36 protein-coding genes, 1 other RNA gene and 1 pseudogene are annotated in these 46,718 nt (G+C 61.3%); 10 read left to right on the forward strand and 28 right to left on the reverse strand.

Going from position 1 to position 46,718, the window contains the following annotated elements:
* Nucleotides 1-277 precede the first annotated feature (277 nt).
* The 4 genes and pseudogenes from OPU96_RS26340 to OPU96_RS26355 all read right to left on the reverse strand — a co-directional run bounded on the left by OPU96_RS26340 (nucleotide 278) and on the right by OPU96_RS26355 (nucleotide 3,146).
* Nucleotides 278-1,351: a methyl-accepting chemotaxis protein gene (locus tag OPU96_RS26340; protein ID WP_370694908.1), complete on the reverse strand. Its 1,074-nt coding sequence runs from the start codon at nucleotides 1,349-1,351 to the stop codon at nucleotides 278-280.
* 219 nt (nucleotides 1,352-1,570) lie between these two features.
* A pseudogene (locus tag OPU96_RS26345) lies at nucleotides 1,571-1,852 on the reverse strand (PAS domain-containing protein); the annotation flags it as partial.
* A 96-nt stretch (nucleotides 1,853-1,948) separates the two neighbouring features.
* On the reverse strand, nucleotides 1,949-2,749 hold the full coding sequence (locus OPU96_RS26350; protein ID WP_498559975.1) for a transporter substrate-binding domain-containing protein: 801 nt from the start codon (nucleotides 2,747-2,749) through the stop codon (nucleotides 1,949-1,951).
* A gap of 163 nt (nucleotides 2,750-2,912) precedes the next feature.
* A complete protein-coding gene (locus OPU96_RS26355) occupies nucleotides 2,913-3,146 on the reverse strand; it encodes a hypothetical protein (protein ID WP_192297600.1) in 234 nt (77 codons plus the stop codon).
* 213 nt (nucleotides 3,147-3,359) lie between these two features.
* On the opposite strand from OPU96_RS26355, the gene OPU96_RS26360 reads away from it, so the two are divergent.
* The 6 genes from OPU96_RS26360 (at nucleotide 3,360) to OPU96_RS26385 (ending at nucleotide 12,973) form a co-directional block, all read left to right on the forward strand.
* Entirely contained in the window at nucleotides 3,360-4,526 is a 1,167-nt protein-coding gene (locus OPU96_RS26360; RefSeq protein WP_498559976.1) for an efflux RND transporter periplasmic adaptor subunit, read from the forward strand.
* Nucleotides 4,523-7,618, forward strand: coding sequence for a multidrug efflux RND transporter permease subunit (locus OPU96_RS26365; RefSeq protein WP_498559977.1), 3,096 nt, complete (start codon nucleotides 4,523-4,525; stop codon nucleotides 7,616-7,618). Before OPU96_RS26360 ends, OPU96_RS26365 begins: the two co-directional genes overlap by 4 nt.
* Nucleotides 7,619-7,649: 31 nt before the next feature.
* A complete protein-coding gene (locus tag OPU96_RS26370; RefSeq protein WP_192297604.1) occupies nucleotides 7,650-8,327 on the forward strand; it encodes a heavy metal response regulator transcription factor in 678 nt (225 codons plus the stop codon).
* Nucleotides 8,317-9,681 carry a heavy metal sensor histidine kinase gene (locus OPU96_RS26375; RefSeq protein ID WP_498559978.1) on the forward strand — a complete coding sequence of 455 codons (1,365 nt, stop codon included), beginning with the start codon at nucleotides 8,317-8,319 and terminating at the stop codon, nucleotides 9,679-9,681. The genes OPU96_RS26370 and OPU96_RS26375 overlap by 11 nt, the downstream gene beginning before the upstream one ends.
* Nucleotides 9,682-10,070: 389 nt before the next feature.
* On the forward strand, nucleotides 10,071-11,393 hold the full coding sequence (locus OPU96_RS26380) for an OprD family porin (RefSeq protein WP_305392087.1): 1,323 nt from the start codon (nucleotides 10,071-10,073) through the stop codon (nucleotides 11,391-11,393).
* Nucleotides 11,394-11,479: 86 nt separating this feature from the next.
* Nucleotides 11,480-12,973, forward strand: a complete 1,494-nt coding sequence (locus OPU96_RS26385; RefSeq protein WP_498559979.1) for a sensor domain-containing diguanylate cyclase — start codon at nucleotides 11,480-11,482, stop codon at nucleotides 12,971-12,973.
* Nucleotides 12,974-13,158: 185 nt separating this feature from the next.
* Here OPU96_RS26385 and lpxC read toward each other — a convergent pair whose 3' ends face one another.
* The 18 genes from lpxC to rsmI form a co-directional block, all read right to left on the reverse strand.
* Complete coding sequence (gene lpxC, locus OPU96_RS26390) at nucleotides 13,159-14,070, reverse strand: UDP-3-O-acyl-N-acetylglucosamine deacetylase (protein WP_016974965.1); 912 nt, start codon at nucleotides 14,068-14,070, stop codon at nucleotides 13,159-13,161.
* A gap of 112 nt (nucleotides 14,071-14,182) precedes the next feature.
* Nucleotides 14,183-15,379: a cell division protein FtsZ gene (gene ftsZ / locus OPU96_RS26395; RefSeq protein WP_017738690.1), complete on the reverse strand. Its 1,197-nt coding sequence runs from the start codon at nucleotides 15,377-15,379 to the stop codon at nucleotides 14,183-14,185.
* Nucleotides 15,380-15,444: 65 nt separating this feature from the next.
* The gene (gene ftsA / locus OPU96_RS26400) at nucleotides 15,445-16,707 is read right to left on the reverse strand and encodes a cell division protein FtsA (protein WP_110623104.1); all 1,263 of its coding nucleotides are present in this window, start codon (nucleotides 16,705-16,707) and stop codon (nucleotides 15,445-15,447) included.
* Nucleotides 16,708-16,722: 15 nt separating this feature from the next.
* Nucleotides 16,723-17,592 carry a cell division protein FtsQ/DivIB gene (locus OPU96_RS26405; protein ID WP_192297612.1) on the reverse strand — a complete coding sequence of 290 codons (870 nt, stop codon included), beginning with the start codon at nucleotides 17,590-17,592 and terminating at the stop codon, nucleotides 16,723-16,725.
* A 3-nt stretch (nucleotides 17,593-17,595) separates the two neighbouring features.
* Nucleotides 17,596-18,552: a D-alanine--D-alanine ligase gene (locus tag OPU96_RS26410; protein WP_192297614.1), complete on the reverse strand. Its 957-nt coding sequence runs from the start codon at nucleotides 18,550-18,552 to the stop codon at nucleotides 17,596-17,598.
* Nucleotides 18,549-19,994, reverse strand: a complete 1,446-nt coding sequence (gene murC, locus OPU96_RS26415) for a UDP-N-acetylmuramate--L-alanine ligase (RefSeq protein WP_226457721.1) — start codon at nucleotides 19,992-19,994, stop codon at nucleotides 18,549-18,551. The genes OPU96_RS26410 and murC overlap by 4 nt, the downstream gene beginning before the upstream one ends.
* Nucleotides 19,987-21,057, reverse strand: coding sequence for an undecaprenyldiphospho-muramoylpentapeptide beta-N-acetylglucosaminyltransferase (murG, locus tag OPU96_RS26420; RefSeq protein WP_226457720.1), 1,071 nt, complete (start codon nucleotides 21,055-21,057; stop codon nucleotides 19,987-19,989). The genes murC and murG overlap by 8 nt, the downstream gene beginning before the upstream one ends.
* The gene (gene ftsW, locus OPU96_RS26425) at nucleotides 21,047-22,270 is read right to left on the reverse strand and encodes a putative lipid II flippase FtsW (RefSeq protein ID WP_370694885.1); all 1,224 of its coding nucleotides are present in this window, start codon (nucleotides 22,268-22,270) and stop codon (nucleotides 21,047-21,049) included. Before ftsW ends, murG begins: the two co-directional genes overlap by 11 nt.
* Nucleotides 22,267-23,613, reverse strand: coding sequence for a UDP-N-acetylmuramoyl-L-alanine--D-glutamate ligase (gene murD, locus OPU96_RS26430; RefSeq protein WP_226457719.1), 1,347 nt, complete (start codon nucleotides 23,611-23,613; stop codon nucleotides 22,267-22,269). Before murD ends, ftsW begins: the two co-directional genes overlap by 4 nt.
* A 6-nt stretch (nucleotides 23,614-23,619) precedes the next feature.
* Nucleotides 23,620-24,702, reverse strand: a complete 1,083-nt coding sequence (mraY, locus tag OPU96_RS26435; RefSeq protein ID WP_017738698.1) for a phospho-N-acetylmuramoyl-pentapeptide-transferase — start codon at nucleotides 24,700-24,702, stop codon at nucleotides 23,620-23,622.
* Complete coding sequence (locus OPU96_RS26440; protein ID WP_498559980.1) at nucleotides 24,702-26,072, reverse strand: UDP-N-acetylmuramoyl-tripeptide--D-alanyl-D-alanine ligase; 1,371 nt, start codon at nucleotides 26,070-26,072, stop codon at nucleotides 24,702-24,704. The genes mraY and OPU96_RS26440 overlap by 1 nt, the downstream gene beginning before the upstream one ends.
* Nucleotides 26,065-27,528 carry a UDP-N-acetylmuramoyl-L-alanyl-D-glutamate--2,6-diaminopimelate ligase gene (locus tag OPU96_RS26445; protein WP_192297624.1) on the reverse strand — a complete coding sequence of 488 codons (1,464 nt, stop codon included), beginning with the start codon at nucleotides 27,526-27,528 and terminating at the stop codon, nucleotides 26,065-26,067. The genes OPU96_RS26440 and OPU96_RS26445 overlap by 8 nt, the downstream gene beginning before the upstream one ends.
* Nucleotides 27,528-29,270 (reverse strand): peptidoglycan D,D-transpeptidase FtsI family protein, encoded by a 1,743-nt coding sequence (locus OPU96_RS26450; RefSeq protein WP_192297833.1) that lies wholly within the window; start codon nucleotides 29,268-29,270, stop codon nucleotides 27,528-27,530. Before OPU96_RS26450 ends, OPU96_RS26445 begins: the two co-directional genes overlap by 1 nt.
* Complete coding sequence (ftsL, locus tag OPU96_RS26455) at nucleotides 29,270-29,563, reverse strand: cell division protein FtsL (protein WP_105520838.1); 294 nt, start codon at nucleotides 29,561-29,563, stop codon at nucleotides 29,270-29,272. The genes OPU96_RS26450 and ftsL overlap by 1 nt, the downstream gene beginning before the upstream one ends.
* The gene (gene rsmH, locus OPU96_RS26460; protein ID WP_370694884.1) at nucleotides 29,560-30,507 is read right to left on the reverse strand and encodes a 16S rRNA (cytosine(1402)-N(4))-methyltransferase RsmH; all 948 of its coding nucleotides are present in this window, start codon (nucleotides 30,505-30,507) and stop codon (nucleotides 29,560-29,562) included. Before rsmH ends, ftsL begins: the two co-directional genes overlap by 4 nt.
* On the reverse strand, nucleotides 30,504-30,959 hold the full coding sequence (gene mraZ, locus OPU96_RS26465; RefSeq protein WP_003171868.1) for a division/cell wall cluster transcriptional repressor MraZ: 456 nt from the start codon (nucleotides 30,957-30,959) through the stop codon (nucleotides 30,504-30,506). Before mraZ ends, rsmH begins: the two co-directional genes overlap by 4 nt.
* Nucleotides 30,960-31,313: 354 nt before the next feature.
* Nucleotides 31,314-31,667: RNase P RNA component class A (rnpB, locus tag OPU96_RS26470), an RNA gene on the reverse strand.
* 96 nt (nucleotides 31,668-31,763) lie between these two features.
* Nucleotides 31,764-32,669: a 16S rRNA (cytidine(1402)-2'-O)-methyltransferase gene (gene rsmI / locus OPU96_RS26475; RefSeq protein ID WP_192297626.1), complete on the reverse strand. Its 906-nt coding sequence runs from the start codon at nucleotides 32,667-32,669 to the stop codon at nucleotides 31,764-31,766.
* 176 nt (nucleotides 32,670-32,845) lie between these two features.
* Here rsmI and OPU96_RS26480 point away from each other — a divergent pair, with 176 nt between their 5' ends.
* The 4 genes from OPU96_RS26480 to OPU96_RS26495 all read left to right on the forward strand — a co-directional run bounded on the left by OPU96_RS26480 (nucleotide 32,846) and on the right by OPU96_RS26495 (nucleotide 36,292).
* On the forward strand, nucleotides 32,846-34,657 hold the full coding sequence (locus OPU96_RS26480; RefSeq protein ID WP_226457717.1) for a penicillin-binding protein activator: 1,812 nt from the start codon (nucleotides 32,846-32,848) through the stop codon (nucleotides 34,655-34,657).
* Complete coding sequence (locus OPU96_RS26485; protein WP_226457716.1) at nucleotides 34,657-35,028, forward strand: YraN family protein; 372 nt, start codon at nucleotides 34,657-34,659, stop codon at nucleotides 35,026-35,028. The genes OPU96_RS26480 and OPU96_RS26485 overlap by 1 nt, the downstream gene beginning before the upstream one ends.
* A 92-nt stretch (nucleotides 35,029-35,120) precedes the next feature.
* Nucleotides 35,121-35,714: a phosphoheptose isomerase gene (locus OPU96_RS26490; RefSeq protein WP_007904374.1), complete on the forward strand. Its 594-nt coding sequence runs from the start codon at nucleotides 35,121-35,123 to the stop codon at nucleotides 35,712-35,714.
* Nucleotides 35,711-36,292, forward strand: coding sequence for a BON domain-containing protein (locus tag OPU96_RS26495; RefSeq protein ID WP_226457715.1), 582 nt, complete (start codon nucleotides 35,711-35,713; stop codon nucleotides 36,290-36,292). The genes OPU96_RS26490 and OPU96_RS26495 overlap by 4 nt, the downstream gene beginning before the upstream one ends.
* 70 nt (nucleotides 36,293-36,362) lie before the next feature.
* Here the strand turns inward: OPU96_RS26495 and OPU96_RS26500 are convergent, their stop codons facing one another.
* The 6 genes from OPU96_RS26500 to OPU96_RS26525 form a co-directional block, all read right to left on the reverse strand.
* Nucleotides 36,363-37,136, reverse strand: coding sequence for a YiaD family glycine zipper/OmpA-like lipoprotein (locus OPU96_RS26500; RefSeq protein WP_192297633.1), 774 nt, complete (start codon nucleotides 37,134-37,136; stop codon nucleotides 36,363-36,365).
* Between the two features lie 222 nt (nucleotides 37,137-37,358).
* Nucleotides 37,359-38,003: an MBL fold metallo-hydrolase gene (locus OPU96_RS26505; protein WP_192297635.1), complete on the reverse strand. Its 645-nt coding sequence runs from the start codon at nucleotides 38,001-38,003 to the stop codon at nucleotides 37,359-37,361.
* 88 nt (nucleotides 38,004-38,091) lie between these two features.
* Nucleotides 38,092-40,821, reverse strand: coding sequence for a winged helix-turn-helix domain-containing protein (locus OPU96_RS26510; protein WP_305392081.1), 2,730 nt, complete (start codon nucleotides 40,819-40,821; stop codon nucleotides 38,092-38,094).
* Between the two features lie 224 nt (nucleotides 40,822-41,045).
* Nucleotides 41,046-42,410 carry a DUF1329 domain-containing protein gene (locus OPU96_RS26515; RefSeq protein ID WP_226457711.1) on the reverse strand — a complete coding sequence of 455 codons (1,365 nt, stop codon included), beginning with the start codon at nucleotides 42,408-42,410 and terminating at the stop codon, nucleotides 41,046-41,048.
* 28 nt (nucleotides 42,411-42,438) lie between these two features.
* Nucleotides 42,439-44,379: a DUF1302 domain-containing protein gene (locus OPU96_RS26520; RefSeq protein ID WP_498559981.1), complete on the reverse strand. Its 1,941-nt coding sequence runs from the start codon at nucleotides 44,377-44,379 to the stop codon at nucleotides 42,439-42,441.
* Nucleotides 44,380-44,711: 332 nt separating this feature from the next.
* A complete protein-coding gene (locus tag OPU96_RS26525) occupies nucleotides 44,712-46,394 on the reverse strand; it encodes a fatty acid--CoA ligase (RefSeq protein ID WP_498559982.1) in 1,683 nt (560 codons plus the stop codon).
* Between the last annotated feature and the right edge of the window lie 324 nt (nucleotides 46,395-46,718).

The raw sequence follows: 46,718 nt of genomic DNA on the forward strand, positions 1-46,718 counted from the left end.
CACTGTTGATAGAGGTGTTGGCTGAACCACCGCTTTCGCGGGCAAGCCCGCTCCCACAGGTGATCGGTGTTGGCGGGCTGTCAGTGCTCGGCTGCAGATCGCCCAGACACTGCCCATCCCCTGTGGGAGATGTCGAGCTTTAGCGAGGCTGCGAAGGCGGTGGCACTGTTGGCGGATATGCTGCCTCTCAACCATAGAATCTCCCACAGGGGGTTGGCAGTGGAGCAACTGTGCAGGCTGGCTTGCGAAGGCGGCAGCACATTCACTCCAAATCCCACTAATGTCGCTTGCCCCAGAACTCCCGCGCCAACTGCCGCAAGTCTTCCGCCAACGCCGCCACATCCCCGGAACTGCGCTGGCTGCGCTGCCCCGCGCAGACGGTGGCCTCCCCTGCATTGCGAATGCCGACAATATTGCGATTGATGTCTTCGCTCACCGCACTTTGCTCCTCCACCGCCGCCGCGATCTGCTGGCTCATGCCGGTGATCTGGCTCACGCGCTGGCTGATGCCATCCAACGCGGCCGCCGCCCGTTGTGCCTGCACGACGCTGGCGTCGACATGTTCGCTGCTCTGCGCCATGGCCTGCACCGCGTCCCGCGCGCCGCCTTGCAGGGTGCTGATCATGCGCTGGATTTCGTTGGTCGATTGCTGGGTGCGTTGCGCCAGGCCGCGTACTTCATCGGCAACCACGGCAAAACCACGGCCCTGCTCGCCGGCCCGCGCCGCTTCGATGGCGGCATTCAGTGCCAGCAGGTTGGTTTGTTCGGCAATGGTGCGGATCACCTCCAGCACGCTGCTGATTTCACCGCTGTGACTTTCCAGTTGGTGGATCACCTCAGTGGCACGGGTCAGTTCCTGGGACAGGCGCAACACCGCATCGCGGCTTTCATCCACCCGCAGATGGCCTTCACGGGTTTCGTTGCCGGCCTGGTCGGCCGCCTTGGACGCCACGACAGCATGGTTGGCCACCGCAGCCACACTGGCGGTCATCTGGTGGATCGCCGCCGCCACCTGATCGGTCTGGGTCTGCTGGCCGAGGCTGCTGGCATGACTGCTGTCCAACTGCTCGACCAACTGCGCGGCATGCCCGGACAAGCGCCACGATGCATCGCCGATGCGCCCGACCACTGCGCCCACCTGGGCTTCGAGCATGTGCAGGGCAAATTCGATCGTCCCGCACTCATCCGTGCGTCCGGTGTAGATCGCCTGGCTCAAGGGGTTGTCGGCGATTGCACGCGCGCGTTGATTCAACTGCGCCAGGGGCCGCAGGATCGCGTTGACCCCCGCCGCGCCCACAGCGCCACCGAGCACCAGCGCCAGCAGTTGCCAAACCAGCGCGTAGTCCGCCAGGCCCAGTCCCAACGCCCAGGTCAGGCCGCCGGTGCCGACCACCCACAACGATAACTTCAGGCCCATGCCGAACGTGGGCAGCAGCGGCCGCTTGCCCCCGCGCAATTGGGCGTAGGCACGTTCCGCTGCTGCGATGCGGTGCGCATCCGGCTTGGTGCGCACCGACTGATACTCCACCGTCACACCATCACGCGTGACCGGCGAGGCATAGGCGCTGACCCAATAGTGATCGCCGTTCTTGCAGCGGTTTTTCACCATGCCCATCCACGAGCGTCCCGCCTTCAAGGTTTGCCACATGTGCGCAAACGCCGCGGCCGGCATGTCCGGGTGACGCAACAGATGGTGCGGTGCGCCGAGCAGCTCCTCGCGGCTGTAGCCACTGACGTCGATAAAGTCCTTGTTGGCGTAGGTAATCACACTGGTCAAGTCGGTGGTCGAGAGGATATTGGCGTCAGGGGCAAAGTCCACATTTCGACCGGTGACCGGCAGGTTGATCTTCATGGATAAGCGCGCTCGTAATGGTTGGAGAGTCGGCAGGGCCGTCGACTCTAAGCGCACCAAGGGGGCAAATACTGATCCAGCTCATGTTCCGCGCAATTAGTTTGCTATCACGGCGTGCCGGGGGATGTCCAGGTGATAGGGCTGGGTGATCCGCTGGTATTCGCCGTTGTGCATCAACTGCTCAAGGGCGCGGTTCAGATCATTGCGCAGCGCCGTATCAGGCTTGCGCAGTGCAATCGCCACACCGTCACCCAATGATTGCGCCGAGATGGCAGGGCCAAGGAAGTCGAAATCCTGGCCGTCTGCCGTGTCGAGCAGCAGCTCGCGGATCTCTATGGGGCCTTGCAAGGTTGCATCTATATCGCCAGCCACCAGGCTGCGCACGAGTTCTTCATTGAGCCAGAAACTCTTGATGATGACGCCCGCCGGCGCCCATTTCGACAGGGCGAAGGCTTCGCGATTGCTCCTCAGCAAGACCCCGACGCGCTTGCCTTTGAGCGAGCGCCGGTTCGGCAGCAAGCCCGAGGTTTTGCGCGCTACCAGGCGGGTGGTGAAGGGATAGAGATCATCGGTGAAATTTACCCGCTTGCGCCGCTGAGCGGTCGGCGCCATGCCCATGATCGCGTCGAATTGCCGGGCTTCAAGGGCTGCGAAGCTCTCGACGAGTACCTGATCGACCCAGATGCAACGTGCGTTGAGCTGCTCACACAACGCATTGCCCAACTCGATGTTCAAACCCACCAGGCGGCCGTGCTGATCACGGCTTTGGAACGGCGGAAACTGCGCGGCGACGGCGAAGCGGATTTCGCGCCGTGGCAGGTCATCGGCTATTGCGATAGTGAAGCCCCCGGACAACATCAATAGGGCGAGGGAAACACGCAGGTGTGTCAGGGCCACAGGGGACGTCCTTTTCTAGAAAAACCAGCTTCATCCTCATCCAACCCCGTGAAGAGGCCGTGCAGGTGTCGCGAAAGCTTTCAAAAAAAGGACCTGTGCCTACAAGCAGAAATATCGACTGAGGCTGTAGGCATTTACCACTACAGCTTGTGACCCTCTACTCTCAGCGTTTACCCATGGAACGACGGGTGCCCGGTGGCGCCATGCCAGGCGATTTGGTGTGACCGTTCTTGGCACCGTTTTTATACCAAGGTTGGGCGGCATTCTTCGCCCCGGCCAGCTCACCCGGTTTGAAGGGAAACTTGAACGCCGGGATCTCGGCTTTTTCAACGCCTTCGGCGTTGGCCGAATCGACGAGGTCGGCCGCTTCAACAGGGGATTGTGTCGGGGAATTCATGAAAGCTCCGGGGCATGCAGATAATGATGCGGGGCCGGCTTGCAGGCCACACTGGCGCGCAGTATACCTGCGGGCCCGTGATCTTTTACCACTGTCGTACGAATGGTCAGCATGTAACTGACAGCGCCGTCAGAAAGCGGTCACCTTGCTGACCGGGTTCACAGGCTATAAATACCCATCCTTTTTCCACCTCTCGTCCCGGCACCTGACAGCATGCACATTCAACGCAAAACCGCCTTGATCGTTGGCGTCCTCGTGGTAGTGGCCATTGCGGCATGGGTCTTCACACGGCCAGCCAAGACCAAATTGGTGGCTTCGACCGCCGTGCCGGTACGCGTCATCCACGTGGTGGAACAGGACCTGCCGCGCTACGTCAGTGGCATCGGTTCGGTGCTGTCGTTGCACAGCGTGGTGATCCGCCCGCAAATCGACGGCATCCTCACCCGGCTGCTGGTCAAGGAAGGACAACTGGTCAAGGCCGGGGACCTGCTGGCGAGCCTCGACGACCGCTCGATCCGCGCCAGTCTCGACCAGGCCAGGGCCCAGCTGGGACAGAGCCAGGCGCAACTGCAAGTGGCCCTGGTCAACCTCAAGCGCTACAAGGAACTGAGCGTCGACGACGGCATCTCCCGGCAGACCTACGACCAGCAACAGGCGCTGGTCAACCAACTGAAAGCCACGGTGCAAGGCAACCAGGCGGCCATTGACGCGGCCCAGGTACAGCTTTCCTACACCCAGATTCGCTCGCCGGTCACAGGTCGCGTGGGGATACGCACGGTGGACGAAGGCAACTTCCTGCGCATGAGCGACACCCAAGGCTTGTTCTCGGTGACGCAGATCGATCCGATTGCCGTCGAGTTCTCCCTGCCGCAGCAAATGCTGCCGACCCTGCAGGGGCTGATTGCCGCCGACCACCCTGCCAAGGTCGAGGCTTACCAGGGCGCCGATACCGAAGGCCGGGACAGTGACCTGCTGGGCCAGGGCCGCCTGAGCTTGATCGACAACCAGATCAACAGCACCACCGGCACCCTGCGCGCCAAGGCCGAGTTCGCCAACACCGCGCAGAAGCTGTGGCCCGGCCAGTTGGTGACGATCAAGATCCAGACTGCCCTCGACCGCAATGCCCTCGCCGTCCCCCCGACCGTGGTGCAGCGTGGCCTGGACTCGCATTTCGTGTACCGCATCAAAGGCGACAAGGTCGAGACCGTGCCTGTGCAGGTGGTGTATCAGGACAGCGAGCGCAATATCCTCAAGGGCATCCAGGCCGGCGACGTGTTGGTCAGCGATGGCCAATCGCGGCTCAAGGCCGGCGCCCAGGTCGAGATCCTCAAGGAGCCGCCCCAAGTGATCCAGACCGCTGACGTCCAGGTGCAGCCATGACGTCGCGAGGTTCGGTTTCGGCCTGGTGCATCGACCGCCCGGTCGCCACCCTGTTGCTGACCTTTGCCCTGGTGCTGCTTGGGCTGATTGCCTTCCCCAAATTGCCCATCGCCCCACTGCCGGAAGCGGAGTTTCCGACGATCCAGGTCAGCGCCCAATTACCCGGCGCGAGCCCCGACACCATGGCCTCGTCGGTCGCCACGCCGCTGGAGGTGCAATTCAGCGCCATCCCCGGCATGACCCAGATGACCTCCAGCAGCGCCTTGGGCTCAAGCCTGCTGACCCTGCAATTCACCCTCGACAAAAGCATCGACACTGCGGCGCAGGAAGTGCAGGCGGCGATCAACACCGCCGCCGGCAAACTGCCCAGCGATATGCCGAGCCTGCCGACCTGGCGCAAGGTCAACCCGGCGGACAGCCCGGTGCTGATCCTCAGTGTCAGCTCCCATGACATGCCCGGCACCGAACTGAGCGACTTGGTGGAGACCCTGCTTGCCCGGCAAATCAGCCAGATCGACGGTGTCGGCCAGATCAACATCACCGGCCAGCAACGCCCGGCGATCCGTGTGCAGGCCTCGCCCGACCGGCTCGCCGCCATCGGCCTGACCTTGGCCGACGTACGCCTGGCCATCCAGCAATCGAGCCTGAACCTGGCCAAGGGAGCGCTGTACGGCAAGCACAGCGTGTCAACCCTGGCGACCAACGACCAGTTGTTTCACCCGGATGAATACGGTGACCTGATCATTTCCTACAAGAACGGCGCCCCCGTGCAACTGCGCGATGTTGCCAAAGTGGTCAACGGTTCGGAAAACGCCTACGTCCAGGCCTGGGCAGGGGACACCCCCGGCGTCAACCTGGTGATCACCCGCCAACCCGGCGCCAACATTGTCGAGACCGTCGAGCGCATCCAGGCCGAACTGCCGCGCCTGGAAGCGATGCTGCCTGCCGCGGTGCAGGTCAGCGTGCTGATGGACCGCACCACCACCATCCGCGCTTCGTTGCATGAAGTGGAAATGACCCTGCTGATCGCCGTGTTGCTGGTAGTCGGGGTGATGGCGATTTTCCTGCGCCAGTGGTCGGCCACCCTGATTGTGTCGAGCGTGCTGGGCGTGTCGTTGATCGCCAGTTTTGCCCTGATGTCCGTGATGGGTTTCAGCCTGAACAACCTGACCCTGGTGGCGATCGTGGTGGCCGTGGGGTTTGTGGTGGACGATGCGATCGTGGTGGTGGAGAACATCCATCGCCACCTCGAAACCGGGCTGGACAAACGCGAGGCGGCGATCAAGGGCGCCAGTGAAATCGGCTTTACCGTGGTGTCCATCAGTGTGTCGCTGGTGGCGGCGTTCATTCCGCTGCTGTTCATGGGCGGCGTGGTCGGCCGGCTGTTCAAGGAGTTTGCCTTGACTGCTACGTCCACCATCCTGATCTCCGTGGTGGTGTCGCTGACACTGGCCCCGACCCTCGCGGCCCTGTTCATGAAAGCGCCGAGCCACCGCGGCCATGACAACCCCGGCTTTGGCGAGCGGCTGCTGGCCGGATACGAAAAATACCTGCGTCGCGCCCTGGCCCATCAACGCACCATGGCCGGTATCTTCCTGCTGACCCTGGGCCTGGCCGTGGTCGGCTACGTATTTATCCCCAAGGGTTTCTTCCCGGTGCAGGACACCGGTTTCATCCTCGGCACAAGCGAGGCAGCGGCGGATGTGTCCTACCCGGACATGGTCGCCAAGCACAAGGCACTGGCCGAAATCATGCAGGCCGACCCGGCCGTGCGCGCGTTTTCCCACTCTGTCGGCGTGACCGGCAGCAACCAGACCATCGCCAATGGACGCTTCTGGATTTCCCTGGTGGATCGCGGCGACCGCGACGTGTCCGCCAGCCAGTTTATCGACCGTATCCGGCCCAAGCTGGCCAAGGTGCCGGGGATCGTCCTGTACCTGCGCGCCGGGCAAGACATCAACCTCAGTTCCGGCCCCAGCCGCAGCCAGTATCAATACGTGCTCAAGAGCAACGACGGTGCGCTGCTGAACACCTGGACCCAGCGGCTCACCGAAAAACTGCGCGCGATCCCACAATTTCGCGACATCTCCAATGACCTGCAACTGGGCGGCAGCATCACCCACATCACCATCGATCGCCGCGCCGCCGCACGCTTCGGCCTCACGGCCACCGACGTCGACCAGGCGCTGTACGACGCGTTCGGCCAGCGCCAGGTCAATGAGTTCCAGACCGAAATCAACCAGTACCAAGTGGTGCTGGAACTCGACACCCAACAGCGCGGCAAGGCCGAAAGCCTGAATTACTTCTACCTGCGCTCGCCGCTGACCAATGAAATGGTGCCGCTGTCGGCGCTGGCCACGGTTGACGCGCCCACGGTCGGGCCGCTGTCCATCAGCCATGACGGCATGTTCCCGGCTGCCAACCTGTCGTTCAACCTGGCGCCCGGCGTGGCGCTGGGTGATGCGGTGATCCTGCTCGACCAGGCGAAAAACGAGATCGGCATGCCGGCCTCGATCATCGGCAACTTCCAGGGTGCGGCCCAGGCGTTCCAGAGTTCCCTGGCCAGCCAACCCTGGCTGATCCTCGCTGCACTGGTGGCGGTCTACATCATTCTCGGCGTGCTGTATGAGAGCTTTGTGCATCCGCTGACCATCATCTCGACCCTGCCCTCGGCGGGCCTCGGGGCACTGGTGATGCTGTGGCTGCTGGGGCAGGACTTTTCGATCATGGCGCTGATCGGCCTGGTGCTGTTGATCGGCATCGTCAAGAAGAATGGCATCCTGCTGATCGACTTCGCCCTGGAGGCGCAGCGCACACGCGGCTTGTCAGCCCATGATGCGATCTTCGAAGCCTGTATCACCCGGTTCCGTCCGATCATCATGACCTCCCTGGCCGCCCTGCTCGGCGCCCTGCCGCTGATGCTCGGCTACGGCGCCGGTGCCGAACTGCGCCAGCCGCTGGGCATCTCGGTGGTCGGCGGCCTGCTGGTCAGCCAGGCGCTGACGCTGTTCACCACGCCGGTCATATACTTGTACCTCGAAAAGTTTTTCCACAGGCCCAAACCAGCGCTTGCGCCGGTGACCACACATTAAGGCCTAGGCCCCGTCCTGGAACGAAAGGCTCATGCGCGTCCTGATTATTGAAGATGAAGAAAAAACCGCGGACTACCTGCACCGCGGCCTGACGGAACAAGGCTACACCGTCGACGTGGCTCGCGAAGGCGTCGAGGGTTTGCACCTGGCGCTGGAGAACGACTACGCGATCATCGTGCTGGATGTGATGCTGCCAGGCCTGGACGGTTTCGGCGTGCTGCGGGCCTTGCGCGCGCGCAAACAGACGCCGGTGATCATGCTCACTGCCCGCGAGCGCGTGGAAGACCGCATTCGCGGCCTGCGTGAAGGCGCGGATGATTACCTGGGCAAGCCGTTTTCGTTCCTTGAACTGGTGGCGCGCCTGCAAGCCCTGACCCGCCGCAGCGGCGGGCATGAGCCGGTGCAGGTGACCGTCGCCGACCTGTGGATCGACCTGATCAGCCGCAAGGCCAGTCGCAACGGCCAGCGCCTGGACCTGACCGCCAAGGAGTTCTCGCTGCTCAGTGTGCTGGCGCGTCGCCAGGGCGAGATCCTGTCCAAGACCGCGATTGCAGAAATGGTCTGGGACATCAACTTCGACAGTGACGCCAACGTGGTGGAGGTCGCGATCAAACGCCTGCGCGCCAAGCTCGACGGACCGTTTGAAGAAAAACTGCTGCACACCATTCGTGGCATGGGTTATGTGCTGGAGAGCCGCAGTGTCGGCTAACTCCATCGCCCTGCGCCTGAGCGGCATGTTCACCCTGGTGGCGCTGCTGATCTTCGTGTTGATCGGCGGCGCGCTGTACCAGCAGGTGGACCGCAGCCTGGGCTTGTTGCCGGAAGCCGAGCTGGATGCGCGCTACAGCGTGCTTGAATCGTCGGTGGGTCGCTTTGGCACGCCCGAACATTGGGCAAAAATCACCGCCAAGCTCAAGCTGCTCAGTGAAGAGGACAAACGTATCCACTTCTGGGTAGTGAGCGGCGACCCATCCTACGAATACGGCAACCCCGACCCACAGATCCGTGCCTTTGCCAACGGGCACACCGGCAAGCGCGATTTGCATCTGCCGGGCCACCAGCATCCGTTCAAGGCCCTGGTGAGCCAGTTCCCGGCCAAAGATCAGCGCCCGCCGCTGCGCTTCATGATCGCCATCGACACCGAGAACTTTCACGCGACCCAGCACCATCTGCTGGTGGCGCTGATCAGCCTGGCGTTTGTCGGCGTAGTCCTCGCCGCGCTGCTGGGCTTCTGGGTCTCGCGCATCGGGCTCAAGCCGCTGGGCAAGCTGTCGGATGAGGCGCAGAAACTTGCGCCACCGAAATTGTCCGGGCGCTTGCGGTTGTCGCCGCTGCCGCCGGAGCTGAGCCAGTTCGTCAACTCGTTCAACTCCACCCTCGACCGCGTGGAACACGCCTACTCGCGCCTGGAATCGTTCAACGCCGACGTCGCCCACGAGTTGCGCTCACCGCTGACCAACCTGATCGGCCAGACCCAGGTCGCCCTGACGCGTGGACGTTCGGCGGAACACTACTTCGAAGTGCTGCAATCGAACCTCGAAGAATTGGAACGCCTGCGTTCGATCATCAACGACATGCTCTTCCTCGCCAGCGCCGACCAGGGCAGCAAGGCCACCAAGCTGATCGAAAGCGCCCTGGCCGATGAAGTGGCAACCACTCTCGACTATCTGGATTTCATCCTCGAAGACGCCCAGGTCAGCGTGCGGGTCAGCGGCGATGCCACGGTCCACATCGAAAAAGCCCACCTGCGCCGCGCACTGATCAACCTGCTGAGCAACGCAGTGCAACACACCGCGCCAGGGCAGGTCATCGATGTGAAGATCGAGGTCCAGGCGGATCAAGTGGCAATCGGCGTGACCAACCCCGGCGAGGTGATTGCCAGCGAGCACTTGCCGCGCTTGTTCGAGCGCTTCTACCGGGTGGACGCCTCGCGCAGCAACAGTGGCGCCAATCATGGCCTGGGGCTGGCCATCGTCAAGGCGATTGCGCTGATGCACGGCGGCGACGTCTTTGTACGAAGCGACGCCAACGGCAACACCTTCGGCATCACCCTGCCCTTGTAGTGAGCGGGCTTGTCCCGCGCCGGGGGACTAAGCCGCCCTCAATCCAAGCACCGCGGTCGCCCTGAAAAACCGAGGCGTACCATTTTGACCGGCTGCGCCACCCACGCTGAGGAGGCAAGCCCGCCCACCACACTGTTGCGATTTGGGCAACAGTCATTATCTTGTTACACTCTGTATCGTACCGCTCGCCTGCGTTAATTTGACGCATCGATGAGTGTGACGGCAAAAGCAGTTTGCGCTTACCCGAATTTCCCTCGACTTATTTCCAGGGCTCTACACTGGGAATCTGTTTAAAAGCCGCTGACTTCAGCGGCTTTTTTTTGCCGTAAAAAAGGCCAGGAACACCCCACGACATGGCCGTTCTCGATTGATCCAAAGGAGCTCCCCCGGTGAAGAACTCGCTGACGTTCACCCCGTTATTCCTCGCGATTACAGCAACGATCGCCCCGCTGACCCACGCGGCAGGCAGCCCCCCCGCCGACGGCTTCGTCGAAGGCTCCCACCTCACCGTCAACACCCGCAATTACTACATGAACCGCGACCGACGCGACATTCACAGCGATGACAGCAAGGAGTGGGGCCAGGGCTTTCTCGGCACTTTCGAATCCGGCTACACCCAGGGCACCGTTGGCTTCGGCCTGGACGCCCACGCCATGCTCGGCCTCAAACTCGATGGTGGTGGCGGCACAGACGGTTCCAGCATCCTTCCGTACGGCAGCGGCAACGGCAAGGCGCCGGGGTCCTTCTCCACGGCGGGCGGCACCTTGAAAATGCGCGCGCTGGACACTGAATTGAAGGCCGGCGACCTGTTCCTCAACAACCCGGTGATCGCCGGCGGCATGACGCGCATGCTGCCGCAGACCTTCCGTGGCGTGACCCTGGCCAACCACAGCCTCGACGGTTGGCTGTTCGAAGGTGGCCAGGCCAGTTTCACCAAGCTCTATAACCAGAGCGGCCACCAGCGCATCGGCACCAGCTACGGCGCCCTGCCGAGCCACACCGATGCACAGCACATGAACTGGGCCGGTGTGTCGTTCAGCGGCATGCCCGGGCTGACCAGCAACCTCTACGCCTCCGAACTGAAGGATGTGTGGAACCAGTACTACTACGACCTGGACTACACCTACGCGCTGAACGACCTGGTCAGCCTCAATCCCGGCCTGCACTACTACCACACCCAGGACACCGGGCAATCGCTGCTAGGCAACATCGACAACAACACCTACAGCCTGCATTTCACCGTGGGCGTGGGCCATCACAGCGTCACCGCCGCGTACCAGCGGGTCAACGGCAACACGCCGTTCGACTACATCGCCCAGGGCGACAGCGTGTACCTGGACAACTCCCAGCAATATTCGGACTTCAATGGCCCGAACGAACGCTCGTGGAAACTCAAGTACGCCTACGACTTCAGCGGCCTCGGCATGCCTGGCCTGACGTCGGCAGTGTCCTACATCAGCGGCAAGACCGACCTGACCAGCGTCGACCCGCAAAGCCGTGGCTACAGCCGCTGGTACAGCGCCGAGGGCAAGGACGCCAAGCACTGGGAACGGGACATCGACCTGAAATACGTGGTGCAGGGCGGCAAGGCCAAAGACTTGGCCGTGCGCCTGCAATGGGCGACCAACCGCGGCAGCAACGGCTATTCGGCGGTGGACAATGACGTGGATGAATACCGCGTGATCGTCGACTATCCGATCAACGTGTTCTGATCCGGGGATCTTTCTTTTTTACCAGCCATTTAATTTTCGTCGCGTAGAACTAAACTGCCAGCATTCCAACCGCTGAAGTCTGCACGATGAGCCAAGACCGTGGCCGTACCCTGCCTGCACGCCCAGAGCTTTTTCTGATTCTGGGCAGTGGCCTGACTGTTGTCCTGATCATGGTGATTGTCGCGGCGCTGTTGATCCGTGAACACGCCAGCACCCTGCAGGCAGCCCAGCGCGCGACCACCAACATCACGCAACTGATCAATGCCGATGTACTGCGTAACGTCGAGCTATACGACCTGACACTGCAGGGACTGATTGCCGCCACCACGCGCACGGACCTGGCGAAAGTGCCCCCGGACGTCAGACATATGGTGCAGTTTGATCAATCCATCGCGGCCCCCTTCAAAGGCGAAGTGCTGTTGCTGGACACCAACGGTGATGTGACTGCCGACTCCTCGACACTGTGGCCGACGCCGCGCAATTTTGCTGACCGGGACTATTTCCAGGCGCATAAAGACAATGCGCAGGCCGGACTGTTTATCAGCCGCCCGTTCAAAATCCATTGCGCCTGTGATCAAGTATGGCGAATCGCATTCAGTCGCCGAGTCTCAGGCCCCAGCGGCGAGTTCGCCGGTGTCGCAGTGGCCACCATGCGCCTGGCGTATTTCGATCAGTTGTTCAATCGCCTGACCATCGGCAATGGCAGCACCGTCAACCTGCTGAACACCCAGGGCATCCTCCTGGCCCAGCAACCGTTGCTGGAACGCGACATGATCGACAAGGACCTGAGTGATCGCCCCAACTTCAAACGCATGCTGCGCGAAGGCGAAGGTAGCTTCCGGGCGATTTCCGCCATCAGCGGCACCGAACGTTTGTATACCTTCACCACCGTCGGTGAGTTGCCGCTGATCGTGGTAGTGGCGCTGTCCAGCGAGGATGTGTTCGCCCCCTGGGAACGCGCCGCGCTGCTGACTTCCGGTGCCACCGGCGTGCTCTGCATCGGCTTGCTGTGGCTGACCTGGATGCTGCGCCGGGAATTGCGCCGCCGCTATCGCACCGAGCGGGTGCTGTCAGAACTGGCAGCCACCGACGCCCTGACCGGCCTGGCCAATCGCCGCATCCTCGACGAACGCCTGCGCCTGGAATGGGACCGCGCAAAGCGCTCCACCGAGCCGTTGACCTTGCTGATGATCGATGTCGACCACTTCAAGGCCTTCAACGATCGCCACGGCCACCACGGCGGCGATGAGGCGTTGCGTAACGTCGCCCAAGTGATCGGCACCAATATCCGCCGCCCTGCCGACCTGGCGGCACGCTATGGTGGCGAAGAGTTTGCAGTGGTATTGCCGCATACCGATGCCAACGGCGCCCAGGTCATCGCCGAGCATATCCGCAGCAGCGTCGAGAACTTGCCACGGGTGGCAGGGGACGAGCGGCCAATCACGGTGAGTATTGGCTTGAGCACGTGGGACAAGCACAGTCGGCTGTCGCTGGAGGCGCTGTTGTTGAGTGCGGATCAGGCGTTGTATGAGGCCAAGCACACGGGGCGCAACCGCACGGTGGTCGCCGCGACCCTCTGACATGTCAATGTGGGTTCTGGCTTGCCTGGCAAAGCGCAGTGTCAGGCGGCAGATGTGTAGCTGACATATCGCGTTCGCGGGCAAGCCCGCTCCTACATTCTTGATCTTCATAAGCCTGAACGGCAGGCATAAAAAAAAGGCCACCCGAAGGTAGCCTTTCAAAACTAAAGAAAGAGAGTTGTTACTTACACCGCCGCAACGGGACGCATGTAAGAGATCGGTGCGGTGCTGGCATCTTCGAAGGTCACGACTTCCCAAGCGTCTGTCTGCTCAATCAACTTGCGCAGCAGCTGGTTGTTAAGGGCGTGGCCCGACTTGAAGCCTTTGAACTCGCCTATCAGGCTATTGCCCAGCAGGTAGAGGTCACCGATTGCATCGAGGATCTTGTGCTTCACGAATTCGTCTTCGTAGCGAAGGCCGTCTTCGTTCAGTACACCATCCGCGTCGACCACGATGGCGTTTTCAACGCTGCCGCCGAGTGCGAGGTTGTGCTTGCGCAGGTACTCGATGTCACTCATGAAACCAAAGGTACGGGCGCGGCTGACTTCTTTTACGAACGAAGTGCTGGAAAAATCCACGCTTGCACTTTGGGTGCGGTCACGGAATACCGGGTGATCGAAATCGATCTCAAAGCTCACTTTAAAGCCTTCGAACGGGACGAAGGTGGCGCGCTTGTCGCCGTCTTCTACTGTCACTTCCCGCAGAATGCGAATGAACTTCTTCGCTGCGTCCTGTTCTTCCAGGCCGGCAGATTGGATCAGGAATACGAAAGGTCCAGCGCTGCCATCCATGATCGGGACTTCGGACGCGGAGAGCTCGACGTAGGCGTTATCGATGCCCAGGCCAGCCATGGCCGAGAGCAAGTGCTCCACCGTGTCCACTTTGACGTCACCGTTGACCAATGTGGTCGACATGGTGGTTTCGCCAACGTTTTCCGCGCGAGCAGGAATATGCACGACAGGGTCCAGGTCGGCACGCACAAACACGATGCCGGTGTCGACAGGTGCAGGCTTGAGGGTCAGGTATACCTTCTCCCCGGAGTGCAGACCTACACCTGTGGCACGAATAATATTCTTCAGGGTGCGTTGTTTAATCATGGCTTGGACCGCTTCAGCGCAAATTGCGAACTGGTATCAACAAAGGCTGGCGATAATAGCAGACCAGACCTTTGCTGAACACCAATCACCTTCATAGCCCTGATACATTCCATTAATCGGCCTGACGACGCAGGAATGCCGGGATGTCCAGGTAGTCCAGATCATCTTGCGGATTCGGGCTACGGGACGCCGCAGCACCGGCCTGAGCCTGGTTGCGCATCACGGTCGGACGGTCCAGGTCGCGGTAGTTCACCGACGGCAGTTCCTGGCGCGAAGGCGCTGGAGCGGCAGCCGCCTGGCTTACCTGGCTGGTGTGCAGGGTGTTGTCGATGACCTTTACAGGCTTCTCGATCTTGGCACCCAGGCCGGTAGCAACCACGGTCACGTGCAGTTCGTCGCGCATGTCCGGATCGATAACGGTACCGACCTTGACCATGGCGTGCTCGGAAGCGAAGGCTTCAATGATGCTACCCACGTCGGAGTACTCACCCAGGGACAGGTCAGGACCGGCAGTGATGTTCACCAGGATGCCGCGTGCGCCCTGCAGGTTCACGTCTTCCAGCAACGGGTTGCGGATGGCTGCTTCGGTGGCTTCACGTGCACGGTTCGGACCGCTGGCGCAGCCAGTGCCCATCATCGCCATGCCCATTTCGCTCATCACGGTGCGTACGTCGGCAAAGTCGACGTTGATCATGCCTGGGCGCTTGATGATGTCGGAGATACCGCGAACGGCACCGGCCAGTACATCGTCAGCCTTGGCGAAAGCGGACAGCAGGCTCGCGTCCTTGCCCAGGATGGTCAGCAGTTTCTCGTTGGGGATGGTGATCAACGAGTCAACGCTTTCAGACAGCAGACGGATGCCTTCGTCGGCGATCTGCATGCGCTTGCGACCTTCGAACGGGAACGGACGGGTCACGACTGCAACCGTCAGAATCCCCATTTCCTTGGCCACTTCGGCAATGATCGGTGCAGCACCGGTACCGGTACCGCCGCCCATGCCGGTGGTGATGAACACCATGTTGGTGCCTTGCAGCACTTCGGCAATACGCTCGCGGTCTTCCAGGGCGGCTTGACGGCCGACTTCCGGATTGGCGCCAGCGCCGAGGCCCTTGGTCACAGCCGTGCCCAATTGCAGGATGGTCCGCGCGCCGATGCTTTTCAGCGCCTGGGCATCAGTGTTGGCGCAGATGAATTCAACGCCTTCAATGTTGCTCTTGACCATGTGATTGACAGCGTTGCCGCCGCCACCGCCGACACCGATCACTTTGATGACCGGGCTTGCGGGGATGTTGTCTACGAGTTCGAACATGTTCCCTCTCCTTTCAGTTCTCTAGTTTTTTCGCCTACTGCTTACTGCGGTGTTGCGGTAAATCTTTAAAAATTGCCTTTTACCCAAGCCTGCAAGCGCTCGAACAACGGGGCCTTGGCTTCATCGTCACTGCGATAGCTGTCACGGATGCTCGGGCCCGACAGGGAAATGCCGTCGGTCTGCTTTTGCAGGCCGTACAACAGCAAGCCCACGCCAGTGGAATAAATCGGGTTGCGCACCACGTCGCCCAGGCCCTTCACGCCATGGGGCACGCCCAGGCGCACCGGCATGTGGAAGATTTCCTCGGCCAGTTCGACCGCGCCTTCCATCTTCGAGGTGCCACCGGTGAGCACGATGCCGGCCGGGATCAGATCTTCGTAGCCGCTGCGGCGCAGTTCAGCCTGGATCAGGGTGAACAGCTCGTCGTAGCGTGGCTCGACCACTTCGGCCAGGGCCTGGCGCGACAGTTCGCGCGGTGGACGGTCGCCCACGCTTGGCACCTTGATGGTCTCGCCGGCACCAGCCAGTTTGGCCAGGGCGCAGGCGTAGCGGATCTTGATTTCTTCGGCGTACTGGGTCGGTGTACGCAGCGCCATGGCGATGTCGTTGGTCACCTGATCACCGGCAATCGGGATCACCGCGGTGTGACGGATCGCACCCTCGGTGAAGATCGCGATGTCGGTGGTGCCGCCGCCGATGTCCACCAGGCACACGCCCAGTTCTTTTTCGTCGTCGGTCAGCACGGAGTAGGCCGAAGCCAGTTGCTCCAGAATGATGTCGTCGATTTCCAGGCCACAACGGCGCACGCATTTTTCAATGTTCTGTGCGGCGTTGACGGCGCAGGTCACTACGTGGACCTTGGCTTCCAGGCGCACGCCCGACATGCCCAGGGGCTCACGCACGCCTTCCTGGTTGTCGATCACGTAGTCCTGCGGCAGCGTGTGCAGCACGCGCTGGTCAGCCGGGATCGCAACGGCCTGGGCAGCGTCGAGCACGCGTTCAAGGTCGGCAGAGCTGACTTCACGGTCGCGGATCGCCACGATGCCGTGGGAGTTCAGGCTGCGGATGTGATTTCCAGCCACGCCGACAAACGCCGAGTGGATCCGGCAACCGGCCATCAGCTGCGCTTCTTCGATGGCGCGCTGGATCGATTGCACGGTGGACTCGATGTTCACCACCACGCCCTTCTTCAGGCCCCGGGACGGATGCGTGCCAATACCGACGATCTCGATCACGCCGTCTTCCCCGACCTCGCCCACCAGCGCCACCACCTTGGAGGTGCCGATATCGAGACCGACGATCATTTTGCCGCTTTGCACGTTTGCCATGGGTCCTGCCTCTTCTTAATTCTTCGCGACAGCGGGTTGCGCTGCCGTGGGCGCAGCCGGTTCACGCCAGCCGACGGCAAGGCCGTTGGCGTAACGCAGGTCGACGCTCGCAATGTTCGTAATCTGTTCTTTCAAGGTCTTGTCATAGATGGCAATAAAGCGGCGCATCTTTTCCACCAAGCGGTCGCGTCCCAGCAACAACTGGATGCCCGGGCCGGAACTGCCGGCGCCGGTCGTCAAAAACCAGCTGCCCCGTTCACGCAGTTCCAGGCGTGCAATGGAGAAGCCCAGTGGCCGCAGCATCTGGCTCAAGGCCTGGTACTGCTGCATCACTTGTTGTTGCGCCCGCTGCGGCCCGAACAGCTGCGGCAGGTGCTCATAGTTCGCCAGCTCACGCGGAGTGAACGCCTGGCCCTGGTTGTTCAACAGCGCTTCGTCACCCCAACGGGCCACGGGCAGTTGTTCTTCCAGGCGGATCGTTACCTGGTCCGGCCACACGCGGCGGACTTCGGCGTGGGCGATCCACGGCATCTGCTCCAGCTCCCCACGCATCCCCGCCAGGTCGATGGTGAAGAAGCTCGCCGCCAGGTACGGGCCGATGCGCTGCTGCACCGCTTGCTGGCTGATGTAGCTCAAGTCGCCCTGCACGCTGATCTTGGTGATCGGGCGGTCGGCATACGGCAACAGACGCTGCGCGCCTTCGTAGGTTCCGAAGCCCAGCACCACCAGCAACACCGGCCAGTACAGCGCCTTGAGGAAACCAAAATTGGCTTTCGGCAGGCGCGCCGACATCGGCTCTTTGGCCACCATCCGGCTGGCACCCCGTGGCACCGGCTTGCGGCTCGGTGCTTGTGGGGGCTGATGACGAAGCGATGCGCCTTTCATGTCTTAGCCTCGGGGCTCAACGCTGGCGGCCAGGATCGCCAGCACCAACTGCTGGAAATCCAGGCCCGCTGCGCGAGCGGCCATTGGCACCAGGCTGTGGTCGGTCATGCCGGGTGCGGTGTTGACTTCAAGGAACCAGAAATTCCCTTGGTCATCCTGCATCACGTCTGCCCGCGCCCAACCGGCGATACCCAACGCCTCACAGGCTTTCGCCGTGAGGTCCATCAATTCCTGTTCCTTGGCTGCGTCGAGGCCACACGGGATCCGGTACTGGGTATCGGAGGCCACATACTTGGCGTCGTAGTCGTAAAAAGTGTGGGGCGTGCCCAATGCGATAGGCGGCAATACCTGACCACGCAGGGTGGCGATGGTGTACTCGGGACCCTGGATCCACTGTTCCACCAACACTTGCGAATCGTAGGTACTTGCCGCTTTCCATGCGTCGATCAATTCGGCGGCCGAGTTCACTTTGGCCATGCCGATACTGGAGCCTTCATGGGCAGGTTTGACGATCAAAGGCAGGCCCAGTTCCTTGGCTGCAGAAATACAATCGTCTTCGCTGCACAGAACGCTGTGACGCGGGGTGGGAATCCCCAGGCTGTGCCACACCTGCTTGGTGCGCAACTTGTCCATGGCCAGCGCGGACGCAAGGATGCCACTGCCGGTGTAAGGGATGCCGGCACACTCCAGCAGGCCCTGCATGCTGCCGTCTTCACCGCCACGACCGTGGAGGATGATGAAGGCGCGGTCGATCTTCTCGGCCTGCAAGCGGGCGAAGAAGTCGTCGCCCACGTCGATGCCGAACGCGTTCACGCCAGCGCTTTGCAGGGCTTCGAGCACGGCGTTGCCGGACTTGAGCGACACTTCGCGCTCAGCGCTTTTGCCGCCGAACAATACCGCGACGCGACCGAAGTCGGCCGGGGCGATTGTGGAAAACAGGGCGTCGTAATTCGTGGTCATTTCGACTTCCCCTGTGCAACGGCAAACAGCGGGCTCGCCAGCAGTTTCGGGGCAAGGCCACCAATGTCACCGGCGCCTTGGCAGAGCAAAATGTCGCCAGCACGCAGCAACGGCTTGACGATTGGCGCCAGGTCCACACCACGCTCGATGTAGATCGGGTCCAACTGGCCACGCTGGCGGATGCTGTTGCACAGCTTGCGGCTGTCCGCGCCCGGGATCGGTTCTTCACCGGCCGGGTACACCTCCATCAGCAACAGTACGTTGGCATCGGCCAATACATTGACGAAATCGTCGTAGAGGTCGCGGGTACGGCTGTAACGGTGCGGCTGGTACACCATCACCAGGCGGCGCTCGGGCCAGCCACCGCGTACGGCCTTGATCACGGCTGCGACTTCGGTCGGGTGGTGGCCGTAGTCGTCCACCAGCATTACGTCGCCACCCTCTACCGGCAGTTGGCCGTAGACCTGGAAGCGACGGCCCACGCCGGCAAAACCCGACAGGCCGGCGACGATGGCGTCATCGCTGACGCCCTCGTCACTGGCGATGCAGATGGTCGCCAAGGAGTTCAATACGTTGTGGTTGCCGGGCATGTTCACCGACACGTCCAACGGCTCGCGATCCGGACGCAACACGGTGAAGAAGGTTTGCATGCCTTCCTGGCGCACATTGATCGCACGCACGTCGGCGTCTTCGCTGAAGCCGTAGGTCACGGTCGGACGCTTGACCTGCGGCAGGATCTCACGCACCACCGGATCATCCAGGCACACCACCGCCAAACCGTAGAACGGCAGGTTGTGCAGGAACTCGACGAAGGTTTTCTTCAACTTGTTGAAGTCACCGTCGTAGGTCGCCATGTGGTCGGCGTCGATGTTGGTGACCACGGCCACCAGCGGTTGCAGGTGCAAGAAGCTTGCATCGCTTTCATCAGCTTCGGCGATCAGGTAACGGCTGGTGCCCAGTTGTGCATTGGTACCGGCTGCATTCAGGCGGCCACCGATCACGAAGGTCGGGTCCAGGCCACCGGCGGCGAACACCGAGGCGATCAGGCTGGTGGTGGTGGTTTTGCCATGGGTACCGGCGACGGCAATGCCGTGGCGGTAGCGCATCAGCTCGGCCAGCATCTCGGCACGTGGCACCACAGGAATACGGCGCTCAAGGGCAGTGGCCACTTCCGGGTTGGAGGTGTTCACGGCGCTGGATACCACCAGCACATCGGCGTCGGCGGCGTTCTCGGCACGGTGGCCGATAAAGATCTGCGCGCCGAAGCTTTTCAGGCGCTCGGTGACCGGCGACTCTTTCAAGTCCGAGCCGGACACCTGGTAGCCCAGGTTCAGCAACACTTCGGCAATGCCGCACATGCCCACGCCGCCGATACCGACGAAGTGGATGCGACGGATGCGGCGCATCTCGGGTTGTGGCATGGCTTTCTGATGCTCAACCATGGGCCACCTCCAGGCAGATATCGACCACGGTGCGGGTTGCGTCAGGTTTGGCCAGGCGGCTTGCGGTGCTGGCCATGCTGTTGAGTCGTTCCGGTTGCATCAAAACCTCGGTCAGGCGTGCGGCCAAATCGGCGGCGCCAGTCGTTCTTTGCGGCAGCAGGAAGGCAGCGCCCTCCCCGGCCAAATATTCGGCGTTGCGGGTCTGGTGATCGTCGATCGCATGGGGCAAAGGCACCAGCAAGGACGGCAGACCGGCGGCGGCCAGTTCACTGACGGTCAGCGCACCGGAGCGGCAGACCACCAGGTCGGCCCAGCCATAGGCTTGGGCCATGTCTTTGATGAAAGGCTGTACGTTCGCCTCTACACCGGCTTCGCGATAACGCGCAGCAGTGACTTCACCATGGTTCTTGCCAGCCTGATGAAAGACCTCTGGACGCAATTCCACAGGGAGTTGCGCCAGTGCTTCCGGCAGCAGTTTGTTCAAAGGCTCGGAGCCCAGGCTTCCGCCCATGATCAGCAGGCGCGCCTTGCGCCCCACCAACGCGTCACGGGCGATGTCCATAAACAGCTCGGTGCGTACCGGGTTACCGGTAGTGCGCAGCTTGTCCGATGCACCGAAGGTTTTCGGGAAGGCCTCGCACACCCGCGCAGCCAACGGCACCAACAGGCGGTTGGCCGTACCGGCGACGGCGTTCTGCTCGTGCACGATCACCGGCACACCGGCGAGTTTGGCGGCAACGCCTCCTGGGCCGGTCACGTAACCCCCGAAGCCGAGTACGCACACCGGCTGCACTTCGCGGATCACCTTGCGCGCCTGCCACACCGCCTTGAGCAACACGAACGGCGCCTTGAGCAGGGACAACTTGCTCTTGCCACGCAGGCCGGTGACGTTAATCAGGTGCAGCGGCAAGCCGGCATTCGGCACCAATTCGTTTTCGATACCGCGCGGTGTACCCAGCCAGTGCACGGTGTAGCCACGGTTCTGGAATTCCCGCGCACAGGCCAGGGCCGGGAACACATGGCCCCCGGTGCCGCCCGCCATGATCAGCACGTTAGCGCCCATGGGTCGGCTCCTCGGCAAAGTCGCTTTCGCTGAATTCCATCTCTTCGCTGCCCAGGTGGGTTCGACTCTCCCACTCGATGCGCAGCAACAGGCCCAGGCAAGCGCAGCAAATCACCAACGAACTGCCGCCGTAGCTGAGGAACGGCAAGGTCAGGCCCTTGGTCGGCAGCAGGCCGACGTTCACGCCAATGTTGATCAGGAACTGGCCGATCCACAGGAACGACAAGCCGTACGCCACATACGCGGCGAAATACTGTTTGGCCTTCTCGGCCCACAAACCGATGTACATGCCGCGCACACACACGAACACGAACAGTGCGACGGTGCACAGCGAGCCCACTACGCCGAGTTCTTCGGCGAGTACCGAGAACACGAAGTCGGTGTGGGCTTCCGGCAGGTAGAATTGCTTCTGCACGCTGTTGCCCAGGCCCACGCCCAGCCACTCGCCGCGACCAAAGGCGATCAGCGCCTGGGTCAACTGGTAGCCGGAACCGAACTGGTCGGACCACGGGTCGGTAAAGGTAATCAGACGGGCCATCCGGTAGGGTTGCGCCTGCACCAGGACGGTCACAGCCGCGACGGCCAGCACCACCATCAAGGTGAAGCGGAACAGGCCAACACCGCCAAGGAACAGCATTGCCGCCGCTGCCCCCATCATCACGACGGTGGCACCGAAGTCGGGCTCCATCAGCAACAGGCCGGCCATGGGCAGCAGCACGATGAACGGCTTGAAGAAGCCCATCCAGCTTTCGCGCACTTCTTTCTGGCGACGCACCAGGTAGCCGGCCAGGTAGATCACCACGAACACCTTGGCGATTTCCGAGGGCTGCACGTTGAACGCACCGAAGCCGATCCAGCGCATCGAACCGTTCACCTCGCGGCCGATGCCGGGCAGGATCACCATGATCAGCAAGCCAAACGCGCCGATCAGCATCAGCCAACCCAGGCGCTGCCAGGTGGCGATGGGAATCATCATGGTGACGATGCAGGCGCCGAGGCCGAGCAGCAGGTACACCAGGTGACGGATCATCATGTACAGGGTGTTACCCGACTGCACGGCGGCCACTTCGGACGATGCCGAGGTAATCATCACCAGGCCCAGGCCCAGCAGTGCGAGGCAACCGGCGAGCATCGGGAAATCAAGGTCGATACCGCGCCCGGTGATGATCGGCGACGGGTACGGCTTGATGATGTTTCTCAGACCGAGGCTCATACCAAAGCCTCCACGGCGCGGGCGAACAGCTGGCCGCGCTCTTCATAGTTCTTGAACATGTCGAAGCTGGCACACGCCGGCGACAGCAGCACCGCATCGCCCGGTTGGGCCAGGGCCTTGCACTGGGCAATGGCGTCATCCAGGGACGTGGCGCGCACTTGCGGCACCGCGTCGCCGAGGGCGGCAGCGATCAGGTCGGAATCGCGGCCCATCAGCACTACGGCGCGGCAATGTGCAGCGGCCGGGCCCTTGAGGTCCTTGAAGTCGGCGCCCTTGCCGTCGCCACCGGCAATCAGCACCAGCTTGCCGTCGATATCGGCACCCAGGCCTTCGATGGCAGCCAGGGCCGCACCGACATTGGTGGCTTTGGAGTCGTTGTAATAGTTGACGCCATTGAGCTCGCGTACCCATTGGCAGCGATGCTCAAGCCCGCCGAAGCTGCGCAGGGCCGACAACATGGCGTCGAACGGAAGGCCCACCGCATGCCCCAGCGCCAACGCCGCAAGGGCATTGGATTGGTTATGGGCGCCACGGATTTTCAGCTCGCGCACCGGCATCAGGTTCTGGAATTCGAAGGCCAGGTATTTCTCGCCGTTCTCTTCACGAATGCCGAAGGCTTTGAAATCGGGTTTGCCCAGGCCGAATGTCCAGCAAGGCATGCCCTCGCCCATCAGCGGACGGCTCAGGGCGTCCTGGCGGTTGACCACAAATTGCTTGGCGCCACGGAAGATCCGGTGCTTGGCCAGGTGATACGCCGGCAGGCCGCTGTAGCGGTCCATATGGTCTTCACTCACGTTCAACACGGTCGCCACTTCGGCGCCGAGGTCGTGGGTGGTTTCCAGCTGGAAGCTCGACAGCTCCATCACGTACAGCTCGACGTCGTCGCTGAGCAGGTCCAGCGCCGGCACACCGAGGTTGCCGCCCACTGCCACGCGCTTGCCGGCCGCAGCCGCCATCTCGCCGACCAGGGTGGTCACGGTGCTTTTCGCATTGGAACCGCTGATGGCCACTATCGGTGCCTTCGCGTTACGCGCGAACAGGTCGATGTCACCGGACAGCTTCACGCCGCGGGCCGCAGCGGCTTGCAGGGCGGGTGTCGCCAGGGCCAGGCCGGGGCTCACGTAGAGCTCGTCGGCACGGCACAGAAACTCGACATCCAGCTCGCCACAACGCACTTCCACGTGCGGGTAGTCACGGCGCAGCGTGACCAGCTCCGGTGGATTTTCCCGCGTATCGGCCACGGCAAACGACGTGCCCCGGTTCGCCAGGAAGCGAACCAGGGACATGCCGCTCTTGCCGAGGCCGACAACGATGCGGAAGTGGTCTGAAGCGATCAGGGACACTCGTTTCTACCTCAGTTTCAGGGTGGCAAGGCCGACCAACACGAGAATCACGGTGATGATCCAGAAACGGACGATCACGCGCGGCTCGGGCCAGCCCTTGAGTTCAAAGTGGTGGTGGATCGGCGCCATGCGGAACACGCGACGCCCGGTCAATTTGAAGGACGCCACCTGGATGACCACCGACAGGGTTTCCATCACGAACACACCGCCCATGATGAACAGGACGATTTCCTGGCGCACGATCACCGCGATGGTGCCCAGGGCCGCGCCCAACGCCAGTGCGCCGACGTCGCCCATGAAGACCTGTGCGGGGTAGGTGTTGAACCACAGGAAGCCCAGGCCGGCACCGATCAGCGCGCCGCAGAACACGATCAGCTCGCCCGCGCCCGGTACATACGGGATCAACAGGTATTCAGCGAATTTCACGTTACCCGACAGGTAGCAGAAGATGCCAAGCGCGCCGCCCACCATCACCGTCGGCATGATCGCCAGGCCGTCGAGGCCATCGGTGAGGTTCACCGCGTTGCTGGAGCCGACGATCACGAAATAGGTCAGCACCACGAAGCCAACGCCCAGTGGAATGCTGGCGTCCTTGAGCATCGGGATGATCAGGGTGGTTTCCACCGCACTTGGCGCGGTCATGAACAGGAAGATCGCTGCGCCCAGGCCGAACACCGACTGCCAGAAATACTTCCAGCGGCTTGGCAGCCCCTTGGAGTTTTTCTCGATCACTTTGCGGTAGTCATCGACCCAGCCAATGGCGCCGAACAACAGGGTCACCAGCAACACCGTCCACACGTAGCGGTTGTGCAGGTCAGCCCAGAGCAAGGTGCTGATGCCGATGGACGACAGGATCAGCGCACCGCCCATGGTCGGGGTGCCGGACTTGGACAGGTGCGACTGCGGGCCGTCATTACGAACCGATTGACCAATTTGCAGGTTCTGCAGGGTGCGGATCATCCACGGCCCCAGGAACAGCGACAGAGACAGCGCGGTCAGCACACCCAGAATCCCGCGCAGGGTCAGGTACTGGAAGACCGCGAAGCCTTTGTGGAACTGTTGCAGATACTCAGCCAGCAGCAGCAGCATTAATGTTTCTCCGTACTTGAGCCACACAAGGCCGCGACGACGTTTTCCATCACCGCGCTGCGCGATCCCTTGATCAAAATAGTGGTTTGTTTGTCTTGTTCAGCCGTAGCCAGCGCCTGGATCAGCTCGGCCTGGGTCGCGAAGTGCCGCGCACCGGGGCCAAAGGCGGCCACGGCGTGGGCCATGTTCGTCCCCACGGCGTACAGCGCATCGACTTTGCCAGCGGCATAGGCACCGACTTCGCGGTGGCCTTGTTCAGCCCAATCGCCCAGCTCGCCAATGTCGCCGAGCACCAGGACCTTGCGCCCGGCAAAGCCCTTCAGCAGGTCGACAGCGGCGTTGATGGAGGACGGGTTGGCGTTGTAGGTGTCATCGATCACGCGCATGCCGTTGGTGGCCAACTGCGCCACGGTGCGGCCCTTGACCGGCTGCACCGCGCCCAGGCCGGTGACGATCCCGAACAGCGACACACCCAGGGCGTGGGCGGCAGCAGCGGCGGCCAAGGCGTTGGCGACGTTGTGGTTGCCCAGCAGATTCAACTGCACCTGCTCGCTGCCTTGTGGCGTGTGCAAGGTGAAGGACGGGCAGCCACGGGCGTCGACGCAGATGTTGGAAGCGTGGAAGTCTGCCGCTGCGTTGTGCACGGCAAACGTCAGGACCTTGCGACCGGCGGCGCGTACACGCCAGGTCTCGAAGGCCTTGTCGTCCAGATTCAATACCGCAGTGCCCGCAGCATCGAGGCCTTCAAGGATTTCGCCCTTGGCTTCGACGATTTTTTCCGGGCCGCCGAACTCACCGACGTGAGCGGTGCCGGCGTTGTTGATGATCGCCACGTGGGGCTTGGTCAGCGCCACGGTGTAGGCGATTTCACCGATGCGCGACGCGCCCAGCTCAATCACCGCCGCCGTGTGTTCCGGAGCCAGTTCGAGCAGGGTCAGCGGAGCGCCGAAATCATTGTTCAGGTTGCCACGGGTGGCGAGCACCGGCCCGCGTGTGCGCAGGACACCGGCGAGCAGTTCCTTGACCGTGGTCTTGCCGCTGGAGCCGGTGATGGCTGCAACGGGTTTGTTGAAGGCGGCACGGTTCAGCGCACCCAACTGGCCGAGGGCCAGACGGGTATCGGCGACCAGCAATTGCGGCAAGGTGGAATCCGCCACTTCGCGCTGCACCAAGGCCCCCACCGCGCCTTTGGCGGCGACATCATTCAGGTAGTCGTGACCATCGAAACGCGGGCCGGCCAAGGCGACAAACAGCTGTCCCGGCTTGATGTTACGACTGTCGATGCTGACACCGTTGAAGCTGCAATCGCCCGACAGCATACGGGCCGACAGGGCCTGGGTCAGTTCGCTGAATTTCATCGCTTCAAGCATGGGCAACCTCCCAGGCGGTCAAGGCGTGATCGGCCTCGACCAGATCGGAGAAGGCATGGCGTTCGCCGTTGATTTCCTGGTAGTCCTCGTGACCTTTACCGGCCAGCACCACCACGTCGTCAGCGCTGGCGCCGGCGATCAATTGGGCGATGGCGGCGCCGCGGCCGGCAACGAAGGTGACCTTGGACGCGTCTTTGAAACCGACGCGGATGTCATCGAAAATCTGGCTCGGATCTTCGCTGCGTGGGTTGTCGTCAGTGACAAGCACGCCATCGGCCAGACGTTCGACGATCTCGGCCATCAATGGACGTTTGCCGCGATCACGATCGCCACCGCAGCCGAACAGGCACAGCAACTTGCCCTTGGCGTGAGGACGCAGGGCTACCAGGACTTTTTCCAGGGCATCCGGAGTGTGGGCGTAATCAACCACCACCAGCGGCTGCGAACCGCCACCCAAACGCTGCATGCGACCGGCCGGGCCTTCCAGCTTGGGCAGCACCCGCAGGATTTCATCCAGGGCGTAGTCCAGGCCGAGCAAAGCACCGACGGCGGCGAGGACGTTGCTCAGGTTGAAACGACCGAGCAAGGTGCTGCGCAAATGATGCTCGCCCTGGGGCGTGACCAAAGTGGCGCGCACGCCTTCGTCATTGAATTGGGCTTCACGGCAATACAGGTACGCGCTGGAATCTTCCAGGCTGTAGCTGATCAGCCGAGACTCGCGGTCCTCTGCTGCCAGTTGGCGACCGAACGCGTCGTCCAGGTTCACCACCCGGCACTTCAATTCATTCCAGGCAAACAGCTTGGCCTTGGCGGCGGCGTATGCCTCCATGGTGCCGTGGTAATCGAGGTGATCACGGGACAGGTTGGTCATCACCGCCACGTCAAATGCCAGCGCGGTCACGCGGCCCTGGTCCAGGCCGTGGGACGAGACCTCCATGGCAACGGCCTTGGCGCCGGCCTTTTTCAAGTCGGCCAAGGTCGCTTGTACGGCAATCGGGTTCGGCGTGGTATGGAGGCCGCTTTGCAGCGCACCATAAAAACCGGTGCCGAGGGTGCCGACGATGCCACAGTGCTGGCCGAGCAGGTCAAGCGCCTGGGCCACAAGCTGGGTCACGCTGGTCTTGCCGTTGGTGCCGGTGACGCCCACCAGGTTGAGGTGACGGCTCGGCTCGCCATAGAAGCGCCCGGCGATGTCCGACAGCTGCTTGGCCAGGCCCTTGACCGGAATCAACGGCACGTCGGTGATCGGCAGCACAGTGGCGCCTTCCACTTCATAGGCCACGGCCGCCGCACCGCGCTGCAAGGCATCGGCGATGTGCTCGCGACCATCGAACTTGCCGCCCGGCACCGCCAGGAACAGGTCCCCGGCGCGCACATTGCGGCTGTCCAGGCTCAACTCGCGGATCAGCAGATCACGACCGGCGTGGGCAAAAATCTTGTTCAGGCTAAGAGACATCAGCCGCGCCCTCCATTGGCTTTTACAGCAGCGGCCGGTGGTCCGGCGTTCGCTTGTTGGGTCGGCGGCAGGTTGTCCGGGGTGATGTTCATCAGGCGCAGGGTGCCGGACATCACTTTGCTGAACACCGGCGCCGATACCAGGCCACCGAAGTAGCCGGCTTTACTCGGTTCGTCGATCACTACGACGATGGCGTAGCGTGGATCGCTCATCGGGCCGAAGCCGGCGAACAGCGAACGGTAGGAGTTCTCGGCGTAGCCCTTGGTGCCCACCGAGGTTTTACGCGCAGTACCGGACTTGCCGCCCACGTGGTACGCCGGCACCTGGGCACGGAATACGCCGCGCGGTGCTTCGATCACTTGTTGCAGCATGCCCTGCATGGTCTTGGCGACGTTTTCCGGGATAACCTGGGTGGCTTTCGGCGCTTCGTCGACGTGGATCAGGCTCAGTGGAACCATGCGACCATTGTTGGCCAATACCGAGAAGGCGTGGGCCAGCTGGATCGCGGTCACCGACAGGCCGTAGCCGTAGGAGAGCGTTGCTGTCTCGGCTTTCTTCCAGTCGCGATAGTTCGGCAGGTTGCCTACGCGCTCGCCCGGGAAGTCGAGGCCGGTGGGTTGACCCAGGCCGATCTTCTGCGCCAGGTGGTAGATGGTTTCGCCGCCAATATCGAAGGCGACCTTACTCATGCCCACGTTACTGGAGTTGATCAGGATACCTGTCAGATCCAGCACCGGGCCTTCGGTACGGGACACGTCACGGATGGTGTATTTGCCCAACTGCAAGGTGCCCGGATAGACCTCGACCTTGTCGCTGGGCTTCCAGCGTCCGGTTTCGAGGGCGGCACTCATGGAGATGGCTTTCATGGTCGAACCCGGCTCGAACACGTCGATCATGGCGCGGTTGCGCATCATCGCCGGTTGCAGGTTGCGACGGTTGTTCGGGTTGTAGGTCGGCTGGTTGACCATGGCGAGGATCTCGCCGGTCTTCACGTCCATGATCACCAGGCTGCCGGCCTTGGCGCCGTTCTCGATGATCGCGTTACGCAGCTCGCGGTTGGCCAGATACTGCAGACGCAGGTCAATCGACAACGCCAAGGGCTTACCGGCCTTGGCGTTTTTGGTGACCTGGACATCCTTGATCAGTCTGCCGCGCCGATCCTTGATGACTTGTCGTTTGCCGGGAACCCCGGCCAGCCATTCATCGTAGGCCAACTCCACGCCTTCGCGGCCGTGGTCATCGATGTCGGTAAAGCCAACCATGTGGGCGGTGGTTTCACCGGCCGGGTAAAAACGCCGGAACTCCTCGATGCCGTAGACACCGGGAACCTTGAGGTCGAGCACTTGCTGGCCTTGTTCGGGGGTCAGGCCGCGAACAAGGTAGATGAACTCTTTGTTGGCCTGGGCTTCGAGGCGCTCGGAGAGGGCCTTCGGGTCCTGGCCCAAGGCGGCGGCAAGCTGCGGCCACTTTTCCTTGGCGGTTTGCAGTTCCTTGGCGTTGGCCCACAGGGTGGTCACCGGCGTACTGACGGCCAGGGGCTCGCCGTTACGGTCAGTGATCAGGCCGCGGTGCGCAGGGATCGGGATATGCCGCAGGCTGCGGGCATCGCCCTGGCCGATCAGGAAGTCACGATCGATCACTTGCAGGTCGATGATCCGCCAGGCGATCGCGCCCACCATCAATGCCAGCAAGCCGAGCATCAGGCGGAAGCGCCAGGGGTAGAGTGCGCCTTCGAGCTTCATCATGGCGCCACCATGCGGACTTCGGCCGCGCCGGGGATGTGCATTTTCAGCTGTTCAGTGGCCAGCACTTCGATACGGCTGTGGGCCGTCCAGGTGCTTTGCTCCAGGATCAGTCGCCCCCACTCGGCCTGCGCCTTGTCACGCACACTCAACTCCCCGTACAGGGTGTTGAGCAATTGACGGTTGAAGTGGGCACTGTAGGACACCGCAATCGCGGACACCAGCACGCCGACGTACAACAGCATCATGAAGAAGCTGCCGCCCGGGAGGGGCTTGGCGAAAAGCTTGCTCAACGCAGCTTCTCCGCGACACGCATGACGGCGCTGCGCGAACGTGGGTTGGCCTTCAGTTCGGCTTCGGAAGCGAATTGCGCTTTGCCATGGATCTTGATTTTCGGCACGAAGGCTTCGAAACGTACCGGCAGGTTGCGCGGCAGGTTGTCGGACTCACCCTTGACCAGACGGCGCATGAACAATTTGACGATGCGGTCTTCCAGGGAGTGGAAGCTGATCACCACCAGGCGACCGCCCACTTCCAAGGCATCCAGCGCGGCTTCGAGGCCCGCTTCCAGATCGCCCAATTCGTTGTTGACGTGAATGCGCAGGCCCTGGAACGCACGGGTGGCCGGGTTCTTGCCCTTCTCCCACGCCGGGTTGGCGACTTTCAGCACTTCAGCCAGGTCGGCGGTGCGCTCGAACGGCTGGATTTCGCGGCGCTCGACCACGGCACGGGCCATGCGGCCGGCGAAGCGCTCTTCGCCGTATTCCTTGAATACACGGGTGATTTCTTCGTGGGAAGCGGTGGCGATGAACTCGGCCGCACTGATGCCCCGGGTAGGGTCCATGCGCATGTCGAGCGGGCCGTCGTTCATGAAGCTGAAGCCACGCTCGGGATCATCGAGCTGTGGCGAGGACACGCCCAGGTCGAGCAAAACCCCGGCCACTTTGCCCGCCATGCCGCGCTCGGCGACTTCGGCACCCAGCTCGGCAAAGCTGCGCTGCACAACGACAAAGCGGCCGTCTTCGGCCGCTAGCGCTTGCCCGGTGGCAATCGCTTGGGGGTCCTTGTCGAATCCGAGGAGCTTTCCGTCGGACCCAAGCTGGCTGAGTATCAAGCGGCTATGCCCGCCCCTGCCGAACGTGCCATCCAGATAGCAACCATCCGCGCGCACAGCGAGAGCCTCAACGGCTTCGTCAAGCAATACGGTGATGTGGTTAAAGCCGCTATCAATAGTCACAAGATCAAATCACGCAGTTCATCAGGCATGGCGCCCGGTTGTTGAATAGCAGCCAGGTCAGCTGCAGAAACAGCATCCCAGGCATCTTCGTCCCACAATTGGAACTTGTTCAGTTGGCCGACCAGCATTGCGCGCTTATCCAGCTTGGCGTACTCGCGCAAACGCGGCGGTACCAGGAAGCGACCACTGCCGTCGAGCTCGAGGTCGACGGCATTACCAATCAGCAAACGCTGCAGGCGACGGTTTTCTTCACGCAATGAAGGAAGAGCGCGCAATTTGGTTTCAATCAACTCCCACTCATCGAGGGGGTAAACACATAAACAAGGGTCAACGGCATCGATCGTGATGATCAACTGTCCAGAACTTCGCGAAATGAGCTCGTCACGATACCGGCTCGGCATGGCGAGACGGCCTTTTGCATCGAGACTGATAGCGTTAGCTCCGCGAAACACAGATGCGTTTCTCCAAATTTTAGCGTTTTACGTTCAAAAAACCCACTTTGTGCCACTTTCCGCCACTTGCGCACACTATAGGAATGCGCCCACCACACCGTCAAGGCGCGGATTCAAGGAAAAGCCTTACAGAACGGAGATTTAGGAGCGTAAAAGGAGGAGAAACGAGAGTTTGGCGAAGTTTTTGACCCAGCAAGCACAAACAGCTCAAAGAGCTATCGCTCAAAGTTAAAGTGATTTATTAAGAGTAAGATTTTTTTGGTATTACGAAGATGCATCTGCCAATGATTCGGCAGGGAGGGATTCTTGCGTTACTACCGGTTTTCTGCACGAGATTCGGACAGAAGGAAAAAGGTGGAGAGTCGATCTGTAAGCCGGGTTCTGTCTTGAACAGTCATTCGTCTACGATGGCCATCACTGGACATCTTTAGCAACCTACCCGGTCCCAGCGCGGGCCACGCCTTGGGACCCTATTTGGTCTTGCTCCAAGTGGGGTTTACCTAGCCACGAACTGTTGCCAGTCGTGCGGTGCGCTCTTACCGCACCTTTTCACCCTTACCGGCACCGAAGCGCTTAGGCGGTTATTTTCTGTGGCACTTTCCGTAGGCTCACGCCTCCCAGGCATTACCTGGCACTTCGCCCTATGGAGCCCGGACTTTCCTCCCCCCCCTAATTTCCATAGAGGGCAGCGACTGTCCAATCGACTCTCCGCCGCGCAGGTTAACGGCACGGCGGACTTAGGACAAGTAATAAAAGTTCAGAATTGCCATCACGTTCAGACGGAATACAGCTTTGGCCCCGGAACTATTCGGCTTTCTGTTTATCCAGCGCAACTTGATACAACACATTCTTGCGCACGCCGGTAATTTCCGCCGCCAACGCTGCCGCACGCTTGAGGGGCATTTCCTTGAGCAGTAGGTCGAGAATGCGCATGGCCTCGCTGTTTACCGCATCTTCACTCTCCGGCGCCGTCCAGCCCGCCACGAGCACCACACACTCGCCGCGCTGCTGGTTGCTGTCGCCTTCGACAAATGCGCGCAGCTCTTCCAGCGGCAGGCCCTTGAGGGTTTCGAAGGTCTTGGTCAGCTCGCGGGCCAGCAGTGCCAGGCGCTCGCCACCGAACACCAATTCCATATCCTGCAAACATTCAAGAATGCGGTGAGGGGCCTCATAGAAGATCAGCGTACGCGGCTCTTCCTTCAACGCTTGCAGGCGCGCACGCCGCCCCACGGCCTTGGCCGGCAGGAAACCTTCAAAAATAAAGCGGTCCGACGGCAGGCCTGCAGCCGACAATGCTGCAATCAGTGCGCAAGCCCCCGGAACAGGCACTACATTGATACCAGCGGCCCTTGCCTGACGCACCAGATGGTAGCCAGGGTCGGAAATCAGCGGCGTGCCCGCGTCGGAGATCAGCGCCACGTCATCACCGGCCAGCAAGCGCACGATAAAGCGGCTGCCTTCTTCCCGCTCGTTGTGTTCGTGACAGGCCGCTAATGGCGTGCTGATACCAAAATGCTGCATCAAGCGCTGGGAGTGCCGCGTATCTTCCGCCGCGATCAATTTAACCTCGCGCAACACTTTCAGCGCCCGAGCGCTGATGTCGTCCAGGTTGCCAATGGGCGTCGCCACCACAAAAAGCGAGCCAGCAGTGGAATTCAAAGGACCTGGAGCAGTCAAAACGCACACCTCGATGGTTGGCAAAAGCCGCATTGTAACGCGTAGACGCCTTGAAAATATGCCATCACGGCCGATGCCTTTTCAGCCAATGATGGCCACCAGCAACATTTGCACGACCTAATTCGACGGTTTCACGCCAGTAACATCGCGCCTGGGCCAGTGCTTGGGTACAATTCCACGCTAATTTGATCGGTATCAGGAACACTTACATGATCGCTTGCCTGCGGCTGCTCTCCGCCCTCTGCCTCGCTGCCCTGTTGGCCGCTTGCGCCAGCTCGCCCTCGTCCAGCCTTGGCGACCTCCCACGGACCCCGGACGCCAGTATCGAGCAACTGCTCGAACAGGCCACCTCCGCCAAGACGCCAGAAAAGGCCGCTTTGCTGCGCCTGAGTGCGGCAGACATGGCTTACCACCAAAACAATCCAGGCCGCTCGTCGCAGATTCTTGCGCAGGTGCCCCTGGACGTCCTGAAACCAGCCGCGCAAGTATTTGCCAGCACCCTGGCTGCCGAACTGGCCATGGCGCGCAACCAGCCCAAGGCGGCGTTGACCGCCCTGAGCCACCCAAGCCTGCAAAACCTGAAGGACCTGCCGCCCGAACAACAGCTGCGCACCGGCAGCGTGCACGCCCGCGCCTATGAAGCCGATGGCCAGACGCTGGCCGCCGCCCGCGAACGCGTGGCCATGGCCCCACTGCTCAGCGGTGATGCAGCCAAAAACAACCACGAAGCCATCTGGACCTTGATTGCTGCAGTGCCTGCCGACCAACTGCAAGCCAGCGGCAACCCAACGCTCGACGGCTGGATCACCCTGGCCCAAGCGGTCAAAGGTGCCGGCACCCTGGAGCAACAACAAGCCGCCATCGACACCTGGCGCGCGCAGAACCCAAGCCACCCGGCAGCCGTACAACTGCCGTTGCCACTGACCAAGCTCAAGGAACTGGCCAGCCAGCCCCTGAACAAGATCGCCCTGTTGCTGCCGCAGGAAGGCCCGCTGGCCTCCGTCGGCAAAGCGCTGCGTGAAGGTTTCATGGCGGCGCACTACCAGGCTCAGCAGGCCGGGCAGAAGCCGCCGGTCATCGAGTTCTTTGACAGCTCGCGCCTGACCTCCATCGACGACTTCTACGCCAAGGCCCAGGCTGCCGGCGTGCAACTGGTGGTCGGCCCGCTGGAAAAACCGCTGGTCAAACAGCTGAGCGCACGCCCGCAACTGCCGATCACCACCCTGGCACTGAACTACAGCGAGGCCGACCAGAACCCGGCGCAACTGTTCCAGTTCGGCCTGGCCGCTGAAGATGAAGCCCGTGAAGTCTCGCGTCGTGCCCGCGCCGACGGTTTGCATCGTGCGGCCGCCATGGTGCCGCGTGGTGAATGGGGTGAGCGTGTCTACAAGGCCTTCCGCCAGGATTGGGAAGCCAACGGCGGTACCGTTGTCGGCGTGGAATACGTCGACCAGCCGGTCGCCCTGGCCCAGCAAATCGCCGACCTGTTCCAACTGCGCAAAAGCGAAGGCCGCGCCAAGAGCCTGCAAAACACGGTCGGCACTGACGTAGCAGCGCAACCTTCGCGCCGTCAGGACATCGAGTTCATCTTCCTGGCCGTGACCCCGCAGTTGGCCCAGCAGATCAAGCCGACCCTGAACTTCCAGTACGCCGGTGATGTACCGGTGTATGCGACCTCCCACGTATTCAGTGCCAGCGGTGACAAGAACCAATACCTGGACATGACCAACGTGATGTTCTGCGAAACCCCTTGGTTGCTCAACAGCACCGACCCGCTGCGCAATCAGGTGGCTGCGCAGTGGCCGCAAGCCAATGGTAGCCTTGGCCGCCTGTACGCGATGGGCGTTGACGCCTACCGCCTGGCGCCACGCCTGGGCCAACTCAAGGCACTGCCGGACACTCGTATTGATGGTCTCTCTGGCAACCTGGGCATCAGTGCCAGCCAGCGTGTTGATCGCCAGATGCCATGGGCCAAGTTTGTTGGCGGCGACATCCAGCGCCTGCCCGACACCCCGCGCTGATGCCCGAGCGGTCCAGCGCACAAAGCGGCAAGGACGCCGAACTGCAAGCTCTGAAACACTTGCAACAGCAGGGTCTGCGCCTTCTGGCGCAGAACTGGTTGTGTAAACGCGGTGAGCTTGATCTGGTCATGCTTGACGGCGATACAGTAGTATTCGTCGAAGTCCGCTACAGAAAACACGCACAATGGGGTGGCGCGCTCGCCAGTATCGACGGGCGCAAGCGTCAGAAGCTGATACTCGCCGCGCAGTTTTTCCTGCAGAAAGAGCATCGCTGGGCCGACGCCCCCTGCCGTTTCGATGTGGTTGCCATTGAACGCACACCGTCTGGTCAGGCTGATCTGAACTGGCTCAAAGATGCCTTCGACAGCTGATTCGCCGGACATCTTCACCACACACTTTTGCTCTTTGCTTTGCGGGCTGCACATTCCTGTGCCAAACAGCCGCGCTACTTAAGGTCACACAGATGGACATGCAATCCCGAATTCGCCAGCTTTTCCAGGCCAGCATCGACACCAAGCAACAGGCGATGGACGTACTTGCACCGCACATCGAGCAAGCCAGTCAGGTCATGGTCAACGCGTTGCTCAACGAGGGCAAAATGCTTTCGTGCGGCAACGGCGGTTCGGCCGGCGATGCCCAGCATTTCTCGTCCGAACTGCTCAACCGCTTCGAACGCGAGCGTCCGAGCTTGCCGGCCATCGCCCTGACCACCGATTCGTCGACAATCACCTCGATTGCCAACGACTACAGCTACAACGAAATCTTCTCCAAGCAGATCCGCGCCCTGGGCCAACCTGGCGATGTGCTGCTGGCGATTTCCACCAGCGGCAACTCGGCAAACATTATTCAAGCGATCCAGGCCGCACATGATCGCGAAATGATTGTCGTAGCATTGACCGGGCGCGATGGCGGCGGCATGGCTTCGCTATTGTTGCCGGAGGACGTGGAGATCCGCGTTCCAGCCAATGTCACCGCACGTATCCAGGAAGTCCATCTGCTGGCGATCCACTGCCTATGCGATCTGATCGACAGCCAATTGTTTGGGAGTGAAGAATGACCGTTAACCGCCTCAGCCTATTGGCCATCACGCTGTGCATCGCTATCAGCGGCTGCAGCACGGCAATCACTGCAACACGTGACACCCCGATCCAGGATGACAAGGGCACCCGCACCTTCGGCAGCAAGATCGACGACTCGCTGATCGAAACCAAGGTTGAGGTCAACATCGCCAAGGCCGCTACCGACTTGGGCAACGGTGCGTCGCGCATCGTCGTCACCAGCTTCAACGGTGTGGTCCTGCTGGCCGGCCAGACTCCGCGTGCCGACCTCAAGGCCCAGGCTGAACAGGCCGCCTCAGCGGTGCAGCGTGTGAAGAAGGTGCACAACGAACTGCAGGTCATGGACCCGATCACCCTGCTGGCCATCAGCAATGACGCGCTGCTGACCACCAAGATCAAGGCACAGATGCTGACCGATAACGCGATTCCTGGCTCGCGTATCAAAGTCGTCACCGACAACGGCATCGTCTACCTGATGGGCCTGCTGACCCAGGCCGAAGCCACCCGTGCAGCCAACCTGGTGCAGGGTGTGTCCGGTGTGCAGAAGATCGTGAAAGTGTTCGAATACATCGACTGATCCAACCGTCAGCCACAAAAAAGGGCGCCGTGCATTGACTGCACGGCGCCCTTTTTTATGGTCCTGTGTGTTACTGGTACTGCGAGTACGGGTTGCCTTGGAACTGATTGTTCTGTTGTGGCGCTTGTTGCTGGGCGCCCGGCTGGCCATATTGCTGACCTGGGATCGGGCCAAGGTTGACCTCTACTCGACGGTTCTGGGCACGGCCGTTGACGTCGGCGTTGCTGGCAATCGGGTTATCCGGACCGGCGCCACGTACACTCAGGTTGGCCGAACTCACACCCTGGGAAGTCAGGTAGTTGGCCACGCTCTGTGCACGACGCTGGGACAGGTCCATATTCAACTGGCGGCTGCCGGTGCTGTCGGTGTAGCCGACGATCTGGATGGTGTTCTGATTGAACTGCTTGAGGGAGTTGGCCAGGTTGTTCAGCGGCTGGTAGAAGCTGCTGGAGATCGCGTCCGAGTTGGTGGCGAACGTAATGTTGCCCGGCATGATCAGCTTGATCTGGTCACCCTGGCGCTGCACTTCGACCCCGGTATTGGCCATGCTTTCACGCAGCTTCTTCTCTTGCTGGTCGGCGTAGTAGCCATAGCCCGCAGCACCGGCACCGGCAACCACCGCACCGATCAGCGCACCCTTGCCGCGGTTGTTGTGGTCGATGGCCGCACCGGCCAATGCACCGGCCAGGGCACCCAGGCCACCGTACTTGGCGGTCTTGCTCATACCGCCGGAATCATTGCTGGCCTGTCCTTGGCTGCTGCCGTCGTAAGGGTTAGGCGTAGCGCAGCCCGACAACAGGGCTACGACGGTGGCGACAACAAGCAGACGACGCGAAGTGAACATGAAGGAGGCTCCTACTTTTGCATTCTATGGTGCAAAGGACATTGGCAATGGACCTGTGCCGAGTTTGGAACGCGACAAACAGCAAAAATTCCGTGGCCGCGCGCCGACCAGTAACAAAAGATTCGGAACCAAGACTGCTATAGAAACCGTAGCAGACCTACGCTGAACGCGACCTGAGTTTTTGCTACAACGGTTATCGGTTATAGAACAGCCCCACTCCTCCTAAGCCCGTACAAACGGGTTCTCCCGCATCTCATCCCCCAGCCGGGTATCCGGCCCGTGCCCTGCCACCACCGTTGCGCCCTCATCCAGGGTATACAGGCGCTGCTTGATCGAGCGCACGATGGTCGCCTGGTCCCCGCCCCACAAGTCCGTACGTCCCACGCCACGCCGAAACAGCGTATCGCCGGCAATCAGCAACTTGGCATCGGCAAACCAGAAGCTCATCGAACCCGGCGTGTGCCCTGGCGTATGCAACGCCACACCGCAACCGCAGGCCAACTCTTCGTCATGTTCCAGCCAGCGATCCGGAGCCGGCACTGGAGTGTAGGGCACGCGAAACATCTGACACTGCATCTCAAGATTGTCCCACAGGAACTGGTCTTCCTTGTGCAGGTGCAAGGTGGCACCGGTCTTCTCCTTCAATTGGCCGGACGCCAGGAAGTGATCAAGGTGAGCATGGGTGTGGATGATGCTCACCACCTTGAGACCCAGCGCATCCAGGCGCGCGAGGATCAACTCATGGTTGCCGCCCGGATCGACCACGATGGCTTTTTTGCTGATGGGATCGCCGATGATGGTGCAGTTGCATTGCAGGGGGCCGACGGGAAAGGTTTCGCGGATGAGTGTCGGCTTGGCGGTGTCCATGGGCGGTCCTCTAGTGCAAACGAAATGTCGCTTTCGGGCGAATATCGCCAGAACAATTGCACTATTAAAACAGACTGGCGGTCACTCGCTAACCAATCAATCGCAACTCCTGCGCCCGCGCCACCGCCTGCGTGCGGCGCTCCACCCCCAGCTTGCTGTTGATATGACTCGCGTGGGTCTTGACCGTGTGCAACGAGATAAACAGCCGATTGCTGATCTCCTGGTTCGAGCAGCCTTCGGCGATCAGTTGCAGCACCGCCAGCTCCCGTGCACTGAGGGTTTCCTGCAGGGGTGCAGCCTCCACCACCACAATCGCCGGCAACAGCGCCAGCAGGCTCTGGTTCAGCAAGCCATGGGCGTCCTGGCCCAACTGTTCGCGCATCCAATCGGGGTGGTTTTCCAGTAAGCGCTGGAACGGCTGCAGCGCGCCACCTGCGCCCGCCTCCAGGGCCTGGGCCACAACCACACGGGCCTTGGCTTCGTGACCACCGTCCAGCAGCAATTGCGCCAACTGGGTCAGGGCCATCAGCGCAATCATCTGGCGTCCGCTGTTCCGGGCTTGCTGCGCCAGTTCTTCGAGACGTTGCAGGGCGGCAGCGGGTTGATGACGCGTGGCCTCCAGCGCGGCCTGCTGCAGGCCGATATGTTGCGGCAGGTGTGGATGAAATTCCGGTGCGGCCGCGGCGTGCTCACCATTGTAGGTTTGCCCCAAGCGGTTCAACCACGCATCCGCCAGGTCGGTGCGGCCTTGGGCCAGCCAGAGTTCGCACTTGATCAGGGTGATCATCGCCAAGTAGTAAATCGGCGGCACGTCCCAGATATGCATCAAGCGCTCGGCCTCGGCCAGTTCGGCAAACGCCTTGGAGAAATCATTGCGCCGCCCCTCAAAGCTGGCGATCACGCAGTGCCCGATCAACACGCTTATATCGCGGCAGGCGCGAGCCTCCACCAGCCCTGCGCGCAAACGGGCAATGCCCGCATCGGGCTGGTAGCGCACCAACAACAGGTAGCCTTCATAGAGCGACAGCCGCGCGCGCACTGCGTACAACCGCTCGGGCGCCAAGCCATGCAAGCGTTGCAGGCCCTGACGCACTTCATCCAACGAACGCAGAATCTCGCCCCGGGCCTGTAGGACGCGTGCGCGGTCATAGTGGGCCAAGGCTTCAAATAGCGGGTTGCCGACACGTTGCGCCAACTCCAGGGATTCACGGTTCAAGCCACGGGCACGCCACAAATCGGCGTCGACGATGGCCAGGTTGGAGAGTGTCGACAGGCACATCAAGCGCTGGCCGTAGCGTCGCTGCGGCAGACTTTCCAACGCTTCACTGCAATAGCGCTGGGTCAATTCACGATTGCCCCGCCCGCGCGCGATAACGCCACTGAGCGCCAACCACTGGGCCAGCATCGACTTTTGCGCGGTGGCGGAAGGCGCCGGCAGAAAGCGGCTGAGGTAGCCGGATAATTCCTCCGCGGCATCCAATTGGCAGGCCAGGCCCAGGGCCCAGCTATACAGCACGATCAGGCGTGGCGTGCTGATCAACAGGCTATCCGGCAAGTCCATCTTCCAGCGCAGCAACATGCCGACATTTTGCTCGGCCAGCAGTTGCTCCTCCGAAAGGTTCTGCACCAGATTGGCGGCCACATCCAGATGGCCGGCGCGCAACGCCTGCTCCACCGCTTCATCGATCAAACCCTGGGCATTGAACCAGCGGCACGCGCGCAGGTGCAGGCTGGCCGTCGGCAAGACGTTGCTGCTTTCGCGCCGGGACCGCAACAAATCGGAGAACAAATGGTGGTAGCGATACCAGTGGCCCTGATCATCCAGTGGCACCAGGAACACTTGATGGGCTTGCAGGTAACGCAGGTTCTCCGCGCTGTCGTGGGCTTCGCGTACGGCGTCGCACAGCTCGCTGCAAAAACGTTCCATGGGGGCGGTGTCAAACAAGAAGGCCTGCACATCGGCCGGCAGGCAGTCGATCACCTCCTCCAGCAAATAATCGCGGATCAGCCCTTCGCCGCCATGCAGGTTTTGCGGCAACGCGCCTTCATTGCCCGCTTCGGAAGCGGCCAGCAACCAGAAGCGCAGGCCGGCGACCCACCCCTCACTGCGGCGGATCAGGTTGTCGAGAGCTTCACCGCGCAATGAGCTGCTATGACGATCCAGTACGGCAAGGGACTCGGCATGGGTCAGGCGCAGGTCTTGCTCATGCAGTTCCAGCAGGTGCCGGGACAGGCGCAGACGTGCCAGATGCCAGTCCGGGCGCTGGCGACTGGTGACCAATACCACCAGGCCATCAGGCAAATGGTTGAGGAAAAACTGCAGACAACGGTCGAGCACCGGCCCCTGGGCCAAATGGTAGTCATCCAGTACCAGCAATAGCGGTGCGCGGGTGGATAGATGCACCGTCAGTTCGTCGAGCAAGCCGTCGAGCCATTCTTCAAACGCAAAGGGTTGGTGACGCTGGCGCATTTTCAGCAGCCCCAGGGATTGGGCGCCGAGTTGCGGGAAGTACTGCTGCAAACCGTCGAGCAGGCGCTCGAGGAAACGTCCGGGGTCGCTGTCCCGTGGGCTCAAGCCCAGCCACAGGCTTTGCCAGTGGGCCGGCAGGCTCTGGCAGAACTCCACCGCCAACGAACTCTTGCCAAACCCGGCGGGTGCGCTGACCAGCAACAGTCGCCCGTCCAGCCCGGCGGTCAGCCGTTCGCACAGCCGCGGTCGCAGCACGTAGCCGTCAGGCAGGGGTGGCCTGTAGAAGCGACCTTCCAGGGTCGGGATTACCGCACTGGCAGGCCCTTGGATTCGGGACAGATCAGTCATCGCCGGGCTCTTGTAGAAGGCTGTTGTCGGCATTGCAGATGTCCGCAGACTAGCGGTAAAAGCGGCGGGATTGTAGATCTTTGCAACATTTGCCTGAAAAAGAACTGAGACAAAAAATGTGAGAGGGGGCTTGCTCCCGATAGAGGCGGGTCAGTCAACCGATGAATTGACTGGCCTGCCGCCATCGGGGGCAAGCCCCCTCCCACATGGGCAATCGCTAGGGCTTAGCGAACACCGTCCTGACGCAACGCCGCCGGGGTGAAGTCGCTGGTAGTAGCGGTGAAGCCGAAGTTATACGCCTGCTTCTCTTCGTTCTTCATACCCAGCGCCAGGTAGCGACCCGACTGCAGGTCGTAGAGGGTTTCCACGGCATACCACGGCACTTGCTTGTCGTAGTAGTTCTCGGCGTGGGCCTCGGCGACGCGCCACAGTTGGCCGCGACCGTCGTAGTGGTCAATCACCGCCGCTTGCCAGGTATCTTCGTCAATGAAGAAGTCACGCTTGGCGTAGATGTGGCGCTGGCCTTCCTTCAAGGTCGCGACCACGTGCCAGACGCGGCGCAGCTCATAGCGGGCCAAGTCCTGGTTGATGTGGCCAGCCTTGATGATGTCGGCGTACTTGAGCTTCGGATCGTCGAGCTTGTAGCTGTTGGAGGCGATGTAGATTTCCTTCTTGCCCTCCAGCTTCCAGTCGTAGCGGTCCGGTGCACCGTTGTACATGTCGAGGTTGTCTGAGGTACGCAGGCCATCGGCAGCAGTACCCGGGCCGTCATAGGACACCTGCGGCGCCCGGCGCACACGGCGCTGGCCGGCGTTGTAGACCCACGCCGAACGCGGTTCCTTCACCTGGTCCAGGGTTTCATGCACCAGCAGCACACCACCGGCCAGACGTGCCGGGGCAGTCACTTCCTGCTTGAAGTAGAACAGCACGTTGCCCGGGTTTTTCGGGTCGAAGTCCTTCATCTTGTCGCGGAAAACGAACTGGTCCTTGAAGTACACCAGGCTGAACGAACCGTTGGTTTGCGGTGTGGCCTGGGTGACCAGACGCGTCACACTGCCGCCACGATAGCGGGTGATGTGGTTCCAGATCACTTCCACGCCGCTTTTCGGGATCGGGAACGGCACGGCAGTTTCGAAGTTCTCCAGGCCGTTGCCGCCAGACACCAGGTTGGTGGTGGTGGCGTTCTTCTTGATGGAGGCGAACACCTCAGCCGGCACCGTGGCACCGCGGTGGGTCGGGTAGACCGGCATCTTGAAGCTGTCCGGGTAACGCTTGAACATTGCGTATTGGCCCGGTGCCAGCTTGTCTTTGTACTGTTCGACGTTCTGCGCGGTGATGGTGAATTGCGGTTGCTCACTGGCGTAAGGGTTGGCCAGGAAACCACGGGCATCTACAGCGCCGGCGTTGGTCGGCAATGGCGACCACTTGGGAATGGTGCCCGCCGCGTTACCGGCCATTTCGGCGCCCATCGGGGTCAGGCTCGTGCCCAGCTTGGCGGCTTCATCCGCCGAGACTGCCGCCATGACGTTGCTCGCCAGGATCGACAGCCCAAGCACACCCACGTGCAACAGACTTTTAGTTATTTTCATGTTCTGGTTCTTCCTGAAATACGGTCGCTTAGAAGTTCATGCCGAAGCTGAGCGCAACAAAATCCCGGTCGTCCACCGTGGTGTACTTGCCATCAAAGAAGTTGGTGTACGACAGGCCTGCGGTGTAGGTGTTCTGGTATTCCGCGTCCAGGCCAAGGCTGACGGCCTTGCGGCCTTCTTCGAAGTTGCCACCTGGACCAGGGGAATAGCCGCTCACATCATGGGACCACGCGACGCTAGGCTTGAGGTTGATCCCTGCAAAGACGCTGTTGTAATCCCAGATGGCGCGGGCGCGATAACCCCAGGAGTTGGCGGTGGTGAAGCCGTCGTTTTCGCAGTAGCGCGACAGGTTGTTCTGCGCAGCGCCAGTCAGGGTGCCAGCGTTCAAGGTCTGGCACGTACCATTTGGCAGTGGGCCAGGGCCGTAGCTAGGATCGCGGCCGTAACGGGCCTTGGAGGTTTTTTCCAGGCCACCGACGTGAGTGAAGCCAACTTCACCGACAACCGTCAGTCGCTCAGCCCCCATCACCTGATCGAAAAAGTGAGTGAACGTGGTTTGCAGTTGGGTGATTTCCTTACGGCGATAGCCAGGTTGGTCCTGGTCCGCCTTGCCTTGCAGCACCGAGTAGTTGGCCGCTGCCGGGTTGACCGCGGCCAAAGGCGTCAGCCCGGAATACAGAATGTCCGTAGTGTTCAACTGCACCGGTGCATTCGGACGGTAGCTGATTTCACCACTCCACGCGGTGCCGGTAGGCAACGTCGTAGAGAAGCTGAGGCCGTACAGGCGGATGTCCTCAGGGTATTCAACGTAGTAACTCGAGTTGCCGGCAACCACGAACGGCAACAGCGATGGCGCGATCGCGCTGGCTTGTCCCAAGGTCAACCCTTGGCCCATCAATGACCCAACCAGGTTCGCAGGGCTGTACTTGCTCGCCGCCGCCCCTCGTCCGCTGAAGATCGGTGCGCGGCTGTGGTAGTTCATGAAGTAAGCGCCGAACTCGGTATCCAGCGGCTCGAACATGTAGTGGGCGGCGAAACCAAACTGGCCGCTGTCGCGCGCATCACGGTCAGGACCACGGCGAACAATGGCGCCCTCATCCGGCGAGCCGAAGTTCACACCCTGGGCCGCCAGCGCACCGAACGCCGCATTCCGGAACGGCGCCGGCAAGGCGTTGGACAAGCCTTGACGGGTTCGCAGTACCGCAAGGTTATTGTCGCAACCGTCGGCGATCACATCAGGCTGCGAGAAGAATGTCCCACAGTTGTCGACAACGGTCTGGTCCCACTCCAACTGGTAGAAACCGTCTACCGACAGGTTGTCCGTTACGCTTTGCGACAGATAAAACATGTTGACCGGAATCAGGCCTTCCTTGATCTCGGCGCCCGGACGACGGAACGCAGACACGTCGATCGGGTTGATGGAGTTGATGCCACCCCCAATGAAGGTACTTTCACCCCAGCTGACCACCTGCTTGCCGAAACGCACCGAGCCCGGCAAATCGGCAATGTTGTAGTTGTGGTAGATGAAGGCGTCGAGGATCTGCGCGCCGGAGGATTTGGCGCCCTCTTTGCGATTGCTGTCGCTGATGTCCTTGAACGGACGACTTTCATCCTTGAGTTCAAAGTCGTACCAGTACTTGCCACGCACGAACACACCGGTATCGCCGTACTTCAGTTCCAGGTCATGGATGCCCTTGAAGATCTTCGAGAACGTCTCACCACGCTTGAAGTTCAGGTGCCCATCGTCAGAGGTCTGCGAGAGACCGTGCCCACCGTTGTTGGCACCGATCAAGTTCTTGTTGGCCTTTTCCGTCGACCAACTGGCCCCCACGGAAAGAGACGAGTCAAAACTCCCTTCGACTTCACCGATATTGAAACTGACGCCGAATGCGGGCCCGGCGAGCGTAGAGGCGAGACTGACGGCCAGGGGCAGTCTTGCCCGGCGCCAGAACTGGTTTACTGAGGTCATCGACGCTACTCCATGTGCATTATTGTTATGGCAGAGAGTTCATTCTGTGATGCGTGTAACGGCCGGAATACAACGATTCCAATGCCGCTCGGCAACTGAGCCCCCATGGCCCAAAGCGGAACATCCTTGAAAAACTCTGGAAGGGACTATAGCCAGCGGGGGGGTAGTGCTTGATCCCTCTAAAGTGTGATTTGCATCACCGACCCGTCTGCCACAACCCTTTCGCCATGTCGGCGAAGGCCGACGCGGCAAGGATGGCTGAAAATCGGCAAATCACAAGTAGAGGCGCAAGATAGAGCATTGCCGTGCCCGGGCGGGCACGGCGAGGGGCGTCAGAGGGTGGACAGGAACGTGCTGTTGTTGGCCTGCCATTCAATGATGTCGATGCGGATACGTTTCTTGTCGAGCTTGCCGACGCTGGTCTTGGGAATTTCCGTAACAACGGCGATCTGACTCGGAATCGCCCACTTGCTCAGGTGGCCCAACTCCACGAACGGCTTGAGGTGTTCCTTGAGCTCACGGGCCCCTATCACATGGCCATCACGCACCACCAGCAAGGCGAACGGACGCTCACCCCACTGCGGATCGGCGATGCCCACCACCGCTACTTCGCGTACCGCCGGGTGACGGCTGACCAGATCTTCGAGGGCCAGGGAGGAGACCCATTCGCCGCCGGTCTTGATCACGTCCTTGATGCGATCACGAATATCGATCACCCCAAACGCATCCAGCGTGGCCACGTCACCGGTGTGCATCCAGCCGCCTTCCCACAGCTCGGCGCCCTTCTGCGGCTCGTTGTAATAGCCTTCGGTCAGCCATGGCGCACGCAGCACCAGCTCGCCTTGGGACTCGCCATCGGCAGGCAGGAAGTTGCCTTCGCTGTCGATGATCGCCGCGTCTACTAACGGCCCGGGCACGCCGGCCTTGATGCGGTAGGTGGTGCGTTCGTCCTCGCTGCCGGCCATCAGTTCTTCGTTGAGGTGGGCACACGATACCAACGGCCCGGTCTCGGACATGCCGTACGCAGCCGTCAGTTGAATCCCACGAGCCTTGGCAGCTTCGTACAGCGTACGGTTGAGCGCGCTACCACCGATGACGATTTTCCAGCCGCCAAAATCCACGCCCTGTGCAGCATTGGCGTTGAGCAGCATTTGCAGGATGGTTGGCACGCAATGGGAAAAAGTGACTTTCTCCTTGCGCCACAACTCCACCAGAAACTCCGGATCGTAGCGGCCGGGATAGACCTGCTTGAGGCCCAGCATGGTCGCCACATACGGCAGGCCCCACGCATGAACGTGGAACATCGGCGTGATCGGCATGTACACATCGTTGGTGCCCAACAGGCGCACGCTGTCGACGCTGCCCATGATGGTCGCCACACCGATGGTGTGCAGCACCAGTTGGCGATGGGTGAAGTACACGCCCTTGGGGTTGCCGGTGGTGCCGGTGGTGTAGAAGGTGGTCGCGACGGAATTTTCGTCGAAATCCTGGAAGTCGTATTTCGGGCTGGCGGCGGCCAACAGGGTTTCGTACTCGCCCACGAGGTCTGGCAGCTCGGCGGTTTTCGATTCACCGTCGGTGAGCAGCAAGGTCTTGTCGACCGTCGTCAATTGCCCGGCGATGGCTTGGTAAAGCCCCACGAACTCACTGTTGACCAGCACAAAGCGGTCCTCGGCGTGATTCATGGTGTAGAGAATCTGTTCCGGCGACAGACGCACGTTGATGGTGTGGATCACCGCGCCAATCATCGGGATGGCAAACATGCACTCCAGGTAGCGATGGCTGTCCCAGTCCATCACCGCCACGGTGTCACCGGCCTTTACCCCGGCTTCGGTCAACACATTGGCCAGGCGCGCGACGCGCTCGATCAAGGTCGGATAGGTGTAGCGCAACTTGTCACGGTAGACGATTTCCCGGGTTTTCTCGTAACGGGTCCCGGACATCAACAGGCGCTTGATCAACAGCGGATATTGGTAGGCGCCTTCGGCGGGGGGGATAACACGGGTCTGCAACATAGGAATCCCTTTTATGACTGCACGGTCTTGGCTGGAAGTTCTGCACTGTAGAGCGCTTATGTTTCAGCCAAATCAGCCAAAGGAATGATTTGCAGGAGGGGATAGACGCTGGCTTTTAGCCACTGCTCTGCCATTTTCTGTTACTTCTCTTTGAATCAAAGGATCAGGAAGCCCCCCTCACCAGAAAGCGAACTTTCCGACACCCCTTACCGATAACAACTCTTTACGCTCCGGACTCTCAACGCACTCAGGAGTAAAGGGATGACTTCCAGCGTACTACCGAGCCCATTTTTCGATCACAGCCGTCACGTGCTGTGGGTTCGT

The organism is Pseudomonas sp. RP-B7 (genome assembly GCF_059803535.1).

Coding starts and splice junctions, on each gene's coding strand:
- murC (WP_226457721.1), bottom strand. CDS start 19,994: ATGGTTGAGCATCAGAAAGCCATGCCACAACCCGAGATGCGCCGCATC.
- OPU96_RS26495 (WP_226457715.1), top strand. CDS start 35,711: ATGACCGTTAACCGCCTCAGCCTATTGGCCATCACGCTGTGCATCGCT.
- OPU96_RS26510 (WP_305392081.1), bottom strand. CDS start 40,821: ATGACTGATCTGTCCCGAATCCAAGGGCCTGCCAGTGCGGTAATCCCG.
- OPU96_RS26445 (WP_192297624.1), bottom strand. CDS start 27,528: ATGTCTCTTAGCCTGAACAAGATTTTTGCCCACGCCGGTCGTGATCTG.
- mraY (WP_017738698.1), bottom strand. CDS start 24,702: ATGCTGCTGCTGCTGGCTGAGTATCTGCAACAGTTCCACAAAGGCTTC.
- OPU96_RS26370 (WP_192297604.1), top strand. CDS start 7,650: ATGCGCGTCCTGATTATTGAAGATGAAGAAAAAACCGCGGACTACCTG.
- rsmI (WP_192297626.1), bottom strand. CDS start 32,669: ATGCGGCTTTTGCCAACCATCGAGGTGTGCGTTTTGACTGCTCCAGGT.
- OPU96_RS26480 (WP_226457717.1), top strand. CDS start 32,846: ATGATCGCTTGCCTGCGGCTGCTCTCCGCCCTCTGCCTCGCTGCCCTG.
- OPU96_RS26405 (WP_192297612.1), bottom strand. CDS start 17,592: ATGAAAGGCGCATCGCTTCGTCATCAGCCCCCACAAGCACCGAGCCGC.
- OPU96_RS26385 (WP_498559979.1), top strand. CDS start 11,480: ATGAGCCAAGACCGTGGCCGTACCCTGCCTGCACGCCCAGAGCTTTTT.
- murG (WP_226457720.1), bottom strand. CDS start 21,057: ATGGGCGCTAACGTGCTGATCATGGCGGGCGGCACCGGGGGCCATGTG.
- OPU96_RS26515 (WP_226457711.1), bottom strand. CDS start 42,410: ATGAAAATAACTAAAAGTCTGTTGCACGTGGGTGTGCTTGGGCTGTCG.
- OPU96_RS26355 (WP_192297600.1), bottom strand. CDS start 3,146: ATGAATTCCCCGACACAATCCCCTGTTGAAGCGGCCGACCTCGTCGAT.
- OPU96_RS26450 (WP_192297833.1), bottom strand. CDS start 29,270: ATGAAGCTCGAAGGCGCACTCTACCCCTGGCGCTTCCGCCTGATGCTC.
- OPU96_RS26365 (WP_498559977.1), top strand. CDS start 4,523: ATGACGTCGCGAGGTTCGGTTTCGGCCTGGTGCATCGACCGCCCGGTC.
- OPU96_RS26490 (WP_007904374.1), top strand. CDS start 35,121: ATGGACATGCAATCCCGAATTCGCCAGCTTTTCCAGGCCAGCATCGAC.
- lpxC (WP_016974965.1), bottom strand. CDS start 14,070: ATGATTAAACAACGCACCCTGAAGAATATTATTCGTGCCACAGGTGTA.
- ftsW (WP_370694885.1), bottom strand. CDS start 22,270: ATGAGCCTCGGTCTGAGAAACATCATCAAGCCGTACCCGTCGCCGATC.
- OPU96_RS26525 (WP_498559982.1), bottom strand. CDS start 46,394: ATGTTGCAGACCCGTGTTATCCCCCCCGCCGAAGGCGCCTACCAATAT.
- OPU96_RS26500 (WP_192297633.1), bottom strand. CDS start 37,136: ATGTTCACTTCGCGTCGTCTGCTTGTTGTCGCCACCGTCGTAGCCCTG.
- ftsZ (WP_017738690.1), bottom strand. CDS start 15,379: ATGTTCGAACTCGTAGACAACATCCCCGCAAGCCCGGTCATCAAAGTG.
- ftsA (WP_110623104.1), bottom strand. CDS start 16,707: ATGGCAAACGTGCAAAGCGGCAAAATGATCGTCGGTCTCGATATCGGC.
- OPU96_RS26520 (WP_498559981.1), bottom strand. CDS start 44,379: ATGACCTCAGTAAACCAGTTCTGGCGCCGGGCAAGACTGCCCCTGGCC.
- OPU96_RS26485 (WP_226457716.1), top strand. CDS start 34,657: ATGCCCGAGCGGTCCAGCGCACAAAGCGGCAAGGACGCCGAACTGCAA.
- OPU96_RS26505 (WP_192297635.1), bottom strand. CDS start 38,003: ATGGACACCGCCAAGCCGACACTCATCCGCGAAACCTTTCCCGTCGGC.
- OPU96_RS26410 (WP_192297614.1), bottom strand. CDS start 18,552: ATGACCACGAATTACGACGCCCTGTTTTCCACAATCGCCCCGGCCGAC.
- OPU96_RS26440 (WP_498559980.1), bottom strand. CDS start 26,072: ATGCTTGAAGCGATGAAATTCAGCGAACTGACCCAGGCCCTGTCGGCC.
- OPU96_RS26360 (WP_498559976.1), top strand. CDS start 3,360: ATGCACATTCAACGCAAAACCGCCTTGATCGTTGGCGTCCTCGTGGTA.